General features: G+C 47.1%; 47 protein-coding genes and 4 pseudogenes (2 of these 51 only partly in view). 14 read left to right on the top strand and 37 right to left on the bottom strand.

What is annotated here, in order from left to right:
• Positions 1-104: the end of a hypothetical protein gene (locus A8F97_RS03755; protein WP_033071741.1), read on the top strand. The gene continues 1,318 nt to the left of window position 1, outside the view; the window shows 104 of its 1,422 coding nt (coding positions 1,319-1,422); its start codon lies off the left edge, out of view; it ends in the stop codon at positions 102-104.
• A gap of 265 nt (positions 105-369) precedes the next feature.
• Here the strand turns inward: A8F97_RS03755 and A8F97_RS03750 are convergent, their stop codons facing one another.
• Both A8F97_RS03750 and A8F97_RS03745 read right to left on the bottom strand, forming a co-directional pair.
• Positions 370-801 (bottom strand): hypothetical protein, encoded by a 432-nt coding sequence (locus tag A8F97_RS03750; protein WP_014700586.1) that lies wholly within the window; start codon positions 799-801, stop codon positions 370-372.
• 554 nt (positions 802-1,355) lie between these two features.
• Positions 1,356-1,946, bottom strand: a complete 591-nt coding sequence (locus tag A8F97_RS03745) for a flavin reductase family protein (protein WP_025918660.1) — start codon at positions 1,944-1,946, stop codon at positions 1,356-1,358.
• A 378-nt stretch (positions 1,947-2,324) separates the two neighbouring features.
• Here A8F97_RS03745 and A8F97_RS03740 point away from each other — a divergent pair, with 378 nt between their 5' ends.
• The 5 genes from A8F97_RS03740 (at position 2,325) to A8F97_RS03720 (ending at position 6,923) form a co-directional block, all read left to right on the top strand.
• Entirely contained in the window at positions 2,325-2,657 is a 333-nt protein-coding gene (locus tag A8F97_RS03740; RefSeq protein WP_014700588.1) for a TehB family protein, read from the top strand.
• A gap of 10 nt (positions 2,658-2,667) precedes the next feature.
• On the top strand, positions 2,668-3,006 hold the full coding sequence (locus A8F97_RS03735) for a DUF1869 domain-containing protein (RefSeq protein WP_014700589.1): 339 nt from the start codon (positions 2,668-2,670) through the stop codon (positions 3,004-3,006).
• Between the two features lie 493 nt (positions 3,007-3,499).
• Positions 3,500-4,546: a Fe(3+) ABC transporter substrate-binding protein gene (locus A8F97_RS03730; RefSeq protein ID WP_014700590.1), complete on the top strand. Its 1,047-nt coding sequence runs from the start codon at positions 3,500-3,502 to the stop codon at positions 4,544-4,546.
• Positions 4,530-6,227, top strand: a complete 1,698-nt coding sequence (locus A8F97_RS03725) for an ABC transporter permease (RefSeq protein ID WP_033071742.1) — start codon at positions 4,530-4,532, stop codon at positions 6,225-6,227. The genes A8F97_RS03730 and A8F97_RS03725 overlap by 17 nt, the downstream gene beginning before the upstream one ends.
• A gap of 21 nt (positions 6,228-6,248) precedes the next feature.
• Positions 6,249-6,923: an ABC transporter ATP-binding protein gene (locus A8F97_RS03720; protein WP_014700592.1), complete on the top strand. Its 675-nt coding sequence runs from the start codon at positions 6,249-6,251 to the stop codon at positions 6,921-6,923.
• 38 nt (positions 6,924-6,961) lie between these two features.
• On the opposite strand, the gene A8F97_RS03715 is transcribed toward A8F97_RS03720, so the two are convergent.
• The 12 genes from A8F97_RS03715 to A8F97_RS03655 form a co-directional block, all read right to left on the bottom strand.
• Positions 6,962-7,219 (bottom strand): hypothetical protein, encoded by a 258-nt coding sequence (locus tag A8F97_RS03715; protein WP_033071743.1) that lies wholly within the window; start codon positions 7,217-7,219, stop codon positions 6,962-6,964.
• Between the two features lie 26 nt (positions 7,220-7,245).
• The gene (locus A8F97_RS03710) at positions 7,246-7,953 is read right to left on the bottom strand and encodes a zeta toxin family protein (RefSeq protein ID WP_050512667.1); all 708 of its coding nucleotides are present in this window, start codon (positions 7,951-7,953) and stop codon (positions 7,246-7,248) included.
• A gap of 178 nt (positions 7,954-8,131) precedes the next feature.
• Positions 8,132-8,962 (bottom strand): 5-deoxy-glucuronate isomerase, encoded by an 831-nt coding sequence (gene iolB, locus A8F97_RS03705; RefSeq protein ID WP_033071744.1) that lies wholly within the window; start codon positions 8,960-8,962, stop codon positions 8,132-8,134.
• A 25-nt stretch (positions 8,963-8,987) separates the two neighbouring features.
• Positions 8,988-9,878, bottom strand: coding sequence for a myo-inosose-2 dehydratase (iolE, locus tag A8F97_RS03700; protein ID WP_014700596.1), 891 nt, complete (start codon positions 9,876-9,878; stop codon positions 8,988-8,990).
• Between the two features lie 35 nt (positions 9,879-9,913).
• The gene (locus A8F97_RS03695; RefSeq protein ID WP_033071745.1) at positions 9,914-11,818 is read right to left on the bottom strand and encodes a bifunctional 5-dehydro-2-deoxygluconokinase/5-dehydro-2-deoxyphosphogluconate aldolase; all 1,905 of its coding nucleotides are present in this window, start codon (positions 11,816-11,818) and stop codon (positions 9,914-9,916) included.
• A gap of 41 nt (positions 11,819-11,859) precedes the next feature.
• Positions 11,860-12,993 (bottom strand): Gfo/Idh/MocA family protein, encoded by a 1,134-nt coding sequence (locus A8F97_RS03690; protein ID WP_033071746.1) that lies wholly within the window; start codon positions 12,991-12,993, stop codon positions 11,860-11,862.
• Between the two features lie 39 nt (positions 12,994-13,032).
• The gene (locus A8F97_RS03685) at positions 13,033-14,064 is read right to left on the bottom strand and encodes an ABC transporter permease (RefSeq protein WP_015730847.1); all 1,032 of its coding nucleotides are present in this window, start codon (positions 14,062-14,064) and stop codon (positions 13,033-13,035) included.
• Between the two features lie 12 nt (positions 14,065-14,076).
• Entirely contained in the window at positions 14,077-15,624 is a 1,548-nt protein-coding gene (locus tag A8F97_RS03680; RefSeq protein WP_033071747.1) for a sugar ABC transporter ATP-binding protein, read from the bottom strand.
• Positions 15,625-15,845: 221 nt separating this feature from the next.
• Positions 15,846-16,784, bottom strand: coding sequence for a substrate-binding domain-containing protein (locus A8F97_RS03675; RefSeq protein ID WP_014700601.1), 939 nt, complete (start codon positions 16,782-16,784; stop codon positions 15,846-15,848).
• Positions 16,785-16,864: 80 nt separating this feature from the next.
• Positions 16,865-17,851 (bottom strand): inositol 2-dehydrogenase, encoded by a 987-nt coding sequence (gene iolG, locus A8F97_RS03670; RefSeq protein ID WP_033071748.1) that lies wholly within the window; start codon positions 17,849-17,851, stop codon positions 16,865-16,867.
• Between the two features lie 738 nt (positions 17,852-18,589).
• Positions 18,590-20,521, bottom strand: a complete 1,932-nt coding sequence (gene iolD / locus A8F97_RS03660) for a 3D-(3,5/4)-trihydroxycyclohexane-1,2-dione acylhydrolase (decyclizing) (RefSeq protein WP_033071750.1) — start codon at positions 20,519-20,521, stop codon at positions 18,590-18,592.
• A gap of 356 nt (positions 20,522-20,877) precedes the next feature.
• The gene (locus A8F97_RS03655) at positions 20,878-22,389 is read right to left on the bottom strand and encodes a CoA-acylating methylmalonate-semialdehyde dehydrogenase (RefSeq protein ID WP_015730851.1); all 1,512 of its coding nucleotides are present in this window, start codon (positions 22,387-22,389) and stop codon (positions 20,878-20,880) included.
• Between the two features lie 332 nt (positions 22,390-22,721).
• On the opposite strand from A8F97_RS03655, the gene A8F97_RS03650 reads away from it, so the two are divergent.
• From A8F97_RS03650 to A8F97_RS03640, 3 genes are all read left to right on the top strand, one after another.
• The gene (locus tag A8F97_RS03650) at positions 22,722-23,579 is read left to right on the top strand and encodes a MurR/RpiR family transcriptional regulator (protein WP_014700605.1); all 858 of its coding nucleotides are present in this window, start codon (positions 22,722-22,724) and stop codon (positions 23,577-23,579) included.
• A 47-nt stretch (positions 23,580-23,626) separates the two neighbouring features.
• Entirely contained in the window at positions 23,627-23,932 is a 306-nt protein-coding gene (locus A8F97_RS03645) for a putative quinol monooxygenase (protein ID WP_033071751.1), read from the top strand.
• A gap of 325 nt (positions 23,933-24,257) precedes the next feature.
• Entirely contained in the window at positions 24,258-25,361 is a 1,104-nt protein-coding gene (locus A8F97_RS03640; RefSeq protein ID WP_033071752.1) for an ABC transporter substrate-binding protein, read from the top strand.
• A gap of 142 nt (positions 25,362-25,503) precedes the next feature.
• On the opposite strand, the gene adrA is transcribed toward A8F97_RS03640, so the two are convergent.
• The 9 genes from adrA to A8F97_RS03590 form a co-directional block, all read right to left on the bottom strand.
• Complete coding sequence (gene adrA / locus A8F97_RS03635) at positions 25,504-26,565, bottom strand: diguanylate cyclase AdrA (protein WP_015730855.1); 1,062 nt, start codon at positions 26,563-26,565, stop codon at positions 25,504-25,506.
• Between the two features lie 667 nt (positions 26,566-27,232).
• Complete coding sequence (locus A8F97_RS03625; protein WP_014700610.1) at positions 27,233-28,855, bottom strand: S53 family peptidase; 1,623 nt, start codon at positions 28,853-28,855, stop codon at positions 27,233-27,235.
• A 19-nt stretch (positions 28,856-28,874) separates the two neighbouring features.
• The gene (locus A8F97_RS03620) at positions 28,875-29,432 is read right to left on the bottom strand and encodes a chorismate mutase (protein ID WP_015730857.1); all 558 of its coding nucleotides are present in this window, start codon (positions 29,430-29,432) and stop codon (positions 28,875-28,877) included.
• A 391-nt stretch (positions 29,433-29,823) separates the two neighbouring features.
• On the bottom strand, positions 29,824-31,947 hold the full coding sequence (locus A8F97_RS03615) for a YjbH domain-containing protein (protein ID WP_033071754.1): 2,124 nt from the start codon (positions 31,945-31,947) through the stop codon (positions 29,824-29,826).
• Positions 31,944-32,726 carry a capsule biosynthesis GfcC family protein gene (locus A8F97_RS03610; RefSeq protein ID WP_033071755.1) on the bottom strand — a complete coding sequence of 261 codons (783 nt, stop codon included), beginning with the start codon at positions 32,724-32,726 and terminating at the stop codon, positions 31,944-31,946. Before A8F97_RS03610 ends, A8F97_RS03615 begins: the two co-directional genes overlap by 4 nt.
• 9 nt (positions 32,727-32,735) lie before the next feature.
• Complete coding sequence (locus tag A8F97_RS03605) at positions 32,736-33,413, bottom strand: YjbF family lipoprotein (protein ID WP_033071756.1); 678 nt, start codon at positions 33,411-33,413, stop codon at positions 32,736-32,738.
• Positions 33,414-33,488: 75 nt separating this feature from the next.
• Positions 33,489-33,764, bottom strand: a complete 276-nt coding sequence (locus A8F97_RS23780) for a hypothetical protein (RefSeq protein ID WP_033071757.1) — start codon at positions 33,762-33,764, stop codon at positions 33,489-33,491.
• A 475-nt stretch (positions 33,765-34,239) separates the two neighbouring features.
• Complete coding sequence (gndA, locus tag A8F97_RS03595) at positions 34,240-35,646, bottom strand: NADP-dependent phosphogluconate dehydrogenase (RefSeq protein ID WP_033071758.1); 1,407 nt, start codon at positions 35,644-35,646, stop codon at positions 34,240-34,242.
• Between the two features lie 230 nt (positions 35,647-35,876).
• Positions 35,877-36,773, bottom strand: coding sequence for a sugar phosphate nucleotidyltransferase (locus A8F97_RS03590; RefSeq protein ID WP_033071759.1), 897 nt, complete (start codon positions 36,771-36,773; stop codon positions 35,877-35,879).
• A 234-nt stretch (positions 36,774-37,007) separates the two neighbouring features.
• Between A8F97_RS03590 and rfbA the strand changes: the two genes are divergently transcribed.
• From rfbA to rfbD, 3 genes are read left to right on the top strand one after another with little or no spacing between them, the layout of a single operon-like run.
• Positions 37,008-37,877, top strand: a complete 870-nt coding sequence (gene rfbA, locus A8F97_RS03585; RefSeq protein ID WP_033072069.1) for a glucose-1-phosphate thymidylyltransferase RfbA — start codon at positions 37,008-37,010, stop codon at positions 37,875-37,877.
• Position 37,878: 1 nt separating this feature from the next.
• Entirely contained in the window at positions 37,879-38,415 is a 537-nt protein-coding gene (gene rfbC / locus A8F97_RS03580) for a dTDP-4-dehydrorhamnose 3,5-epimerase (protein ID WP_033071760.1), read from the top strand.
• Positions 38,412-39,257, top strand: a complete 846-nt coding sequence (gene rfbD / locus A8F97_RS03575; protein ID WP_033071761.1) for a dTDP-4-dehydrorhamnose reductase — start codon at positions 38,412-38,414, stop codon at positions 39,255-39,257. Before rfbC ends, rfbD begins: the two co-directional genes overlap by 4 nt.
• A 61-nt stretch (positions 39,258-39,318) precedes the next feature.
• On the opposite strand, the gene A8F97_RS03570 is transcribed toward rfbD, so the two are convergent.
• The 5 genes and pseudogenes from A8F97_RS03570 to A8F97_RS22915 all read right to left on the bottom strand — a co-directional run.
• A complete protein-coding gene (locus tag A8F97_RS03570) occupies positions 39,319-40,269 on the bottom strand; it encodes an NAD-dependent epimerase/dehydratase family protein (RefSeq protein WP_082218636.1) in 951 nt (316 codons plus the stop codon).
• Positions 40,269-41,105 (bottom strand): glycosyltransferase, encoded by an 837-nt coding sequence (locus tag A8F97_RS03565; RefSeq protein ID WP_033071763.1) that lies wholly within the window; start codon positions 41,103-41,105, stop codon positions 40,269-40,271. Before A8F97_RS03565 ends, A8F97_RS03570 begins: the two co-directional genes overlap by 1 nt.
• Before the next feature lie 435 nt (positions 41,106-41,540).
• Complete coding sequence (locus tag A8F97_RS03560) at positions 41,541-42,677, bottom strand: glycosyltransferase family 4 protein (RefSeq protein WP_127087980.1); 1,137 nt, start codon at positions 42,675-42,677, stop codon at positions 41,541-41,543.
• A gap of 11 nt (positions 42,678-42,688) precedes the next feature.
• The gene (locus A8F97_RS03555) at positions 42,689-43,768 is read right to left on the bottom strand and encodes an EpsG family protein (protein ID WP_033071765.1); all 1,080 of its coding nucleotides are present in this window, start codon (positions 43,766-43,768) and stop codon (positions 42,689-42,691) included.
• Between the two features lie 312 nt (positions 43,769-44,080).
• Positions 44,081-45,171, bottom strand: a pseudogene (locus A8F97_RS22915) (IS3 family transposase); the annotation flags it as partial.
• Positions 45,172-45,318: 147 nt separating this feature from the next.
• Here A8F97_RS22915 and A8F97_RS03550 point away from each other — a divergent pair.
• A pseudogene (locus A8F97_RS03550) lies at positions 45,319-45,645 on the top strand (IS110 family transposase); the annotation flags it as partial.
• A gap of 306 nt (positions 45,646-45,951) precedes the next feature.
• Here A8F97_RS03550 and wecB read toward each other — a convergent pair.
• From wecB to wecA, 9 genes and pseudogenes are all read right to left on the bottom strand, one after another.
• Positions 45,952-47,094 (bottom strand): non-hydrolyzing UDP-N-acetylglucosamine 2-epimerase, encoded by a 1,143-nt coding sequence (gene wecB, locus A8F97_RS03545; RefSeq protein WP_033071767.1) that lies wholly within the window; start codon positions 47,092-47,094, stop codon positions 45,952-45,954.
• Complete coding sequence (locus A8F97_RS03540) at positions 47,094-48,113, bottom strand: glycosyltransferase family protein (RefSeq protein ID WP_033071768.1); 1,020 nt, start codon at positions 48,111-48,113, stop codon at positions 47,094-47,096. Before A8F97_RS03540 ends, wecB begins: the two co-directional genes overlap by 1 nt.
• Positions 48,106-49,347: an oligosaccharide flippase family protein gene (locus A8F97_RS03535; protein WP_033071769.1), complete on the bottom strand. Its 1,242-nt coding sequence runs from the start codon at positions 49,345-49,347 to the stop codon at positions 48,106-48,108. Before A8F97_RS03535 ends, A8F97_RS03540 begins: the two co-directional genes overlap by 8 nt.
• A 41-nt stretch (positions 49,348-49,388) precedes the next feature.
• Positions 49,389-50,209: pseudogene (locus tag A8F97_RS22910) on the bottom strand (IS5 family transposase).
• Positions 50,210-50,273: 64 nt separating this feature from the next.
• A pseudogene (locus A8F97_RS24525) lies at positions 50,274-50,434 on the bottom strand (IS1-like element transposase); the annotation flags it as partial.
• Positions 50,435-50,609: 175 nt separating this feature from the next.
• Positions 50,610-52,784 (bottom strand): tyrosine-protein kinase Wzc, encoded by a 2,175-nt coding sequence (gene wzc, locus A8F97_RS03525; protein WP_033071770.1) that lies wholly within the window; start codon positions 52,782-52,784, stop codon positions 50,610-50,612.
• A 16-nt stretch (positions 52,785-52,800) separates the two neighbouring features.
• On the bottom strand, positions 52,801-53,235 hold the full coding sequence (locus A8F97_RS03520; protein ID WP_033071771.1) for an arsenate reductase/protein-tyrosine-phosphatase family protein: 435 nt from the start codon (positions 53,233-53,235) through the stop codon (positions 52,801-52,803).
• A gap of 8 nt (positions 53,236-53,243) precedes the next feature.
• Positions 53,244-54,380: a polysaccharide export protein gene (locus A8F97_RS03515; RefSeq protein ID WP_033071772.1), complete on the bottom strand. Its 1,137-nt coding sequence runs from the start codon at positions 54,378-54,380 to the stop codon at positions 53,244-53,246.
• A gap of 124 nt (positions 54,381-54,504) precedes the next feature.
• Positions 54,505-55,584 (bottom strand): UDP-N-acetylglucosamine--undecaprenyl-phosphate N-acetylglucosaminephosphotransferase, encoded by a 1,080-nt coding sequence (wecA, locus tag A8F97_RS03510; RefSeq protein ID WP_033071773.1) that lies wholly within the window; start codon positions 55,582-55,584, stop codon positions 54,505-54,507.
• 648 nt (positions 55,585-56,232) lie between these two features.
• Between wecA and A8F97_RS03505 the strand changes: the two genes are divergently transcribed.
• Positions 56,233-57,671: the 5' portion of a TerC family protein gene (locus A8F97_RS03505; RefSeq protein ID WP_033071774.1), read on the top strand. The gene runs 148 nt beyond the window's last position; the window shows 1,439 of its 1,587 coding nt (coding positions 1-1,439); the start codon lies at positions 56,233-56,235; the stop codon falls past the right edge of the window.

Below are 57,671 nucleotides of genomic sequence, written 5' to 3'. Positions count from 1 at the left end.
GTGATTACGCCTACATCGAAGATTTAGGTATCTTCGTGCGTATCGGTTACCAAAAATCAGGTCAGAAACAACGCTTTACTTTCCGCGATGTTATGGTGAAATAGCGATCAGAAATGAGAATACTCTTCTCCTGATAGTGATGATTAAAGCCAGATTTAACAATTTAAATCTGGCTTTAGTCAATCAAGAAAAGCGTCATTTACACAATCTATCCCTTTAAAGATAGCCAGGATATTTATCCCTTATCCTCTACCGCAGTCGTCGTGGTGTAATGCCTTCAATCGATAGCAATTCCTGATACTCAATCTTTTCTATGGCCATCATCACTGTTCACTGCCCTCATTGCCACCCAGATAAGGTTTATCCGCATCACGATCGTATCATTCTAAAAATATCTTGATAATTTGATACAACGGTTGGTGCCCCTAATGCCTCAATCATCGACTCTGGAAGATGTTTAATCGTTTCTTCTCTCCCAACAGCTAAACAGTTACCATCACCGCCCCAGAAAAGTGCAGACGATGTTATTTTTAATATATTACATAACCCTTGCCAAAAATCATCATGCCCCGGTGGACGATTCACGGAAAAGCTAGATAGCATCTGGATATTGTCAATAAGTTCAATTTCAATATAAATTTCCGCATCTTGATTTTGGTATTCTAAAATGATACAGCACTCATTTCCTTCTATGTTAGAATAGGTAATAGCAGTACCGAATGACTCAAAAACAACCGATAGAGGAAAATACCCAAACCCGCCATCTTCATGCGCTTGTAAAAATATATCCCAACTCATCATTTTCATCCTTGGTAGTGATTATTAACAATAATTAAAATAATATCCACAGTGCATTAATTCGATATTTTCATTGATAATTAAGTTCATCAATATTCGGTGTGATTTATTTCTACCACATAATATAGCGAACAACACAGACGCTTTTCCTAACGTTATCATACCCTATACTATTGTACCATACTTCACCTATACCCAAGATAATCCGAGTAGTGTGACGAAACGTTAGTATTTTTAACAACGCGATGCGCTGACTCGTTAGGAAGAAGTGTGTCAGGTAACGCAGCTAATGTACAAGCAGATTGAAGTATGACGAATATAGCGACATTCACAGAATGACAAACATGGGTATTTAATGATGCTCAGACAGTAATAATGGGTGATTTAAAACGTTTATTTTTCCATCGTGGATCTGGCAGGAACCTAGAATTATTAAAGCACAACCTAACGATCTGAACCGGCAATCCGACAAAAAATTCAATTTACTCAGCAAAACTATTCCAGCCAAGAGAGCGGTTGCCTACTGCTAACACAGCGACAACCTGTACTCTAGGACATTAATGGCCGTATTTAAAATTAAAGCCTAATGCATCACCCGTAGTATCGTACTCACGGAAATTATATATCAGGGGTTTCCATTTCGACGAGTCGATAACATCATTCGAGCCTAATAACTCACTGTCCACCCAAACATTAACAATATCCAGTTCGACAAGAATGAAACGACCTTTGTCTGTCGTGCTAACTGTCTTACATTCTGCCTGGATAGGACATTCAATAACCCGAGGTGGCGTAATACCTGTAGAGGGTTCAGTATGAAGACCAACTTTGGAGAATTTATCCTGGCATATCTGAACCCCCCATTTTATCTGGCCTTCAGATAGCGTATCGCTTCCAGTCAACTTACCGAGTGCTTCAACCTTCTCCCAAATTTTGTAATCAGGGATATTGATAACAACATCAGATCCAGATAATAAATTATCGTATGTTTTACTTCCTTTACTGACACCGATAATAATTTTATCGCCGAGAGAAATTGACGATGAGATAGAAGCGACATTAATATCTCCGTTGCTATTATCCGTCGTTGTAACAAGAAAAACAGGGAAGCCATAATAAAACGAACTGAGTTTCACATTTTTTTTCATTTGAGTTAAAACCTCATCATAGACTAGCGTTATATTTTTCCATTCTTACTCTTTTGATTTGCACTTAACAATAACCATAATTGAGTAGCAATGAGGGTATTTTTCTAATTTATTATCCCCAATAAGTAGGTCATTAATAAATAACTTAATGTAACTATTCCTTAGTGTGAGTTTCATCTCAACTCAGAAACGGAGAAAAATAACCGAAATGCGAAACACCGGCCCCTGATAATAGAGCCTTTTACGAAGTGTTTCGGTATTGTAAAAAATTAATTAGCAAAAAATAATTCACAAGTTTCAAAAGAGGTATATGATATGCACTATATGGTTTTTTCCTTCCAGTCTACAATGTGACTGGGTAAAGCATGAGGTTTAAACATGGAACGAATTGTCATACCCGCAAATTATGTTCATACCCGTACAACGCCTTTTTGGACAAAAGAGACGGCGCCAGCGTCGATCTGGCAGCGCCATTTGGACGCAGGAACACGGCAAGGCGTTTACCCGCGCTTGTGCGTGATGCAAGGGACGATTCGTTATTATGGGTATGCTGATGAGACAAGCCCGGAACCCGTCGAAACACTAACAATCGAAGCCGGACAATTTGGCGTATTCCCTGCGGAGAAATGGCATAGAATTGAAGCATTATCTGATGATACGCTATTCAATGTAGATTTTTATGTCGATCCAAAAATCCTGATAGAAGGTTGAGGTAAATATTATGACAAGTGAAAATAAAGGATACTCATTAACACTGTTGAACTGCGATAACAATGAAAAAAAAGAAAAAGTTTATCTTAAACCGATGGCTTTTTATGTACCAGACTTCGCCGCGGGTGCAGTCGCGGAATTGATTAATGAACTGTCATTAGTCGGTGAGAATAAAAAAGGATTTTTGCTAACGGTAACAAATAATAATAATGGCGTATCCGTTGACAAAAATTTTTCTACGCTTGATGAATTAAAAGATAAAACACATTCCGCTGAAGCGGTGAAGGAATTGGTTAATATCGTCCGTGGTTACGATGCAGATGAAGAAACCAACGTCTGCGGCTGGTAAGTCAATATATACTTTAAATAATTCAAGCTAAATCTGTACGATGCTTCCGCAATTCGAATTATTTAGCCTAGGATTTTAGTACCCATTCTAATTAAAAACAGGCGCTGGATGTCTTTTGACCTAACAAGCGCCCCTGTACCCTACTCTTGGTTATTTAAAACAACTATTCACAAAATTAATTATTAACAAAGTGATGCGCACGCGCTCTCACTCACCATTAAAACACGCTGGTGGATATCCCCTTATCTGCAGGCTGGCCGTAAGCCAGACACCGTAGCAATACCCCTACTCAAAGCCGCCAACCACCACGATACCGACACAGAGATCCGCGCTCTCTCCAGATGAGTCGGTATGTTGACCCCCATCACGATAAAACTGCGTCAATGAGATTGCAAACAAGAGTGATTATCATATACTGTTTTAGTTACCTGCCAAAAATATCTCCTTATTTTATTAATTTACGTACCATATTCACTCTGGAGAAGATAATAACATGTCAAAAACGCTGTCTGTTCTGCGCAAAAAAGCGCGCCTGCTCACGCTAGCCTCATCGCTGATGGTGGCCTATGCATTACCTGCCGCCGCAGAGGATTCTCTGACCCTCTACACCACGCGCGAGCCTGGACTCATTCAGCCACTGCTTGATGCCTTCACTAAAGAGACATCTGTCAACGTGAATACCGTGTTCATCAAGGACGGCATGCTGGAGCGTGTGAAGGCAGAAGGCCAAAACTCACCGGCTGACCTGCTGATGACCGTCGATGCCGGTAACCTGATCGATCTGGTGGAAGCTGGCGTTACCCAACCGATTCAGTCCAGCACGTTAACCGATGTCATCCCTGCCGCGCTGCGCGATAAAGACAACCAATGGTTTGGCCTGTCGATGCGTTCCCGCGTGCTCTATGCGGAAAAATCACTGCCGTTGACCAGCATTACTTACGAAAATCTGGCCGACCCGAAATGGAAAGGCAAAGTGTGTATCCGTGCGGGTCAACACCCTTACAACACCGCGCTGGTTGCCGCGATGATCGCACACCATGGCGAAGCTAAAACCGAAACCTGGCTGCGTGGTGTGAAAGAGAATCTGGCACGTAAAGCCACCGGTGGTGACCGCGATGTCGCACGCGATATTCTCGGTGGTATCTGTGATGTGGGTCTGGCGAACTCTTATTATGTCGGCCACATGAAGAACGCTAAAGAAGGTACAGATGCCCGTAAATGGGGCGATGCCATCAAGGTGGTTCAACCTACCTTTGAAAACGGCGGCACACACGTCAATATCAGCGGTGCAGCCGTTGCACGTCATGCTCCGCATAAAGATCAGGCAGTGAAATTGATGGAATATCTGGTCTCCGCTCCGGCTCAGCAGATCTACGCTCAGGCAAACTACGAATATCCGGTTCGCAAAGGCGTTACGCTGGATTCCACCATTGGCAGCACGATTGGTGAAGTGAATGTGGATAGCACTCCGCTGACCGACATCGTTAAATTCCGTAAACAGGCCAGTCAGTTGGTAGATAAAGTTGGATTCGATCAATAAGACCGGTTCGTCAACCCTGCGCGGCGCCCTCGGGCGGCCGCGCCTCTTTTTTTCTCCACTTCGCATCGCAGCTATCGTCATTGCACTCGGTGTACTGGCTCCGCTGGTTTCCCTGCTTTGGCTAGCGGCTAGTGCAGGCATTGGCCATTGGGATCATCTGATGCGCTACGTGCTGCCCAATGCCGCATTCAACACGCTAATTCTGCTGGTCGGCGTCGGCGCATTAGTGATGGTGATTGGCGCAGGCTGCGCCTGGCTAGTGACCGCATTTGATTTCCCCGGCAGGCAGTTCGTTAGCTGGGCGCTGCTGTTACCGCTGGCGATGCCAACCTACATTGTTGCCTTTGCCTGGCTCGATCTGCTGCATCCTATTGGGCCGATTCAGGAAGCGATCCGTAGTCTTCTCGGCTATGACAGCCCGCGTCAGTTCCGCCTGCCGGATCTGCGCTCGATGACGGGCGCTATTCTGCTTCTCGGGCTGGTACTCTACCCCTACGTTTACCTGACCATGCGTGCCATGTTTATCAGCCAACCCGCGCACCTGCTGGAAGCGGCTCGCACACTAGGGTTGAGCGCGACGGGCACCTTCCTGCACGTTGCCCTGCCGATGGCGCGTCCTGCGCTGGCGGTCGGCACCAGCCTGGCATTGCTGGAAACGCTGAATGATATTGGCGCGTCTGAATTCCTTGGGGTGAATACGCTGACCGTGACGGTCTACACCACCTGGGTCACCCGTTCGGATTTGCCCGCTGCGGCACAGATTGCCTGCACGATGCTAACGGTGGTCATCCTGCTGTTAACGCTGGAATATTATGGCCGGAAAAACCAGCGCTACGGCACCAGCCGGCAGATGCGCGGCATCATGCCCGCGCCGTTGAAAGGGATTCGTGCCTGGCTGGCGACCTGTGCGACGGCGTTGCCGATTCTGCTCGGCTTCATCGCTCCTGCCCTCTTTCTGGCATGGGAAAGCGCCAAACGGCTGGGTGATAGCGTGACGATCTCCGCGGGCCTGATACAGTCGTTACAGAACTCGCTGCTGCTGGCCGTTGGCGTCACGCTGGTCGTCACCGTCGTTAGCCTGATTATTGCATGGTATGCCCGCCATTCGGCCATCACTGACCGATCGCCGGAACGACGCCGCACCGTATTAAGAATCGCCTCGCTGGGTTACGCCGTTCCCGGTACGGTACTGGCGATCGGTCTGCTGACGCCCGGTATGGCGACGGATAATTTTCTCGCTGAGCTGATCGGCTATAAAGGATTACCGCTGCTTTCCGCAGGGATCCTCCTAGTAGTCTGCTGCGCCATTCGCTTTATGGCGATTGGGATAGGCGCGCTTGATGCCGGACTGACGCGCATTCCTCCAGTGATGGAACAGGCATCGCGTCTACTGGGTGAAAGCGAGCTGGTTACCTTTTTCCGCGTGCATCTTCCCCTGCTGCGCCCGGCACTGGTAACCAGTGCGCTGCTGGTGTTTGCCGACGCGATGAAAGAACTCCCCGCGACGCTGCTGTTGCGCCCCGTCAATTTCGAGACGCTGGCAACCGTCCTCTATGCCGAAGCGGCCAGAGGCACCTATGAAGAAGGCGCGATTGCCGCACTGCTGATTGTGGTGGCCGGCACACTCCCCGTAGTGCTGCTGGCACGCAGTCAGCTAAAAACGTCGATTGAGAAAGAATGAAAATCATGAGGAAGAGTCAAGGTGTCTGAGGCTACACTCGTTCTGAATAATGTCCACGTCGCCTACGGGCACAAGCATAATTTCCATCATGTGCTGAACGGTTTCTCCATGCAGGTTGTCGCGGGTGAACTGGCCTGTTTGCTGGGCGCATCAGGATGCGGCAAAACCACGGCGCTACGCGCCATTGCCGGTTTCGAGCACGTGACTCAGGGAACCATTCACGTCGGCGGGCACTGCGTGGCGGGTCCAGACAGGCATCTGCCGCCGGAACAGCGCAATGTCGGGATGGTGTTTCAGGACTACGCGCTGTTTCCCCATCTGACCGCCGCGCAGAACATTGCCTTTGGCCTGCGAAAACAGCCGAAAGATCTTCAGCAATCGCGTGTTCGCGCCATGCTTGAGTTGGTTGATCTGACCACATTGGGACAACGCTACCCGCATGAGATGTCCGGTGGACAACAGCAGCGTATCGCGCTAGCACGGGCGCTAGCTCCCCAACCCGCCGTACTGCTGCTCGACGAACCGCTATCCAGCCTCGATCCCGACAGCCGCAAACGATTAGGGCAGGAAGTCCGCGACATCCTACGCGACGCCGGACAAACCGCGCTTTTAGTCACGCACAGTGAACAGGAAGCCGAACTCATGGCCAGTCACATTGGGTATTTGAAAGAAGGCACGCTGCAATGGCGGGAATGAAGCTAGGAATGGGGTAGCGATGAGATCCGATTTACTATTTACTTTTGAATCTGGAAGACAATCTCATCAGCATTAGCAGAATCTTTAGCTACTACTGCAAATTTTTTTCTCAGAGTATCAACGGTGGAAGCCGTTTTCTCCGTGGCAGAGGAAAGCAATGCAGGGAGCATATCATTCATAGAGCGCTCGAACGCTAACATGTCAGCCTTTGCGGCATCAGGAGAGATATCGTCACCATAGAGGTCAGCAAGAGAAAATGTTGTCTCTTCTTGCAAAGTTTCAAATTTTGATGGCATAGCGACTCCTTAATACTGAATATTTATCATACAGAAATAACGCCAAGGTGAGCAAGTTTTGTATAAGGGCAACGATGCGAGTTCAAAAACTCGGTTTCTGTTTTAATATTTCTGATACGAGTAACGTTAAATTTATTGGGCTGCGTAAAGTCTTTTTCACGGTAATACACCGTTACCTGTACCCTTCCTATAAATCGTTCATCCTTCAACACTTTCTTGATCGTCGAACGACATTTAATGAAGTTATTCTTTAGTACACTCAACGGTACCTTGCGCTTTCGCTGTCTGGCATACGCCCAAGCGAGTGCAGGATCTAAATAGACATAATCGATAGCCGTTAAATAACCACGACCTAAAGCCAGAGAGAGATTGAACTCAGCGTTCTTAAAACTCGCAAAATTTGAATCCATGATGATGTCTAAGCCTTCAGTTGTCGCTTTCATGTAGACATACTCAACAAGATTCGATGCTGCACGCTGAAAGAGTGGCGCATTGGTTCCTTCGTAGTAAGGCAATAGCCGACGGAATTCATCAGCATCTATCACCAGAATATTAGAAAAAACGCGGAGCCTTTGGTTAATCAACTCAGACTTGCCAGCACCGGGAGAACCTGCCGTAAAAAATACTGCTGGGGTCACCGATTTCATCAGGCCAGCAGTTATCGCGTTATAAACAATATCCTTTATCGCCTCAGCAACAGCCTCCGCTAATGCAGAGATTTTTATGTCATCCATGAATCCCTTACCCGTCATTCCTTATGATGCTTGCGAGGCAATATAACGAGTAGCCCAATAGAAACAGTAGGTTTAAATGAGAAAATACACAGACCAAACGTAAAACTGGCATAGGCCTCGCAAAACAGAGAAGCGCTATGCCAGATACTTTCACCACCTTGCGGCAATACGATTATTTCTATCCCTGCCTGTGCTTATCCGCATACTCGGGGCTGTTGATCCACTGGTGATCTGCTTCCCAGGTGAAACGCCACTGGCGCGTAGGGCCTGCCATCACATTTAGGTAATAGCTGTCATAGCCCGCAATCGTGGCAACCGGGTGGTAGCCACGCGGCACCTGCACCACATCCCTATCGTATACCGCCATGCATTCATCTAATGAACGGTCATCGGTATAGACGCGTTGCAGGCAGAACCCCTGTTCTGGATTCAACCGATGGTAGTAGGTTTCTTCCAGATAGGTTTCCTGCGGCGGATTATCGACGTCATGCTTGTGGCTGGGGTAAGAACTGGTACAGCCCTCATCGGTGTACACTTCGACCACCAACAGGCTATCCGCCGCTTTATCCTCTGGCAAAATGTTATGCACGTAGCGCTGATTATTGCCGACGCCACGCTGCTCGGCGTCAATATCCTGCGGCGCGATCAGCCGGGTAGAATGTGTGCCAAACCCCGGTGCGGCGCACACTGCCAACTCCAGCGCGGTGTGTGCCGTCACCGTAATCGTTTCGCCAGTCGTGACATAAACCGCATAAGGCTTTCTGCGTTCAAACGGGCTCATTCGGTCGCCAATCTGCTCGAAATGCTCACTCGGCGTGACAACGGTAGCTTTACCGCTGATCAGCACCAAGCAGCGTTCGTTATCGCTAGCGGGCAGCGACAGCACCTGCTCCGATGCCAGTTGATACACATCGAACCCTACATATCGCCAGCCCGCCGTTTCCGGGGTGATGTGCTGCGAGCGCCCGTTTTCATCAGGCGCACGATGACGTGATAAGAGTCGGGACATCTTTTTCCTCCTATATCACCACAAATCAGATCAATTCCGCCTGCTGGGCGAAACGTTGCAAGTTATTGTAGCCCAGCGTTGCATAGGTTAGCGGATGCGCGACGGCTGGGTCCTGTTCCGCTTCGACCACCAGCCATCCGCTGTAGTTGTTAGCTTTCAGAATGCTGAATACCGCCGGATAATCGACACAGCCATCACCCGGCACGGTAAAGACGCCGCTTAGCACCGCGTCCAGAAAGCTGGTTTTACGGTTTTTCACGTCTTTCAGCACGTCTGGGCGGATATCTTTGCAGTGAACGTGGTTGATGCGATTAATCCAGCGCTTCGCCACTGCCACCGGATCGGCCCCCGCAAACGCCAGGTGCCCGGTATCCAGCAGTAGCCCGACTTCCGGCCCGGTGTGTTCCATCAGATTATCCACGTCCTGTGCGCTTTCGATCACCGTACCCATATGATGGTGATAAGCAATCTGCACGCCCTGACGTTGTGTGTAGCGCGCAAATTCGGTCAGCTTTTTGCCGTATTCCGGCCAGCGTTCTTCTGGGAAGCGCGGACGCAGATGAACCGGTTTTTGTTGGTCGCCATGGATCGCGCCCGTGACTTCGGCAAACACCAGTACCGTCGCGCCGAGGTCGCGCAGCAATGCCAGATGCCCTTGCACCGCTTCAATCTCTTCTTCGACTGAACGGGTCAGCAATTCGCCGGAATACCAGCCGGAGACTAACCGCAAATCATGCGCTTGCAGGATCGGCGCCAGCACGCTGGCCTGACGTGGAAACTTGTTACCTAATTCAAAACCGACGAAGCCTGCCTGCCGCCCTTCGCTCAAACAAGTTTCCAGCGGCGTGTCCGCGCCCAGAGAAGGCAAATCGTCATTGGTCCAGGTGAGTGGATTAATACCAAGTTGAACAGTCATGTTATTTTCCCTTTATTCGATCACATAGAAACGGGTTAACCGCGCTGACGCCAGACGGCGATCAGTTGCAGGTAGTTATGTTTAACTTGCTCAATCAATTCGGCGTCATCGATCTCGTTACGCAGCCACTTTTGTGCTGGCTGGGCAAACAGGGTACGACCGACAGCAAACCCTTTCACAATCGGGAAATTGACGGCGGCGCTGAACCCCTGTTGTAGCGTTTCCAGCGGCGCATCCAGTCCAAGGATGACCACGCCGCGACAGTAAGGATCGCGCTGCGCCAGCAGCGGCGTGAGCTGTTCCCAGCCTTCGGCAGACAGCGGTGGCAACTTCCACCAGTCTGGCCGCACGCCAAGGTTGTAGAAGCGCTGTATGGCACGCAGATAAAGCGCATCACTGTGCGCCATCCCTGCGGGAAGAATGACTTCGAGCAGCAGTTCATGACCCGACTGACGACAAGCCTGATAGACCTCCATCACCTTCATTTCCTGCTCGCGCCGCAGCGCGTGGGCATCTTCAGGGTGGAAGAACACCAGACATTTCACCACGTGCTCCAGCGGCCAGCTCACCAGTTGTGAACCGATGTTGCCGCGTTCCATGATTAACGGACGCGATCCCGGTAGCTCAATCGGTCGGCCGATCCACCAGCCTTTGCCAGTGATGTCATTCAGTGCATCCTGTCCGAACGTGCCGTCGCACAGCAGACCCGCTTTGCCTTCCAGCCCTGCCTGTTGTGCCGCGTCATAGCTGGCACGCAGAATCAGCTTTTTCAGTGCCGGAATACGGCTGATTTCCGTGCCGCAGTTCAGCGCCATGTCTTCCAACTGGCTACGGTGATCGAACGCGATCACGCACAGCTCATGCCACTGTTTACGACGTGTCGTCACGCGGTGCAGATGGTTAAGCTCTTCGTCCAGATCGGGGCGTGGAACGCTCGCCGCACGCGCCAAATAGTTATCCAGCTCGATTTTGCTTGGCATCGCTGGCGCACAGCCGTGGCGTGATACCACCAGCGCACCACAGGCATTGGCGTAAGCACAGGCTTTCTCCCAACCTTCATCGTTGAGATAGCCACGCAGCAGGCCGGACATAAACGCATCACCCGCACCTAACACGTTCAGCACATCCACACGGACGCCTTTGATCGTAATGCCTTTATCCAGGTGGTCGGGAATGGTATCGCTAAACACCGAACAACCCAGCGCCCCACGTTTGCACACCAGTTCCGCCTGCGTGTACTGCCGTACCGTGCGCAACGCCTGCAAGGTATCCGTGCTACCGCCCGCAATGTGGAATTCCTCTTCGGTGCCGACAATCACGTCGAACAGCGACAGCACCTGCTGCAACTGTGCTGTGACGGCCTGCGCTTCAACAAAACGGGTTTCACCATCGCCCAGCGACGTCAGCCCCCATAGCACCGGACGGTAGTCAATATCCAACGCCGTCTTCACCCCGTTGCGCCGCGCATATTGCAGTGCCGTCAGCACCGCTGCACGCGTGTTAGGGTGAGAGAGATGCGTGCCGGTAATCGCCAGACAGCGTGATGACGCAATGTAATCTTCGGTGAAATCCTCAGGCGAAATCGCCATATCGGCACAGTTATCGCGGTAGAAAATCAGCGGAAAGGTATCGCGATCTTTGATGCCTAACAACACCAGTGCTGTCAGACGTTCTTTATCGGTAATTAAATGGCTGGTGTCGCAGCCGACCTGATTCAGCTCTTCACGCAGAAAGCGCCCCATATGCTCGTCGCCGACCCGCGCCAGCATGGAAGAACGTAGCCCCTGTCGCGCCGTGCCATAAGCCACATTGCCGGACGACCCGCCCAGATACTTAGCAAAACTGCCCATATCTTCCAGACGCGCACCGATTTGCTGCCCGTACAGATCGACAGCAACGCGCCCCATGCAAATCACATCAAACGTCTTTTCCTTACTCATAGCGGCAAACCCTGTAAAAAGTCGCGTAAAAAAAACCTTAATCAGCCCACCTCGCCCACGTTCACCCAGCGCGCCGTTTCGTGTGACTGCACGATCGCATCCAGAACCCGTGAGACTTTCCAGCCCTCTTCAAAATCCGGCCACATAGGTACGTCGGCCGCAATACCGTCGATCAGATCGCGTACTTCCACCGTTTTCTGATCGTTAAATCCAACGCCGTGTCCAGCACTGGCACAGAAGGCCGCGTAATCAGGGTGTTGTGGTCCGGTCAGCAGCGTTTTAAATCCCTGCCGATTTTCCGGTTCGTCATGTCGATAGAGCTTCAACTCCGCCATGCGTTCCTGTGTGAAACTCAGCGTGCCTTTGGTGCCGGTCACCACGTAGGTGAGGCCCATTTTGCGTCCGCAAGCAATGCGCGAGGTTTCAATCACGCCGCGTGCACCGTTGGCAAACCGCACCATCGCGTGCGCCTGATCTTCATTCTCCACCTGTACCCGCTCGCTGCTGCCCGATACCGTCGGGCGCTGCGCAATCACCGTTTGCAGATCGCCGCAGACGCTGGCGATATCACCCACCAGATACTGCGCCATGTTGACGATGTGCGCCGCCAGATCCCCCAGCGCCCCCAGCCCTGCGGTTTCTTTAAAGCAGTGCCAGTCTGCGGGTTTGTTCGGATCGGCCAGATAATCCTCATTGTGCGTGCCGTAAAAATGCACCACCTCGCCAATTTCGCCGCTGGCGATAATCTCTTTGGCCAGTTGTGAGGTCGGGTTCTTCATGTAGTTGAAACCCACCAGCGTTTTCACGCCCGCCCGCTGCGCAGCATCGACCATTTCTCTGGCGTCACGCGCGTTCAGCGCCAGCGGTTTTTCCGAGTAAACATGCTTGCCGTGCTGGATAGCCGCCATCGCCATCGTCTTATGCAGAAAGTTCGGCGCGCAGATATCCACCACATCAATGTCGGGATCGGCCACCAGCGCGCACCAGTCTCCCGTCGAGCGCTGAAAACCGAATTCCTGCGCTCGTTTAGCCGCCAATTCTGGCGACACTTCCGCTAGCATGGCTTTCACCAGATTCCCTTTCAGCGCGAAGACTGTCGGTGCCTGCGCGTAGGCGATGGCATGCGCACGCCCGATATAGCCCGTGCCGATTAACCCAATGCGTACATCCTTCATATCCACCTCGGTGCAAAAAAGATTCGGTACAAGCGCGGATCAGATCGCGCCGCGACGGCTCTTGGCATAGGTGTCAAAGGCCACGGCCAGCACGATAATCAACCCGGTGATAATCTGCTGGTAGTAGGCCGACACATTCATCAACACCAGTCCGTTAATCAGAATGCCCATGATGATCGAGCCGATAATCGTGCCGCTGATCCGGCCATAGCCCCCCATCAGCGAGGTGCCGCCGATCACCACCGAGGCGATGACGCGCAGTTCGAAGGTGATCCCCGCAACCGCTTCTGCACTGCCGAGACGGGCGCTGAGAATAAATCCCGCCAGTCCGGCCAGGCAGCCAATCACGACGTAGACGCTGACCAGCACACGCTGCACATTCACACCAGCGAGTCGAGCGGCTTCGGTGTTGCCACCAATGGCGTAGACGAAGCGTCCCCAGCGCGTTTTATGCAGCGCCAGATAGCCCAGCAGGGCGACCAACGCAAAGATCCAAATCGGCACCGAAATACCGAGGATCTCTCCCCGCCCCCACCAGCGATAGCCGGGGTCAAAGCCCGCAATCGGCGCACCGTCGTTCATCACCAGCGTTAATCCCCGCCAGATGGTCATCCCGCCCAACGTGACGATGAATGGCGGCAGACGCAGTTTGGTCACCCCTAAACCATGCAGGAAACCAATAAAGGTGCCCATTGCCAAACAGACGCCCAACGCCACCAGCCAGCTCAGGCCGTACCAGGCATCGGGATCGACGGTGGTGAAGTTGTCGCCTTTAATCACCGAGGCGGCAGTGATGGCACATACCGCCAGAATTGAGCCGACGGACAGGTCGATCCCGGCAGTCAAAATGACGAACGTCATCCCTACGGCCATGATGCCGTAGATAGACACTTCGGTCAGGATGTTGGTGATGTTGCGTTCTGACAGAAAGTTGCTGTTCTGTGACTGAAAGAAAATCAGCAGCAAAATCATGAAAATAAACACGCCGAAGCGTTCAAAAAAAGCAATCGGGTCAAAACGTCCGCGCGTATTGGACGGCGTAATGGTCTTAGAAAGCGGCTGCTGGGACATGCGTCACCTCCGTTATGCGGCGTGTAATGCGTCGTGGCAAATGGCCATCATCGTCATCAGTTTTTCTTCTGTGGCGTCATCGCCATGAATTTCCCCGCTGATCCGTCCTTCACTGAGCGTGATAATGCGGTCGGAAATCGCCATGATTTCCGGCAGGTCGGAGGAAATCACAATCACGGCGACACCCCGTTTCGCCATATCGAACAGCACCTGATGCACTTCGGACTTGGTGCCGACATCGATGCCGCGCGTGGGCTCATCCACGATCAATACCTTGGGATTCAGCGCCATACAGCGGGCAAGAATCACCTTTTGCTGGTTACCACCCGACAGCTTGCGCACCTCCTGATCGCTGTTCACCATCTTGATGTGCAGCGCCTGACGGTAGGCGTCGATCAGATCGTCTTCTTTACGGGTGTTAACAAACCAACGCCAGCGCATGAGCGATGAGAGGTTAGAGAGCGAGATGTTTTCCCTGATTGACAATCCCAGTACCGCGCCCTCTTTCTTGCGATCTTCCGGCACCAGCGCAATACCCTGCGACAGTGCATGCAGCGGCGTGGACGGATGATAAGGTGCGTCATCCAGTACAAACTCACCGCTAGAGAACCCATCGGCACCAAATAGGCAGCGCGCGATCTCTGTGCGCCCCGCGCCCACCAGCCCGGCGATACCGAGTACTTCACCCGCATGCACCTGAAAACTGATATCTTTCAGTGCGATACCGTGCGCATCCAGCGGCGGTTTTTCCCGGTTTAAGCCCTTCACCGCCAGACGTACCGGTTTATCCTGATGATGCGTCTCGGAAGGTGGGCGGCGGTCGAACACCACGTCACGCCCCACCATCAGGCGAATAATCTCCTGCACGTTGGTGCTGGCGACATCCCCAGAGCCGGTGTAGCGGCCATCCTGAAACACGGTAAATCGGTCACATAATTGAAAGACTTCATGGAGTCGGTGTGTCACATACACCACGCTCACGCCGCGACCTTTTAGCTCACGTACTACGCGATGCAGGCTGTCGACTTCACTGTCGCTCAGCGCCGCCGACGGCTCATCCATTACAATCAGTTTGGCGTTCAGCGTCAGCGCTCTGGCGATCTCCACCATCTGCTGCTGCGCCACGCTCAAACGCGCCACCTGCGTCGTCGGCGCAATGTTCAATTTCAGGTAATCCAGTACCGCTTTCGCCTCGCGGTTGACCGCCAGCGCATCAACGAATAATCCACTGCTCTGGGGTTCACGCCCCAGGAACATGTTTTCCGCCACGCTCATATTCGGCAGCAAATTAAATTCCTGATAAATGGTGATAATCCCACGCTTTTGGCGTTCAACTGGCGATTCAAGCAGTAACAGTTGCTGACCACCAAACCAGATATCACCGCTGGTCTGCGGCTGCGCCCCTGCCAGCGCTTTTAACAGCGTCGATTTACCCGCGCCGTTCTCTCCCAATAGCGCATGAATTTCTCCCCGCTGTACGGTCAGTTGCGCATTACTCAGCGCCCAGACGCCGGAGAAGCTCTTTGCCAGATTGGTGATGTTCAGTAGGGGTTCCGTCATGCGTACCTTCCTCCCGCAAGGCCGCGCGGACGCGGCCTGCTGAATACCTTTTATACCCGTAATACTTCAAGCTGCATGTGCGTTGGCTGCGTTTAAATACTCGGCCCGTCATGGGCCTCGCCCTGAAGGGCCAACACTCTGCGTTGTTCAAAACGTTAACGTTTTGTCCTGCCACTCGAATTATTTGGGGTATATGATTTAATAATGGCGTGGAAAACGATTTATTTACCCGCTTCGCCAATGCGCTCGGCATCGTTCAGATTATCTTTGGTAATCATGGTCGGTTGGTAGTCAGCCCCGGTGATCGGCGCTTTACTGCGGATGTTATTGGTTAACTGCGTTAATGCCGTGGTCACCGCATAGCCTGGACGCTGATCGGCAGTAACCGCCAACCAACCGTCGCGTACGCGAGCCAGCGCTTCCGGCACGGCATCAAAGCCTGTCACCATCACATCGCCGGGTTTCAGCCCCTGCCCCTGTAACGCTTCAATCGCGCCCAGCGCCATATCGTCATTCGCAGAGAGGATCACCTGCGGGCGTTTAGGCAGCGAAGGAAAAACACTTTCAACGATGCGCATTCCTTCAGAACGCATCCAGTTCCCCGTCTGGTCAGCCACAATGTGATATTTGCTGCCGCCCGCTTTCAGGCTGTCGCGGATCCCCTGCGTCCGCTCAATGTTAGAAGAAGAGCCCGGCTGACCGGTCAGCAGAATGATCTCTGCCCCATCCGGGAACTTGGTTTTCACATAGTCGGCAATCGCCTGACCGCCTTTGTAGTTGTTAGCACCAAAATGCAGCACCGCTTTTTCTGTTTTCACCGAACGATCCAGCGTCACCACCGGCAGTTTGGCATCTTGAATTTCGGTCACCGCGCTGGAAACCGCGTTGACGTCATTCGGTGACACCACAAAGCCCTGCGCACCACGCGTGATGGCATTCTCTAAATCGGCAGCCTGCTTCGGCGAGCTACCCTGTCCATCCAGCACTTGTAAATTCACGCCCAATTCTTTGGCGGCTTTAACGGCAGTGCGCTGCATGTGAACTTCAAACGGCATAGCGAGATTCGGCGTACTGAAAACGATTTGTTCATTTTGAGCCTGAGCAAAACCAGACAGACCCAGTGCGATGGCGATTGCGGTAACGCTGATGATCTTTTTCATATGTCTTTTCTCTTCATCTGCTTCTGTTATGGGTATGGGTGTAGGGTTGAAAGCAGGTAAAACGCGGTGTGCCGATACGGTTACACGGCAACCTCCTTGCCTTGAGCCAGGGATTCAAACGCTTTATCCGCCAGATTCAGCGCGCGTTCGCCATCAAGCCCGGAACATTCCGGCTGCGTGTTGCCATGCAAGACCTCAACAAAGTGCTGCCACTCTGCTGCATAGGCCGCGTGATAGCGTTGCAGGAAGAAATATTCAGGTTTCGCGGACAGGCAACCGTCGTCTGTCCACTGCTCAACCACGTTCTCACGGATATTGCCCGCGCTGAGCACGCCTTTCGCGCCGTGCAATTCGAGACGCTGATCGTAGCCATAGCCGGAACGGCGGCTGTTGACGATGGTCGCCATCGCGCCTGAGGCAAATTTCAGCACGATAAATGCGGTATCAATGTCACCCGCCTCGCCAATCGCCGGATCGACCAGATTGCTGCCTTGTGCAAAGACCGACACCGGCTCTTCGCCCATAATGAAGCGCGCCATATCGAAATCATGGATCGTCATATCACGGAACATACCGCCAGAAACGCGGACATACTCGGCAGGCGGCGGGGACGGATCGCGCGAGATAATCAGGAGAGATTCTGGTTTGCCGATATTGCCTTCGCTCGCCAGCGTTTTGACACGGCGGAATTGCGGGTCATAGCGACGATTGAAGCCCACAAACAACGGTACGTTCTGCTGTTTGACGACGGTCAGGCAATCGCGAACGCGAGCAATATCCAGATGCACCGGCTTTTCACAGAAGATGGCTTTGCCGTGTTTGGCGGCTAACTCAATCAGATCGGCGTGCGTGTCAGTCGCGGAGGCAATCAGGACAGCGTGCACGGCGGGATCGTTCATAACCTCGTCAACCGTTTGTACTTTGGTATGGTAACGTTCGGCCAGCGCGATAGCATTTGCGGGGTTGGGATCGACCACCGCGTACAGGTTAGTTTCTTTGTGTGCCGCGATGTTCACTGCATGGACCTGACCGATGCGGCCAGCGCCCAGTAAAGCGATGTTAAACATAGTTGCTCCCCTGCTGCCTGAGTGATAGTTAACGCCAGACTGATAAAGTGACGGGATAACGGTGAATTTCATTCTCTCCTGCCCCATCACTCACTTTTTACCGCAAATCCTGATAGCTAAAATAAAACATTTATTTCAATTTTGTATAAATTGAAAATTATGTTTTTGCGTACCAGTTAACATTTTCATGACATATTCACTGTTTTCTGCAACCCCAATCACACATCGAATGAGAACGTTTATGGCGATATACATGACTATCTGGGGATCGGTCAGGTGCAGGCTTATAACAGGAGGGAAAATGAAACTGCGGTTTGAAAATGAAATGGATATTTCAGTTTAATGTTACATGTGAGAGAAATCTTAAGCAGCACTATGACGCTAAGCTAACAATATCTAAAGCCATATGAGTGTCTTTCTGTTTCTGTTTCCTCGGCGTAAAAAATTGCGCTGAGGTGGGCGTGACTGCCGGGTGAGCGGCATGGACGCCGCGAAAGGCAGTGCCGCGTTGGGAACGCGTCACTGACGGCCCAAACAGCGGTCACGAACGCCGAAGGTATCGCGCAGCGACGCCATTAGCGCCGAAAAGCCAGTGGTCAAGGCGCTGCGGCGATTGAGCGCGCCTTGTCGGGCGTGTGTGGACACACTGAAGAAATAAGTATGTTTAACACGCCCGAAACCTTCGCAGAGGCTGGAATGAAACGGCAAAACTCATACCAGCCGCCTGGCACAGCCTGCCTAGTACTGCCGTGCGCGGGAAAGCGCAGCTTTCACACTATTGGCCGCAGATTCAATCTCTGGGTTGTCGGCAACTTGCGCCGTTCCCGTGCGCCACCAGGATTCATAGCCGTGCGTCATGGTCTTCGGCAGTACCTTGATATCGAGCAGTACTGGTCCCGCGTGCTGGCGTGATTCAGCCAGAGCGAGTTTGAGCGAAGCTTCATCATGCACCCGCCACGCTTTGCAGCCGTAGCTTTCGGCATTCTTGGCGAAATCCACCGGAATGAGCGCACCGCGCAGTTGCCCCGATTGCGTATCGCGGTAGCGGTTTTCCGTACAGAAGCTGCCCATACCCTGACTCATTTGCAGATTATTGATACAACCAAAACCCGCGTTGTCGAACAGCAGTACCGTGATCTTGATGCCTTCTTGTACCGCCGTTTGCAGTTCCGTGTGAAGCATCAAATAAGACCCGTCGCCGACCATCGCGTAGACCGGCTGCCGCGGTGCTGCAAGGCGTGCGCCAATCGCCGCCGCAATCTCGTATCCCATGCAGGAGTAACCGTATTCCAGATGATAGCTGTCCGGCGTTTTCACCTGCCACACACGCTGTAGATCGCCCGGCAGTGAGCCCGCCGCACCAACCACAATCGCGTTATCCTCCAGTTCCTCATTCAGTATGCCAAGTACCCGCGTTTGCGTCAGATGGGTATTCAGCATCTGGCGGTATTCATCCAGCTTGTCTTCCAGACCATCCACCACTTCCGGCACCAGTTCCCCCTGATCTTGCACGGTAAACAACCGCTGTAACTCCTGGTCCCATTCCGCACGCGCCTGTTCGATAGCCTGCTGCCAACCGCTACGATACGACACCGTTGCCAGCCGTTCACTCAACGCTTCCAGCCCAACACGGGCATCGGCGATCAGGGGTTGCGCATCCAGTTTTAGCGCATCAAATTCGGCAACGTTGAGCAGTAAAAATTCGACATTCGGGTTCTGAAACAGCGACTTGGAACCGGTGGTGAAATCGGTTAAACGCGTCCCAACGCCGATAATCAAATCTGCCTTTTGCGCGAGCCGATTCGCTGCCAGCCCACCCGTGACGCCAATACCGCCACAGTTCAGCGGGTGCGATGAGATAATCGCGCCCTTGCCCGCCTGCGTTTCACCAAACGGAATCGCAAACTGCTCAGCAAACTGTGCCAGAGCATCATGTGCACCGGAATAACGAACGCCGCCACCGCAAATCAGCATTGGACAGCGTTTTCTCGCAATCAACGCCGCAGCGTCATCCAGACGCGATGCATCTGGCGGACGTCGTTCGAGGTGATGGACGCGCTTGCGGAAAAACGATGCAGGATAATCCCAGACTTCCGCCTGTACATCCTGCGGCAAACACAACGTTACCGCACCGGTGTCTGCCGGATCGGTCAGCACGCGCATGGCATTAATCAGCGCGCTCATCAGTTGTTCAGGGCGATTAATACGATCCCAATAGCGAGAGACCGGTTTGAAGCAGTCATTGGTGCTAATGGACAGATCGTGATATTGCTCGACCTGCTGCAATACCGGGTCCGGCTGGCGGCAGGCAAAGAGATCGCCAGGGAGAAGTAGCACGGGAATACGGTTGGCGGTAGCGGTCGCCGCAGCGGTCACCATATTTGCCGCGCCGGGCCCCACTGAAGAAGTCACCGCATAGATTTTCCGCCGCTTGTGTTGTTTAGCAAACCCAACGGCGATGTGCGCCATTCCCTGTTCGCTGCACCCCTGATGCACCGTGAGGCAGTTCGCTTCCTGCTCTAATGCCTGACCGATGCCCAACACATTACCGTGACCAAAAATGGTCATGACGCCCTGCACAAAGGGGGTTTCTTCACCGTCTACGCTGATGTACTGCTGGTTGAGAAACCTGACTAGCGCTTGTGCCATGGTGATGCGACACGTATCCATTGATCTACTCCTTAAATAAGGATCTGATTTCTATAATGAACTATGTATATTCAGCGAGCATTTCGTGCGCGAAAATTTAGCCATTCTTATGCTACGTTGTAGCACGCGCCCGACTCAGGGCGCTCAATCGCCGCAGCCCTGAGAACCCAGGCTTATGGCGATAAATTATGCCGCTACGCGGGTCCTTCGGTATGTGTCACCGTCATCCGAACCGCCAGTGACGCGGTCCCTCCGCGGCACTGGCTTTCGCGACATCCTTGTCGCTCTTTCGGCGGTGCACCTACCTCAGCATAATTTTTGACGCCGGAAGAGCACAACCAGTGCACTCCATTCATCACCCGTTAGCGGTCAAATCCTCACTCCAGCGTGGGCATGATGAAGCTGCTGGTGTGGTGTTCCAGACGGACGCTGGCAGGCCAGCGGCTGGTGACGGTTTTCATGCGGGTGTAGAAGCGTACACCATCGTTGCCGTGGACATTGAGCGGCCCAAAAATAGAGCGCTTCCAGCCGCCGAAGCTGTGGAACGCCATTGGCACCGGAATCGGTACGTTCACGCCGACCATGCCGGCCTGCACTTCTTCGCAGAACTGACGTGCCGTTTCACCATCGCGGGTAAAAATAGCCGTACCGTTGCCGTATTCATGATTATTAATCAGCGTCACCGCCGTCTGGTAATCCGGCACGCGCACGACGGATAGCACCGGGCCAAAAATTTCTTCCTGATAGATTTTCATCTCCGGCGTGACATTATCGAACAGCGTCGGCCCGATGAAATAGCCTTGCGGATGCCCCTGCACGGACAGCGTGCGTCCATCAATGCGCAGCGTCGCCCCTTGCTCGACACCACTTTGAATATAGTCGGCAATTTTCGCCCGATGCGGCGCGCTGATCACCGGCCCCATTTCATTTTCCTGCCCGTCCACCAAGCCCGGCCCAACACGCATCGCTTTTATCTGCGCGCTCAAACGTTGGTGTAGTGCTTCTGCCGTGTCATCGCCAACGGCCACCACCACCGACAATGCCATACAGCGCTCACCCGCCGCGCCAAACGCCGCGCCCATAATCGCGCTGGCAGCCATATCCATGTCGGCATCTGGCATCAGAATGCAGTGATTTTTCGCCCCGCCCAGCGCCTGACAGCGCTTACCGTGCGCCGATGCCGTCTGATAAATATATTCCGCCACTGGCGTTGACCCCACAAAGCTCACCGCCTGCACGCGCGGATCGGTCAACAGCACATCCACCGCTTCTTTGTCACCCTGAACCACGTTAAACACGCCATCCGGCAGGCCTGCTTCTTTCAACAATTGCGCTAACAGCAGCGAGAGCGACGGATCTTTTTCCGACGGCTTAAGCACAAAGGTATTGCCCGTCGCCAGTGCAATCGGGAACATCCACATGGGCACCATCGCCGGAAAGTTAAACGGCGTAATCCCGACACACACGCCAAGCGGCTGCATGAGCGAATGGCTATCCACACCGGTGCCAACATTCGCCGAGTGCTCCCCTTTTTGCAGATGCGGAATACCGCAGGCGAACTCAACAACTTCCAGCCCGCGCGTCACCTCCCCTACAGCATCGGAATAGACCTTGCCATGCTCCTGTGAAATCAGCCGAGCCAGCGTATCCATGCGTTCTTCCAACAACGCCTTGAAGCGGAACAGGACACGCGCACGGCGTAGCGGAGAGTGCTTTGACCACGCAGGGAATGCCGCCGCCGCGCTGGCAATGGCCTGCTCGACTTCCGCCTTATCAGACATCACAACCTGACGAATCTGCTCGCCCGTCGCCGGGTTATACACCGCGGCGTAGCGCTGACTGCGGCTGGAGACAATCGCCCCCTGAATGAAGCTAGATACGGTTTCCATGTTTACACCTTTGTGGGTTTGAGGAGACAAACGGCTGATATCGAATTACAGTATATGAAATGAATATTCCATTTAATGAGAAAATAAAATAAATGTTGATTATTGTGATCCGCTGCGAATTTTTATGTAAACTTGAAGTCAGCGGTCCATAAAGACAGGCGAGCAGCCTCTGAAATAGCCGTATTCCTAAAAGGGTGTGCCGTCAGAAATGTCGTACAGATAAAACAGCCGTATACAGAAATGAATTTTCTGTTCCGTTTCAGGTGCGGTCATTAAAGGCATGACGGAAGCCGAACAGAATCGTGATATGAGACTTTGGGAGATAACCCGATATGCCCATGGCAACCAGCCTGAGAGAGTTACAGGAACAAATCCGTGAGCGTTACGATTCGCTCAGCAAGCGGTTACAGCAGGTCGCGCATTATGTGCTGGATAATACCAACAGCATCGCGTTCGATACCGTCGCGGTGATCGCCGAACGCGCTGACGTCCCTCCCTCAACGTTAATTCGCTTCGCCAACGCCTTTGATTTCAGCGGGTTCAACGAAATGAAACAACTATTCCGCATGAATTTAGTGGAGGAAACCGCCAGTTATACTGACCGTGCGCGGCTGTTTCGGGCGATGGAAGCTGACGCGGTGCCAGAAACGCCGTTGGATATTCTGCATGAATTTGCCCGCTCAAATGCACAGGCGATGCAACAGTTGGCAGCACGCACCCCGCAAGACGATCTGCAAAAAGCCGTCGACCTACTGGCGCAGGCGGACACGATCTATATCGTGGGGTTACGACGCTCGTTCAGCGTCGCCACCTACCTTACCTATGCGCTCAGCCATCTGGAAAGCAATGCGATTCTAGTAAACGGTCTGGGAGGCATGTTTCGCGAACAGCTCAGCCGCGTCCGCTCACGCGATGTGGTAGTCTCCATCAGTTTCTCGCCCTATTCACAGGAAACCGTGATGGTCAGCGAAATGGCAGCTAAAGCCGGCGCGCGACAAATTGTGATTACTGACAGCCAGATCAGCCCGTTGGCAACGCTCAGCGATGTCTGCTTTGTGGTGAAGGAAGCGCAGGTTGATGCATTCCGTTCACAGTCTGCCACGCTGTGTCTTGTGCAGTCGTTGATGGTATCGCTGGCCTACCGGCAGGGAAGCGGCGCAGAACAGAGCGAAAAACAACAGCGCGGCTAGCCGGAACGAGTTAATTAGCAGAATAAACATGTAAGGAGACCCATTTAATGCTTCAAGTCATCGCACAGGATTTTATTAAGCCGGAGAGCATTGAGATCGTCATGCCACTGTACCGAGAATTAGTAGAGAAAACGCGACAAGAGCCGCTGTGCATCTCCTATGCGCTTTTTATCAATCAGAAAGATCCGGGGCATTTCACCTTTATCGAAACCTGGCCGGATAGAGCCGCGCTGGATATTCACTGCCAGACCGAACACTTCCAGCGTCTGGTTCCCATGATAAATAGCCACCAGCGAGCCGAGTGTACCTTCCTGCTGATGGACCCGTTTGACAGAAACATTACCACAGTTTGAATCAATTCAATTTTAGGTCGCTATGCGACCTACTTATCGTCGCAACATCTTCCTTATTTTGCTTTTTTTTACATTCAAATTTAATTCATTTTTTTTGAATTAAAATATCAATTTTTTCCTTCCTAAAATTTACCACAACCAGATAACATACAAAACCATCTGATAATAGGAAATAAAACTGTTAACTCAGCGGGAAATTATTATCAAACAAATTAAATAACCTGATAATCATTTACTAATATCGCCAATACATTCTTATCCAACCAACAATATTAAGGGATAAATAATGTGTCGGTAGATATCGGCTCTCATTCAGGAGGAATCGATGTTTAACATAAAACAAGTGGTCGCATTTACGGCGCTGATAGCGGCGGCAGCGAGCAGCTCTGCGGCAGTAGAGACCGACAAGCGTCCAATCAATGATCTTTATCAGAACGCACTTCGAGAAGGCGGTATTGTAACTGTATACGCAGGCGGAGACACGCCGGGTCAGCAGGATGGCATCAAACAGGCGTTTGAAAAACGCTTTCCAGGTATGAAACTCAACGTCATTGTGGACTACAGTAAATACCACGATGCCCGTATTGATAACCAGTTGGCGACCAATACGCTGGTGCCGGATGTGGTACAGCTACAAACCTTGCAGGATTATCCGCGCTGGAAGAAAGAAGGCGTGCTGCTGAGTTACAAACCGATTGGCTGGGACAAAGTGTATCCAGCGTTTAAAGATAAAGACGGTGCCTGGACCGGCGTGTTTGTCGATGCGTTCAGCAACGTGGTCAATACCAAGCTGATTGCCGAAAATGCCTGGCCGACAGAAGCTAATGATTACCTGCGTCCCGATCTGAAAGGCAGTATTGTCTTGACCTACCCGAACGATGACGATGCCGTGCTGTTCTGGTTCAAGCAGGTCGTGGATAAATACGGCTGGGAGTATGTTGCGAAGTTCAAAGAGCAGAACCCCGTTTACGTGCGGGGTACGCAGGCACCAGCAGACGATGTAGAAAGCGGTAAATCTGCAGCGACATTCTCAACCGACGGCGCGCTTGCTCCCGATCAGAATGCCAATTCCCGTTTTGTTCTGCCTAAAAACGATCCATTCGTCTCTTGGGCACAGCGGGCGGCCATTTTCAAACAGGCCAAACATCCGGAAAGCGCCAAGCTGTATCTGAGCTGGCTATTGGATAAAGAGACGCAGAGCAATGTCTGGTATATGTGGTCGGTTCGTACTGACATTGCACCGCCCGCTGGCTATAAACCTATCTGGGAATATAAGAATACCAGCCCGCAAGCTTTTGCCGATTTCATGAGCGATCGTGAGGCGGTAGAGTCATTCCGTGCCCAGATCGGGCTGTATCTTGGCGAAGTGAAAGGTGAACCCTCTCCGGGTCACTTAGGGCTGCATCCAAAGGAAGCACTACCGCATTAATGTGCGCTCTGTAGTCTGATCTCGATGGATTCCACAACGCCGTGGAATAAAAAAGACAAATCCCTTATCACCATCTCTATGGCATAAGGGCTTTTGTCTATCACCGAAAGATAGTCACATACCAAACAGTTATCTTGCGCGATCAGGCCACTTCAGTTCGGCGACGGCCTTTATTTTTTGCCCGATAGAGCGCCATATCCGCCGCTTTTAACCAGTCAATATACTGCCCCATCTCCGGCGAAATCTCCGCAATGCCAACGCTGACAAAAACCGCGAGCTGGGGTGTCTGGCTCAGGAACTTCAGCGATAAACTCTCTCGAATGCGATTCACCGCATCCAGCGCGTCCCCCGCACGGGTTTGCGGTAAAATAACGGCAAACTCATCCCCACCGAATCGCCCAATTACATCCGTATCCCGAAAGCCGGACGTTAGTTCACGCGCCAACAGCAATATCGCCTGATCGCCGACGTTATGCCCAAAATTATCGTTAAATGCTTTAAAATGATCGATATCGAACAGAACCAACGTCGCCGTCCGCTTATGACGCAGACAAATGTCATACTCGTGTTTCAGCAGGTGTTCCCAGTGGTGACGATTATAGAGATTCGTCATACCGTCATGAATGCTAACTTCCATCAGCATACGTTTATGTTCCGCTAGTTTCAGCGCGGTAGTGTAGGTCACATAGCCCAGGGAAATCGGGTAGATCAACAGCATCGGCAGGCAGGCATAAAGCTGTATCGGCGTCGTATCCAGCGAGATAGGCACCGCAAACAGCGCAAGAACCAGTACGCCTGTGGCACACTGTAATACGATGCCTTGAACAAACAGCTTGATTCCACCACCAGCCGTGCCGTTCATCCCAACCATCGCAACAATCAGTGCGCTGGGTAAAAGATTTACGCCCATAAATCCTATCCAAACACCACCAAAAACCACATCAATCAATAAATTGTGCCTCTCACGCCGCATAGGATCGCGTGACCGCTGGGATAGTCTGTAAGCCAGGTGAGGCCAGACAAAAACGTTCACAAAGAGTAATCCCCATAATAACGCTGGCGTAGGCTTGGTAATCAGCACCGAGGATATAAAGAGAGCACACAGTATCGTACCGGCAATACGTGGAATGTAGACACGCTGGGAAAAGCGTAACCCTGAGCGACGTACATCTACCGTCAAAAACGTCGGCGGCAAGGCTGACATAACGACCCCTATGCGGTTCACTAACTAATAGCGAGAAAAGAATATTATGGCTGAAAACATGTCAGCAACAATGAGTAGTTTTTACATTCATTGTGTTACATAACGAACTGGCGTTGTAACGGTTAAACAGAGTAACACGAACGTTAACCCACGGTGGTCTTACCCGTGATTTGCGTGTTGTCAAAGCCTGCAATAGCGCCTTTCCCCTGATCGTAACAGACAGGAGTTTCCGTTCATGCGATGTTTTGATGCGTATTCCGGGCATTCGTGGGAGAATGGTAGCGGCGCTTATGCTCTGGGGCTGGGTGCAGAGCCCTCGTTCGATGGATTTGCAGATGGAACGTTCTATGTTTTCAATGCAAAGTGCTTGCATGCAGGGTTGGAGACAGCAAATATAGGCTGGGAGTTACTCTTTATTCATTTCAGCGAGGCACCGAATCCACGGCTCCCTTATATGGATAGATGAATGCAACATGGCTTGATTTTCCTGCCCCATATATTCATATTCCGATCGGAGGAAAAACGCAGGTTAATACAGCATTATACTCTAAACCTTAACAACCGCTGATCTGAGGGGATAACAACCTGATATGAATGCGGTTACATCGCGCATCATATCAGGTTTCATTGTATTTTAGTCCACGAGCGCCTTTACCTAACGACGGATTTAGCGTCCACCTTCGCCTTCATCCTCTCGTGCACCATTGAGCCTGACGAGCCGCTTCAACAGCCTCAGCAACTTCACGCCATCTGGCGACCCCAGCCCTGTACAGGCATCCCATCCTTCAGATGCGACAAATGCCCCATTATTTCCCCGCACGATATCTTTGCAGCTATTACGGTTGCGATAAAGCAGCGGGGGAATAAACAACGCGACCGACTCGGTCAATGCGAGCATACGCGCCAGTAAACCGGCCCACAGCGGCGCAACCGCACTGGTTCCCCCAACCACGCCTACCTGTCCGTTGACTTCAATCAGGTAGCCCGTTTCAGGATCGGCATTGCCGCTAACATCGGGTACACCACGATGTTGCAGGGCGTGCTGGCCGCCATATTTATCGACCAGAGACAGCCCTAACTGCCAGCCAGGTAACGCAAAGTACTGACTAACGCCGCCCCCCGTCGCGCTACCATCTCGGCTGTGCCACGCTGTTTCCTCTTGCGTTTTTTGCAATCGAGTACCGCCACAGGCCAAAACGTAAGGACTGGAAGCAGGGAAATTCACATGCACCCCATGCGGTTCACCATCACTCGATCCTAGATCGCCAGAGGCTACACACACCGTAATACCTAATGCTGCCGCCGTTTGAAAGGCCTGATTGAACACCTGTAATGCTTGTGCCGTCCATTTTGACTCACTGCCCCCCCAGCTAATTGAAATAACCGACGGTGCGTTTCTCTCATCATGGATCGCAGCATTGATCGCTTCTAAAAATCCAGCATCAGTGTTCGGGGCAAAGTACACCACAATTTTGGCGGCAGGGGCCAGCGTACCCACAATTTCGATATCCATCTGCACTTCGATATCAATGGGATTCACCTCGTTTTCACCGTCTGGCGATGTCGGAGAATTCGTCGCCCCCCCGACACAAACATCAACAATCTGCGGTGAGCTGACGCCCATGCGTTTAAAATAGTGCTCCAATTGCGGTAAGTGATATCCGCCCCCCAGTTCAATAATACCGATGCACTGCCCCGCCCCATCATGTTCAGGAAAGTGGTAGTGCTCCGCCAGTTCTAGCGGCGTATAACTTGACGGATGCGTTGTCGCATTAGAGAACGCGTCATTCACATGCAGGCAGCAGTTCGTTGCCAGGCGATCATCAAGGCCAAGCACGGCAACCACGACGCCCTGTAGATATTCCGGTAGATAAATCCCCCCAGCTCTTCCACGAAATGTTCCATGTTTGTGGTCATACCGGGCTAAGCTCACACGAAACGCTTGCTCCATCTGCCCCACCGTTCCCGCCAAAAAGACGGTACGGCTGGCAGGATGTTCACGTTCAATAGATAACCGATAATGACGCGCAAACGCACGGACATGTTCTATATCGGCCTCATCAGCGCCGAATTTTCTGGCATAACTGGCTTTCGACAGCGGTCTGTTGGCATTGATCCCGCCAAATTGTGGGTCGATGCTATCGTGCAGTTCGGCGTAATATTCATCATCTGGCGTGGTAAAACGTAGCACCAGCATGACTCTGATGCTTTCATTAATATTACAGCGTTCGCGATACGCGGCATCAGCGATATTTCCGCGCTCGCTCCCTTTCAATAATTGGTAAGTCATCGTCTTCTCCCCCACTCAGCTATTTGCCGTCTGGTTCAATTTGACTCAATGCCACATAAATCTGGCGTTTGTCGTTCTGTGACAGATGCTCAACATTAATAGAAGAAAGAAAAGCCTCCTCTTGCTGAGGCGTAAAATGCCCGCCATTCGAGAGGTAACGTTTAATACTTATCAGGAGTTGGTCGTCAATCGTCAGCAACGTGGGCCTGATCGTGTCGTTCAACGAAAGCGGCGTCCAGTCGTTCTCCGGTGTCGCAAGCCAGTCCGCCATATAGCGATACTGAATGGCTTTGCTGGCATTCATTAATGAAGTAAAAAACAACTGTGTACTCTGAGGGAATAAACCAACGGTCGCAGATTGCTCCCGCACCTTACTCAAAATACGTTCCTCTTGTTTTAGATCCTCAACCGGCAGATGTTGACGAGCCTTATACCCCGCAACATCTTTCATGAGCACCATCCTCTCCTGAATCAACTGATAGATACCAAAAGAGTTATCCTGCACGGCCGCATGCAGAGGGAGACACCAGGCAGAACTCATCACTAATGAGATAACAGCGGAAATAGGAAAATTCATCGGGTTGCACTCTCCTGTTAGTACTACTACAAAGATCTATGGCTAGATTTTTATTTCGCCACTGCGGCAGGAGATAATAGGTTTCGCGATATGAATCTTCCATGACGTAAATATTTCAATCATTACTCACAGGAAACACTTTTTCTTAAAAATTACCCAGACTGTCGTGACATCCACTATTAAGTCGCTAAATTACAAGCAGCTTAGGGATCGCCTCCCTGAATCGTAACCCTCGGCATCAGATGATTAAGACACAAACAATAACCAAATGAAATAGTTCAAATAAGTTATCAAATGGTGATATTAAGCTGTAAAGCAAAGATGCACAAAAAAGCCCGCCGTGGCACTCGGCCATGGCGGGCTTGATTCACATCAAACGAACGGGGAACGATTAGTGATCGGTAACGTCATACAGCGGGTTACGGCGTTGCAGTTGCTGCCCACCGTCACGCGTCAGCGGTACCCAACCGACAGAACCACGTTTCACCGTTGGTTCAGTGAACAGTAGATCAAACGGTATAGAGACGTAGAAGCCTTTAGTAAAGCTGCCTTCACCGTATTCCGCGGCGCTAACGTTGGTTTTGGTGGCAAAGGCACCCGCAACAATCCCGCTGTCAAAGCGGCGAGACAGATCGATGGTCACCCCTTTATCTCCAGCCAGATAACGACCCACGCTGACTTTCGCCACCGCACCTTCTACAAACGGCAGCTCCCAGTACGCCGTCAGATGGCCTGTCACCACATCGTAATCGGCCATCCTCATGATGTCGTTCCAGTCACGCTGTTTGACATAGTTCACATCCATGCCCAGTGCCCAACTTTTACCGAACGGACGATACAGCACCTCAGAGCCGACGCCGGCATACATCATTTCCAGATAGCCGCCGTAGACCTGGGTATACCAGTCCTGCGCCGGGTTATCCCGGCGGGTCAATTGCAGATTGGTCAACAGCAGATCCGAAGAGGTGACGTATTCACGTACCCAGGTTCTGACACGCGGAAGCGCTGCGCCATCCCCCGGAGGGGTTTTATAGTTAAACTTATCGTAGTTATCCACCAGATTCAGCGTTGCCGTTCCACCCACGCTCCAGTGATCACTTAGGCGATAATCGACGTTACCCTTCAGCGCAATCTGATACATATAGAAAGATTCAGGACCACCAAAAGACTGCGAGAGCGTAGGATCTAATGAATACGTCAGACGATCGGGTTCCGCAAGCAGCACCTGCTGACCACGCGCGTCGGATACGGGTTCTTTACGATGCGTTTCAGGTTCCGGTTGGCCGAGTGGAGTGGCAGCCTGCTTAACCTGATGGAAGGCTTTGGCATCCACCTCCGTACTGGCAATAGGCAGACGCTGGCTGCGCTGAACAAGGTGGTATTCATCAATACTGTCCGGCACATGGTTTGCCAATACCGTAGCGGCGCGCTGTGTTGCCTCTTCGCTGCTGCGATATTTTGTCTGTTCGGCAACAATGGTGACCTGCTTTTGGTCCGCGTAGATATCAGCGTCCTTAAAGCCCGCCTTATCGTTCAGCTCTTTTGAAACGAGCTGCCAGTTGGTGCCTTTACTATCCTGCACAGGTGCATACACCGGTGGCGCATCATCTAAGTAATTTGGCTTCAGGCTATTAAAGTTGGTACGCAGGGTAAAGCCCCACATCAGGGTATTGCCGCGCTGCCACGACAGCGTGGTATCCAGATTATTGCCAACACGGTAAACCGCACCAATGTTGAAGGGGGAATCTTGTTTGATAGTACCGGCAAATTCACGGCTGTAGTCATTACCATCATACTCAAGTTTTAAGCGCAGCGGGTCCCACGGCGTCTGATATTCGATACCGCCAAACAACGCAGCAGGGCCGTGGAAGAAATTCTCAAACTCAAACTGTCCTCCTCCTGCTTTAAAACCACTACTACGCTGGCAGAAACTGGCTTTAAAGGAACAAGCAGGGTTTTTAATATTGCCGCTCTCAGCCATATTGCCCCACCCCATACCCAAGGAAAAATCAAACGGCCCCATACGTTTACTGGCCACCAGATATTCGCTATCAAACAGCCCTGTACCCGCAATATCACGCAGTCCCAAGGAAACCTGAGGCAACCAGTAGCTTTCTTGCCACAATCTCGCTTTTATATCAAAACCTTTATCTTTTTGCGTTTGGTCACCGCTAAAAGCAGTACTGGCGCTGTATGGCTGTGTACGCGTATCGGTATAACGCACCGTCGTTTCCAGCCAGTCAAAAAGCTGAAGGGATATAGAATAGCGCCGATATTCTTCGTTATCACGGTAGTTCAGGCTGAATTCACCTGTTTCCGCCATACGCGCAGTCGGGGTTTGCAACAATCCCGTGCCACCAAAATCAGACTGCGATACCCCTGCAGGCTGAAAACGCAGATTCGGGTTCGTCGCGGTACGGTTGCTTTCACTTTCCGCTGCCATCACCTGCGCACTCAAAATGCCGCCAATCGCCAACGACAGACAGCTTAGTTTAACGTTTCTGTTCTTGGTCATTCGAGTGGAGTCCGGTTAGCCAGGTAGTCAGCAAGCTGATCGTTAAGTGATGACATATCCTGAGGTAAAACAGAGGGATCGAAACCGATAAAGAGCATTTCGCCCGCAGCAGGTTCAATATGCTGACGGTTCCACAGCGCTAGCGGTATTTTGCGCCACTGGCCATTTCCCCCAATCAGATAGCCGTAACTATTATCTGCTCCCGCAAGCAACCGTCGCCCAGAGAGATAATCCTCAACCGACCATCCGGCACGTAGCGCTACTTTCCCCGACGTTTCCAGTTCGCCTACATCGGCGGAGGTATTGACCAGACCGATCAGAGAGAGTCTGTCATCATGGGGCGCGATATATAGCGCATACTCCCCCACCAAAGGACGGTTATTTTCGATATAAACACGCACACGGTCAGGATCTAAATCTGTGTGGATACGACCTGCTACATTAATCGGGCTAATAGCCTTTCTCAACAGCCAAGCGGAAATAGCCAAATCACCATCACCTGAGTTACGCCAGCGCGTTTCCAGTTCAGCCAGTTTTTGCAACAACGTGTCGCCCTGTGCCCGAACGTTCTGCGTCGTCGCGAAATCAGAAATAAATGCCGTTTGCCAGTTGATATTCTGTGGCCAAGGAACCTGTTCGTAAAATTTTTCAAGACGCGTGCCGTCGTCCAGTTTAACAACGGCGATCGTCTGTTGAGGCGATTTCACCGTCAACTGTGCAGACATCGCAACGCCGGAAACCAGCAGCAACAAAGCTGTGATGCGATTAAGTGCCAACATTGCAGCCCCTTATTGTTCGTAGGGTTTTAATACGGTGAATGCGACCAATGCCATATCCGGCCCCATATACTGCTGGCTCTGAACTACACTTCCGTTAGTCGGATCAAGCCAGTAACTATTCGTATAAGATTCATTCAAGGCGGGAACCGTCACCTGCTCATCAAAGCGCAACAACTCACGCGAGGTATCCAAAATTTTTACCGTCTCTTTGCCACGATCCTGAAAAACGGACGTCATGTCGTAACCACCGCGAAAAACCTGAGCCCACTCAACCCGGCTTTTCCACGTCATTGGCGTCGATGCCTTCAATAGGCCTAACGTTAGGGGATCCTGTTGCAGGTTATCCACATAGATGATGTCTTCACCAAAGCCTTGCGTCTTCACTAAACGGCCATGTTGGATCGCGACCATATTTTTATCGGCTCCGATCCATTTCAACTGGTTATGCTCTGCAAAAACCAGCACGACAAACGCCTGTGGTGCCGCTCCTACTTTCAGATAGGCCGACGCATAGGGCGTATTGGCAACCTGTTTGGCCGTTACGTGGGTATCATCCTGTCCGAAAAAGGCCAGCTTGAATGTCTTGCCCACCTGATCCACATTTTGGGAACAGCCAGTGAGCACAATAGATAAAAGGGGGGCGACAACCAGCGCTTTCATTTTTGCTATTCGTTTTATTCTTGTCATGCGATGAAATTCTCGTTGAACAGCGCAGCCTGGAAAAAGAAAGGCCACCGAAGTGGCCTTGGAATCAGAGAAATATTAAGGTGTCGTCGTAGTCGTTGTTGTGTTGTTGTTGTCATTGCTAGCAACAGCAACAGCCACACCAACAGCAACAGCGGCAGCAACACCAACTGCAATCAGTGCAGTGGTACCCGCAGCAGCACCAGCACCAGCAGCAGCACTACCGGCAGCAATGCCAGCAGAACCAGTAGTACCGACAGAACTCGTCGCGCCAGTAGCCGCGCCACCAACAGCAGCATACACGTTTGACGACATGGCCAGTACCGCAACCAGCGTGATTAACGTTTTCTTCATTACGATTTCCTTTTAAACATGAAGCACTTCAGGGTGGAGCACCGTCGAAAAGACCATGCTCCGTCCTTCATTCCGGTCAGCACGATGGTAAATATACTATTGTGCCTTAACATGACCGTTACTGAGATCCTTCCAGCAATGAGTTACAGTTCAATGGCGCTGAAACTCTTTACGATACAAGCATCGTTGATAAGGTAACACGCTCGGATAATCAAGGCCAAAGCGCAAAACTACCACTCAATTTTTGCAATACCGTTAAAAATAGCAAGATCCCAATGTAATAAACAGCAATGATCTCGGTAAAAACGCAGATTTCTTTAATGAAATTTACAGTATTTCAGAAAAAAATCATAGATATCTTAATGATATCAATACACTGCTTCACCAATATAAAAAACGCCAGATATTTCCTAATCTGGCGTTTTATTAACAAACTACACTATCGAATTATAAGAAACCTAAGCATAAAAAACGATTATTCCAACCACTCGGTATGGAATACACCTTCTTTATCCGTACGCTTATAGGTATGCGCACCGAAATAGTCGCGCTGAGCCTGAATCAGGTTAGCAGGCAACACGGCGGAGCGGTAGCTATCGTAATACGCGATTGCCGCGGAGAACGTTGGCGTCGGGATGCCTTGCTGAACGGCGTAAGATACCACGTCGCGCAGTGCTTGCTGATACTCGTCTGCCACCTTCTTAAAGTAAGGTGCCAGCAGCAGGTTAGCAATATCTGCTTTCTGATCGTATGCATCGGTGATTTTCTGCAGGAACTGTGCACGAATGATGCAGCCCGCGCGGAAAATCTTAGCGATTTCACCGTAGTTAAGATCCCAGCTATTCTCGTCTGATGCGGCTTTCAACTGTGAGAAGCCCTGAGCATAAGAGACGATTTTACCCAGATACAACGCGCGGCGCACTTTCTCAACAAACTCAGCTTTATCACCACCGAATAGCTGAGCCGTCGGGCCTGTCAACACCTTAGAGGCGGCAACACGCTGATCTTTCAATGAAGAAAGGTAGCGGGCAAAAACGGATTCCGTGATCAGCGATAGCGGTTCGCCCAGATCCAGAGAACTTTGGCTGGTCCATTTACCAGTGCCTTTGTTAGCCGCTTCATCCAGAATCACGTCAACCAGATATTTACCCTCGTCATCTTTTTTCTTGAAGATATCGGCTGTGATTTCAATCAGGTAACTGCTTAACTCGCCTTTGTTCCATTCAGAGAACGTGGTAGCAAGCTCCTCGTTGTCCAGATTCAGTGCCTGCTTGAGCAGTGCATAGGCTTCGGCAATCAGTTGCATATCACCGTATTCGATGCCGTTATGCACCATCTTGACATAGTGACCTGCACCATCTGCGCCAATGTAGGTCACACAGGCTTCACCGTCTGCGCGTGCTGCAATCTGTTCCAGAATCGGCGCAACCAGTTCATAAGCTTCTTTCTGACCACCCGGCATGATAGAAGGCCCTTTCAGTGCCCCTTCTTCCCCACCGGATACACCGGTACCGATGAAGTTAAACCCTTCAGCGGACAACTCGCGGTTACGGCGAATGGTATCTTTATAGAAAGTATTACCGCCATCGATCAGAATATCGCCTTTTTCCAGATAAGGTTTCAGCGATTCAATCGTTTTATCGGTTGCTTCACCAGCCTTCACCATCAGCAGAATACGGCGGGGTTTTTCCAGGGATTCGACAAACGCTTCAACGGTATAAGAAGGCACCAGTTTTTTGCCTGGATTTTCCGCGATAACTTCATCGGTTTTATCGGAAGAACGGTTAAAGATGGAAACGCTATAGCCACGGCTCTCAATGTTCAGCGCCAGATTGCGCCCCATCACCGCCATACCGACAACACCAATTTGCTGTTTGGACATTAAAGCAACTCCTGTCTGAAGGATAACCTGCCTGCAACGGCGACAACGCCTCACGCTGCGACCTCACAAGCAATTTAAAAACAGATCGACATGGTAACTCAGCTTTGCGTGAGTGGATAGTGATTGGTTTGATAGCGAAAGCTCGCCTAATCGGAACATATGGCGGGCAAAAGAAAAAACCGCAGAACGATTCAGCGATCTACGGTTTTACAGCGGGTTACCACGCAATATTACTTTTTCAGCAGTGCCTTAATGCTTTCTTTAAATTCGGCACCAAACTCGGGATTGCGTAACCCATAGGACACAAATGCCTGTGCGTAACCCAATTTACGACCGCAGTTAAAGTTTTTGCCCGACATCTGCACAGCATCAACCTGCTTGGTCGCAATCATATCGGCAATCACATCTGTTAACTGGATACGTCCCCATGCGCCGGGTTCGGCTTTATCCAATAATGGCCAAGCATCGGCGGTTAAGACATAACGCCCTACCGCAGAAAGGTCAGACCCTGTTTCAGACGGTGCCTCAGGTTTTTCAATCATTGACGTAATCGCGGCGGCATCGCCTGGGTTCACCAGCGGTTTTTCACAATCAACCACAGAATATTCAGGCAACACCTCATAAGGACGATGTTTCACCAGCACCTGACTGCGCCCAGTTTCTTCAAAGCGGGAAATCAACAGCGCCAGATTTTCCTGCGTCTGATCGGCCGAGCTTTCATCCAACACCACATCGGGCAATACAACCACAAACGGATTATCCCCAACAATTGGACGAGCACAGGAGACCGCATGCCCTAATCCCAGCGTTTCTCCCTGACGAACGTTCATGATCGTCACGCCTTTCGGACAGATGGCCTGAACTTCGGCCAGAAGTTGACGCTTAGCGCGTTCTTCCAACAAAGATTCAAGCTCAAACGAGGTATCGAAATGGTTTTCTATCGCGTTTTTAGACGCATGCGTAACCAGAACAATTTCTTTAATCCCAGCCCTCACGCACTCGTTGACGATCTTCTCGATCACCGGGCGGTCAACCAGAGGCAACATTTCCTTAGGAATAGCCTTGGTCACCGGTAACAAATTCATCCCTAAACCTGCTACAGGGATAATCGCTTTCAATGATGTCATGGATTGACTCTCTTCAATCTGATGGTTTTTATTTAAACATCTATGTTGATCGAACCGATCATTTTCACTTCGTAGCCTAATACCACTCGCCACGCATGACACTAAGATTACACCCAATCAGCCACAAAGCGATCTCGGGTCTCTGACTTTTTCTGCAACCCCGGGAAATTCTGTTGAAAGAGGATGGTATACTATTTAAAGATAATATTTGATGAATTAAAGGTAGAGTTGTTAATGAAAGGGATCGTATTAGCAGGGGGAAGTGGTTCGCGGCTATACCCCATTACACGTGGAGTTTCCAAGCAGTTACTGCCTATCTATGATAAGCCAATGGTTTATTATCCGATATCCGTTCTTATGCTTGCAGGTATCCGTGAAATACTGATTATTACTACGCCTGAAGACACACCAGCATTTCAACGCCTCTTAGGCGATGGGAGCCGCTTTGGCATTGAACTCAGCTACGCGATCCAACCTAGTCCAGATGGGTTAGCCCAAGCTTTTATCATCGGTGAAGAATTTATCAATGGAGAACGCTGTGCGCTGGTACTCGGTGATAATATCTATTTCGGACAGAGCTTTGGTAAGAAACTAGAGTCAGTAGCAGCAAAAGAAGAAGGTGCGACAATATTCGGCTATCAGGTCACCGACGCTGAGCGCTTTGGCGTCGTCGAGTTTGATCAAAATTTCAGAGCACTATCTATAGAAGAAAAACCGGTAAAACCGAAGTCAAACTGGGCCGTCACAGGACTTTACTTCTATGATAAGAATGTTGTAGAGATGGCGAAACAAGTCAAACCCTCCCATCGCGGTGAGTTAGAAATCACCACGCTGAACCAAATGTATCTTGAACAAGGCACATTGAATGTTGAGCTGTTGGGAAGAGGTTTTGCCTGGCTAGATACGGGCACGCACGATAGCCTGATTGAAGCATCACAATTTATTCACACTATTGAGAAACGCCAAGGGTTTAAAGTCGCTTGTCTGGAAGAAATTGCATTCCGCAAAGGCTGGCTGTCTAAACAGCAAGTTGCTGACGAAGCAAAAGTAATGAGCAAAACGTCCTATGGGCAGTATTTAGCCCAACTCATCATAGAAAAATAAGATGCAAATCATTGATACCGCTGTTTACGGCGCAAAAATCATTCAGCCGAAAGTATTCGGTGATGCAAGAGGCTTCTTCCTGGAAACGTTCGAGAAGAAGCGCTATCAAGAGATGTTGGATATCAATGTAGACTTTGTTCAGGATAACCACTCCCGCTCGAGTAAAGGTGTCTTACGCGGCCTGCATTTTCAGAAAACAAACCCACAGGGAAAACTGGTTCGCGTAGTTCACGGCGAGGTTTTTGATGTTGTGGTGGATATTCGCCAAGACTCGCCTTCCTACGGAAAATGGTGCGGCGTAACGCTGTCAGAAGAAAACAAAACACAATTTTGGCTCCCACCGGGACTCGCGCATGGTTTTGTTGTCCTCTCTGAGTTTGCCGATTTCGAATACAAATGTACGGATTATTACAACCCAGCCGATGAAGGTTGCCTGTTATGGAACGATCCTGAAGTTGGTATTGAATGGCCAATATCCGATCCATTGCTCTCTGAGAAAGACAAATTAGGGAAGTTATTCAAGGATCTGGCAAAATGAAAATATTACTGACGGGTGCAAAGGGGCAATTAGGCCGCTGTTTTCAGGATCGTTTACCTGCAGAATGGGAGATTTTGGCAACCGATTCTAATGAACTGGATATCACAGATTTAGAACGTGTTGCAGAGGTAGTAAAAAATTTTCAACCAGATGCTATCGTTAATGCCGCGGCCTACACAGCCGTGGATAAAGCAGAATCAGAGCCTGAGATTGCAGAAAGCATCAACGTGCACGGCCCCCAGAACCTAGCAATCGTAGCGACTAAATATAATGTGCGGCTCGTTCATGTCTCTACAGACTACGTCTTTGATGGTAATGCAACAGAACCTTACAACGAAGATAGTGCAACAAATCCGCTAAGCGTTTACGGCAACACCAAGCTGGCAGGTGAACAGGCGGTAACAAAAATCGCCCCCGAAGCAATTATTGTGCGTACCGCATGGGTCTTTAGCGAATACGGCAATAATTTCGTTAAGACAATGCTCCGGTTAGCTAAAGAACGAGACTCGTTGAGTATAGTTAACGACCAGCGCGGTTGTCCAACCTACGCAGGGGATTTAGCACAAGCGATTATTGCTCTTCTGGAAAAGAATGCTGAAGGTGGGATTTATCACTATTGTGGGGATGAGGAAGTAAGTTGGTATGAATTTGCTGAGGAGATTTTTAAGGTTGCCAGTAAGAGAAACGCTATTTCCTCTGCGCCAATATTAACAGCAATAAATACTGAGGAATATCCTACGCCAGCGAAGCGCCCGAAATATTCGACATTAGATTGCTTTAAAATTAATAACCTTAACATTACCCAATCAAATTGGTTAAAAAAAATCAACAAGAGCATTTAAAAACGGCCTGCCTTCATAATCAAGGCAGGTTTACAGTATATAACAATCCAATTCAGTCAAATCAGTTTGAAAATTCGTTTCGAACAGTTCTTTCAATTCCTTCAGACAAAGGAACTGGCGCAACGAAATCAAAATCACCAATAAAATTAGATTTAAATTGAGTTCTGGCACAAAACTTCTTGATGCGAATACTACTAACAGGAAATTCTTTACCTGTAATTTTACTTAATACATCAAAACAGTAACCACCAAGCAAACCAACAGAATATGGGACTCTAATATTGTTTTCTTTTTTCCCTAAAGCTTTAGTTATTATTCCTGTTAACTCGTTCATGGTGAAGTCAGGTTTATCAATGTAATTAAACACATATTTACCATCAGATAGCCCCGTAACATAATGAATAAATGCTGCAATATTTTCAACGTATGCCATGGATTTTTGATTATCACCAGAACCAATCATCAAAAACTTACCGGATGCTATCTGGCGAAATAAATTATATACATTCCCACGATTATTTTCACCAAAAACAACTGTTGGCCTTATTGTTACTAATTTATTACCCTGACTTTCAGCGAACCATGCATCGTACACATACTCTGCTTCTAACTTTGACTTTCCGTAGTGATTAAATGGATGATATTCGCCATCTTCCCCTGTTTCGTTTTCTACAAAACCATATACTGCAACAGAAGAGGTAAAAATGATATTTTTGATAGAATTTATTTTTGCCGCTTCACAAACTTTTTCAGCTCCCGTGACATTCACGTCATAGTACAGGCTTATAGGGTGTACATTATCTTTATGTTCGGCAGCAAGATTAATAATTGTATGGACATTATTTAACACAGGGATAAGCGTATCAAGATTAGTAACATCGCCATATTCCCATTTCTCAGGAAAAGCCTCAGATTTTTTTTTGTCAATTATTTTAAATTCAATGTTTTTTCTCGTCAAAAGACGGGAAAAAACAGTCCCAATAAATCCAGAACCACCAATGATCGCAATCATTATGATCTCCATACGGTTTTTTTTCTATTAATTTTGTAAATGTATGTCAACAACAACTTAGGAAGTAATCGTGGCACACATCTAAAAATAAAAGTAAAAAATGATGATTTCCTATCTTGAATGCCTAACTCAACTTTAAGCTTCGCTAGCTTGATCTCACTTTTTATATATAAAAAACCTTTCCTTCTCACCAAAGAATTACTATCAACCCTCACACTTAAGAGAGTATCTTCCAAATTTTTTACGTGATGTCCAGTTGCAATAACTCTAAGCCAAAGATTGTAGTCCTCCATTAATAAATGATCCCTATATCCACCAACTGATAATATAACACTCTTTCGAAAAACCACACTCATATGATTAAAAGGATTTCTTTTTTTTGAGAAGGATAAAATTTCATTATATGAACTCGGTACATTTTTAAACCCAAGAGATTTTTGCATCAATCTATCATACTCTTCAACATTAGCACCTAAGATAGCAATGCTTGGATTTATACTCATAAAATTGATTTGCTTAAAAAATCTATCCGGTAAAGAAATATCATCAGTATCCATTCTTGCGATCAACTCGTGGCTACAAAAATTCAACCCAAAATTCAAAGCATTACCTAAACCAACGTTACTTTTAATTTTTTTAACAACAAGATTAAGTGATGACCTCCATTTCTCTATAACCTCATAAATAGCATTATCAACAGGACCATCAACAACTATAACAACCTCTGCCGGTTTTAATGTCTGACAAAACAAACTATTTAATGAGTCATTAAAGTTATCAGGCGTCTCATTCTTATATATAGACATTAAAACACTAAAAAAATCTTCCTCTCGCATAAATCATTTGTCTCTAAATAAAATTATCACATACATAGAGTAAAACCCACGAAATAACCTATCAACACTGTTCATTGATATCTTAAAAAACCAAATTCGTTAACTAATGATTGATAATCACAATATGTAAAAACATTTAACTCATTAGTTGATTTATTAATAAAATTAAACTCTACATAACCCCTAAGTTACTATTTACATAGTAATAAGCGCACAACTCAACCTTTTTAGGACTACTAATGGCTAACCTTAATGTTCACTACAGCCACCACTTTTATTTTTGATGCCATACCCTAGTTCCCAAGGTCAGAATTGCTCTCTCACTAATAACTACCATCGGATGCTTTTGCCAAATCACAACAAATTAGGAGATTTACATTAAATAGGAAAATGCATAAATTTTATTGATAGCTTCACTGGAGAATATTTCACTCACTAATGACTGGGCTCACCAGAGATTATATCAAAGTAATTCCTTTCATATAATGAAGCCATTATTTTAGAATTTAATCTTTCGTCAACCAATTTAATTGCATTATCAGCCAACAATGATCTATTGGCTGAAAGCAATAAATTTATTTTCTTTATGAAGTCTTCTTTTTTAGACAATTCATATAAAAAGCCTAAATTACCCTCCCCCCCCATGTGCATTAACTCTATATGTGGTGATATATTTGAAATTAACAATGGTAACCCACATGCTAAAGCTTCGATAACAGAATAAGGTAATCCTTCAGCCTTAGACGCTGAAACATAATAATCAGCACATAGAAGATAGTCAGAAACATTATCAACATGGCCTAAAGAAAGAATCCCTTCTTCACTTTCAATCTCAAATTCACATTGCCTTTTAAGAAGGCCGTCGCCAAGAAGAATTAATTTCAATCTTTTATTTTTTTTTATTAACTCTGAAAAAGCATCAATTAAAAAAAGAGGATCTTTTCTATCTACCAAGTGACCCGATGAAATAAAAACAATGTCATTGTCGCCCAATAAGAGCTTTCTTTTCAACAAACTCTTTTTACTCGAATTTGTTCTAAATAATTCCGTGTCAACACCATTAGGAATAGAAACAACTTCTCCAACATCCCTATCATTTATTAAACATTTTTTAACAGCATCAGAAACAGCGACACGAAGATTAAATTTCCTCATCGCAATAAGATGTATAAATGACATAATCCCACCAAGGATTACTCCATATGTCATACGATAATCCAGCTTAGGGAAGTTATGAATAGTACATAATTTTTTAGAATTAGTTCTTATTAAAGATACTAAAAAATCAGCACGAAAGCCTTGTGAATGAATAATATCAGGACGTTCTTTTTTTAAAAAAAACATTAACTCTTTACGTAAAAAAAACATACCTTTTAATCTACTCATAGAAAGAGATGTCAAAGATACATCTAAGTCCTTAAAATCTTTCCATCTAGTCTGCTCAGGCTCTGGAGAAAAAGTTATAATATTTACTGAAAAAGAAGACTTATCTATATACTTTATAAGATTAAAAAGCTGGTTCGTTGGTCCGGATCGCCCAAGTGTACTTACTACATAAACTATTTTTTTCACGTTACAAAACCTCAAAAAGACAGTAAATAAGGGAATCGACCTTCTTTAACAAAGAGATTAATATATAAAACCAAAAAAGAATATAAAAAAATCAACATTATTGGAATTATTTTTTTATTAAAGAAAACAATAAAACATGATATTAAAATAGGTTCGGTTACACTCAGAAAAGTCGACACCCTCCCAGCTAAAATACCAAAATCGGAAAACAAAATCCGCCAAAGCACTGATAAAAAGAACATACTGAACATTACATCAAAATATTTCACCTCAGTTTTAAACTCTTTGAAATAAAATAAAATAGAAGCGCAGATGAATATATTTTTTATATTTGTCAGATCGAATAATGCAGTCGTATCAGCTTCATTTGAGGCTGCATATGAGGTTACTTTAGCAGAAATATATCCTAAACTAGGGATATTATTAATAAGAAAGGCCGGAACATCAGCCAAATTCAAAAAAATGGCTAAAGTTAATAGGAGCAATACCAAACCCCTTGATAACGCCAGCTTATTAAAAAGCACAAACAAAAAATAAATAATCGCTGACATGTGAAAAAAACATGCTGATAATATTATAATTATCGTTTTGAAAATCTTTCTATCATGCATACTAAAAATTAAAAAAAGGCCCATAGAGACAGCAAGTCCTGCACGAATTTGATTCATATCTCTATATAAATATGCATGAACAAAATAGATCAAAAAAGAGAATATAGGATAGGGGGATAACTTCCTATAACAATAAGCTGTAATAAATATAGATATCGATGCTACAGTTAAAAATAAAAACCTATAATCATCTGTAAAATATCTCAATATTGAGTTTAAAAAAACAAACCCAGGCTCCATATAACTATCTAAATATCGATAAACATAGCTCGATGAAAACCAACTATTTAGCCCCGGAGTGATCATGAATTGCTGTACATAATTATAGTCATCAGCACCAACACCAACATGCCGAAAACCAGCAAAAAAAACAAGAACAATAGCAACAGAAAAATTAAAAAAAACAGTATATCTCTTTAAAGGAAAACAAATGCACCCAGTAATAAAAATAAATGAAAAAACATAAAAATACGGTTCCATTACCAACGCCTCAAAATAAAAAAATGAAATAAATCATGCAATCCCTTATGTAGAATCAACTAAGAATTAATTACATATTTACAATTAAAATTTCAAAAAAATTATCTATCAAATCACTAACTAGGCTGCGGTAAGTATCAAGATAGTTGGCCCCCTAGTTGATTTAGGCGACATGTTTTTTCCGCTCGGGATTCAGCATCATCTCACCTACGGGCTGCCAGTTCCTTGTCCTGCCTGAGCAGAATTCCGGGTGTTGTGCTTTTACCAACTGGTGCACCTCACTTATCTCACCCACGTAAAGTGGACACAGCCTTAAGCGAGATTCTGGTTTTCAAACTGCTCTGGGCTAAGGCCGCCACAAGCACTATGCCGACGCCAGCGATTATAACCGCACTTGATATAATTAAATACTGTTGATCTCATCGTTTCCCGGCTGCTAAATCGTTTTCCGTGAATGCATTCAATTTTCAACGAGTGGAAGAAACTTTCCACACACGCATTATCGTAACAGCATCCTTTAGCAGTCATGTTGCCACGCAACTTATGTCGCTTCGGTCACTTTTGATAATTCCCTGAACAATATTGACTTCCCCTGCCCGTATGCGCGATAACCGGTTTCGGATGCTGTCTACGCCACAATGCCATCTAGCGCGTCGCATACAAGTTGTGCCATCATCATTGATGACATCGACCAGCACAGATAGCGGAACGCGGCCATAAATCAATTACCACCGCCAGATACAGTCCCCCTTCATCGGTACGCAGGTAAGTGATATCACCTGCCCACTTCTGATTCGGACCTCAGACACTAAACCCTGTTGTAGCAGGTTTCTGATACCGGAAAGTTATGCCCACGATAACTCACTGGACGATATTTTCACGATGCTTTTGCCCGTACTCCCTGACGCCGCAGGCTGGCTGCGATGGTTTTTACGGTGTGTATCCGTAACTCAGCAGCCAGACAAGGTGCACTATGGTATTGTTTTTCATCGAAAAAAACCTATCATTACAGTCCAACCGGACCTGCTGTCGTGACGAGTTCAGATAACAACATGTGAGCCGCCTATACCAGCCGCTGCGAGCAACCAGCAATACACGGCACATCGCCTTAGCACTGAACCCAGCCTGATGTTTTTCAATGAAGACATACTTTATTTCAGGCGCTTTGCAAAGCATGTCGCGGCCTTTTGGAAGATGGCCAGCTCTTCCTCTCGTTCAGCCAGTTGTCGTTTGAGGCGAGCATTTTCGACAGTAAGAGCATTCTCCCATTCGGATGACGAGAGCTGCTGTTGCAGTTTAATTCGCCATTGATAATGGCTGGGGGCAACCGCAGCGATACCGATACGTTCAGCAAGTTTCAGGACGTCCTGACGAAATTCTGATGTATATTGTTTACGTAGCTTCTAGTTGGTTTTGTCACGTGAATTTCCTCTGTTATTGAGTTTACACACTTAGCTACGTACCCACTAATAATGCGATGGACGCTCCACTTAAACGCCAACAGATGTGCCAAAGTTGAGAGTCACATCCTGGTTAAGAGGAGCGCAAAAATGCAAATACCTACACTCGGTATTGATTTGGCTAAAAACGTATTCGTTCTTCATGGTGTTGATCACTCTGGAAAAAACCGTCCTGAGAAAAAACTTAACCGTAGTCAGTTTGTACTTTTCGTTATACAACTCCCAGCCTGCCTAATTGGCATAGAAGCATGTTCATCAAGTCGTCATTTCGCCCGTATATTTATCCGTGAGAGTCACGACGTTCAGATGATGCCGCCACAGTATGTCAAGCCGTATGTCAAAACCAATAAAACCAACGCTGTCGATACAGAAGCCATTTTCGAGGCTGTCACTCATCCTAATATGCGATTTGTACAAAAGAGCCCCAGTAATACTGGAAGATGCAGAAAATGAACTCTCGTCTTTTGTGTGTCGAAGTATCAATCGCCGACTGTAAGAATTAAAAACAAAAAAGAAGAACAGATTGAGCCCAATCTTCACTCATGATTTCAGACTTCAGACTTCAGACTTCAGACTTCAATCTGAGGGTCGGGTAATGAAAGCCCCATCAGAAACCGGATATATGGCTTCAGTTACTCTTTTTGAACATTGCTGTAAACACCTTGCACTGGCTGAACCTCCGTAGGATCATTTCGGTGTTTAATTCTCCAAGTACATGTTCTACTAATCGGGGGCCTTATCAAGGTAGTTTACTAATGTACCGATGATATTCAAAGAAGCCTTTCCATCACCATAAGGATTGTGAGCCAATGCCATTGATGCATATATATTTTGATCTTCGATGAGCATTTTCATATTAGAGTAAATACTCTCAATTTCGGTTCCCACTAACTTAACTGTCCCCGCATCAACGGCCTCTGGACGTTCAGTGGTATCTCGCATTACTAAGACTGGTTTTCCCAGTGATGGCGCTTCTTCTTGGATCCCGCCAGAATCCGTAAGAATGAAATGCGAACGCCCCATCAGATAAACAAATGGCAGATAATCCTGTGGTTCAATTAGAAATATATTATCCACATCAGAAAGTAATTCGTTAACCGGCTTCTGAACCTTTGGATTAAGGTGCACAGGGTAAACAAACTGCATATCAGAGTATTCTTCCGCTACTTTTTTTATTGCGTAACAGATATTTTCAAAACCACTGCCAAAATTCTCGCGTCGATGACCAGTAATCAATACCATTTTCTTTTTATCACAGAGAAACGGAAAACGGTCTCTCATGCCAGCAACCGTATTTTTATTCTTATTAAGAAGATCACTAGCTAAAAGTAATGCATCGATAACTGTATTCCCAGTAATTGCGATATTCGATTCAGGCACATTTTCTTTTAACAAATTTAATTTAGCATGCTGTGTAGGAGCAAAATGAATATTTGCAATCGCACCAGTAACCTTCCTGTTCCCTTCCTCTGGCCATGGAGAATATAAATTTCCTGTACGGAGGCCGGCTTCAACATGACCAACAGGGATCTGATGGAAATAAGATGACAATGTGGTTGCCATCGTCGTTGCGGTATCACCATGAACTAAAACAATATCTGGCTTATTGGCTAAAAATATGCTTTCCAAACCTTCTAGTATTGCAGAAGTTACTGTAGATAACGTCTGGTTAGCTTTCATAATATTGAGATCGTAATCCGGAACAATATCAAATAAGGATAATACTTTATCCAACATTTGTCTATGCTGCCCTGTTACACACACCTTACATATAAAACGGTCATCATGTTTAAGATAATTTGCTATTGGTGCCATTTTTATAGCTTCTGGACGAGTTCCAAAAACTAACATAATTGTTTTTTTCATTAATTATTCTCGTTTAGAATTCTATTGAATTTTTCTTTAACTTCATCCACATACATACTCCTATTATAATAATTATCAAATATATGTTTATATTCATCAACTAACTCATCCACATCAATTTCTTTATCAATTTCAGCGGAAAAATCATCTATGACACATTCAAGAGGACGCGACTGGGTATAGCAGAATGAATACTTTGTTGATATCCTTGAATTAAAATCATGAATGACATCAGTCATTATAATAATAGTTCCCACAGAAAGATAAGTACTCATTTTAGTGGGTGTTGCTACGTTATTGACTGTATTATCTTCACGAATCAGAAAGCCATACTTACAACCTGCAATATATTCATCAACTTCACTTTCTGATACCCGCAGTATCTCGACATTGTCAATTTCATACCCACCTACAATTTCCTTAGCTTCATCGACATTGAACGTCAGAAATAATAATTTTGACTCTGGATGAAGATATTGAATATTTTTAAAAAAAGCCAATACTTCATCTATACATTGCCATTTATGTAGACTTCCAGCATAAACGAAAGTTTTTTCTTTATATTTTTTTTTGTTGCGATATATTTTTTCCTCAGATAATTCTTTATTAAAACAAGGTATTATTTGATAATTATCCTTATTAAATCCATAAATTTTCTTATAATGTTCCAACATTGCCGAAGATACAAAAAAGTTAAAATATGAAAGATTAAGGGAAATCCATTCAAAAAGCCGCCAATAATAAAATTTAACTTTACTATTAAACATCATCAAAGCTTCTTCTGGCACTACCCCCTGATACCATACTATAACTTTTTTAGTGGGGTATCGAAATTTGACGAATATCAAACTTTTTGCATCCAACACAAACACTAAATCGCACTTATTCAACTCATTTATGTTATATGCTATTTTATAATTAATACAACCCAACCCTTCAAGCACTAAATCACAGTAGTAGTTTGTTGCTTCATTTAAGTAGATCTTCTTCGGTACATAGAGAACAATATCATTAGCCATTTTGTTTCTCATTTTTAAATTTGAACAAATAGAGGAAACCAAAAATAATTGCCGCAGTATAACCCATAAAGTTGGCAAGTATAACAGAGTGCAGACCTAGCGATTTAATACAAAAAATATTCACAAGTAGGCTTATAGCCAAAGCAATCGCCCATTTCAATATAATAACTTTTCCACTTCCATATTTAATAATAAAAGTATTTAATCCGGAATCGATAAAAACAAGAATAGAAATAAGCAAGGTTAATCTAAGAACGGTAGCTGCATCAGAAAAATCAGTACCAAAGATTACATTTACGATGAAATTTGCAAACACACTCCCAGTTAACGCAATAAGAACGCCGATAAGAGCCATAAAAACCGTAAGCCTGACTACATTACGTTTTATCGTTTCAATTGATTTAACGCTATAGATAAGAATTGGAGCTGCAGATATCGAAATAATCGGAGCCAGTGTAACTAAATTGTCACTTATTTGTGCTGCAGCCGCGTAAATTCCTAATTGCTTTAAATCTGTATAATGGAGCAAAAATATTCTATCGATTCGAAGAAAAAAATACATACATACTAAACCCAACCAAAATTTAGTACCAGACACTAACAATTCCTTTATTCTATTTATGTCGAATTTAAATTTCAAGTTAGGATCAAGCAATCGAGCCAAAAATACTAATGCAATCGCAATAAGTAACGCTTCGATAAACCATAGGATTGAGGCAGAAGTAACGGTAATACTGCTAGTATGAAAAAGTAAAAAAAATGCCGAAAATTTAATACCGAGTGATATCAAACGTATAAACACACCAATTTTTTCATCTGTTTTTGCCTGCAGCAGACTTACCACAATATTGAAGGGTTCTCTTACAAGTATAATAGCCCCTAAGAAAAATAAAGCTTTAAGAGGTAAAGGATCACTTGAGGAGAAATACATGTATACAACAAAAGCAATATAGCCTAATACTGCTGATGATAATCTTAAAACAAAAGCAGAACTAATAATTTCAGCACGCATTGATTCATTTGCATTAACAAGACACGGTAATACCACTTCCATCCCACATATAAAACTTAATGAAGAAAAAAGCAAAACCATGGCTAAAGCATACTGATACGAGCCGAACATTTCGACGCCTAAACCTCGAGCTAACATCCCGCTAATAATTATCCCAGCAATAACTTGGAAACCTTTTTCGCTAATTAGCCAAAATATGTTCAATAATATTTTTACATTCATAATAATATAATATACCTACCATCAATACTAGGCTGTGTCCCTTAATTGCATAACTTCTTGTAAAAGAGTCGGATGCAGCTCAGTTTCACCATCGACAGATAATTTCTCGCCGTTTTGTCGTAGCGTGTGGCAATACGCCGGCACTCTTTTAACCAGCCAAAACATCCCTCCACTACGTTGCGGCGACGGTAAACGTCACTGGCGAACCGTGAGCGTCCGTCAGAAGCTATTTTTTCATTAGATTTTCGGGGGATAACTGATTTTATCCCTTTTCGTTTCAATTCGTTACGAAGCGCATGCCCTGAGTAAGCTTTGTCAGCTAAAACCGCATAACCACGGCAGCTTCATGCTGCCGTTCTGACGCTGAACACCAATACCATCCAGCAAGCGTAATGCGAACTGGCTTTCGTGAGCCTGTCCAGGACTCAGTACAATGTTTAGCGGGAGACCGCCTGTGTCTGCCTCCAGATGGATTTTAGTGCCAAAACCACCGCGAGGGTGAGATTGGGATGTTTTTTTGAGCACCGGCAGCACATTTCAGCGCACGGATATTACTGCCATCCAGCGCAGTAGCAAGCCAGCCAACAAGACCATGGTCATCAAGTAATGAATACTTGTTGAAAACAATGTTAATAACGCCAGATTTAGACCACCGATTAAAGCGATTCTAAACCGTTTTCTAGGAGCCATATCGCTCAGGTAAATTGCGCCATGGTGCACCAGAACACAACACCCAAAACATATCGTTGATGACTTTACGGTGCTCAGCCCATGGGCGTCCGGCTCGTGGGGATGTAGATTCAGCAGGCAGTAAGAGCTGGATGATGCTCCATGCTTCATCGGGAAGATCGTATCGGGCCATATCTCAAAGTGTTGTGGAAATAAGTAGTTACTATAGCTCAGATGATTAAGGGGCACAGCCTAGTATGTAGTGCCCACGCTGTGTCACGAATACCCGCATTATTCATTGCCAAGTCAATGACTTTGTCTGTCATTTCCGCTTGGCAGGCACAATAGGAATAATCAAATTGGAAGGTGCGTTTGCATGACTGATAAGGCCACTTTTGCCATAACCGTGTTTTTTCACAGGGACTGCCTATTCAGAAAACGGGCATCTTACATCAACTTTAGCCACTGTATTGCATATCCAAAACCGGAGATTTTACACTCCAATCAATATATTGAATACACGACTCTTTTAGAGAACAACCAGATGCACACGTCTGGTTGTTGAGTTATGTAATTTATTTAAGATGCAAACATTAATTGTTTCTCTCTGATTTATATTCATAAGTATAATAATTATAATTTCCATATCCATAATAGCTAGCAGCACGTTTTACAATCGCATTCAGAATAACACCTTTAATTTCTGTACCATTCTGCTCAAACCGACGAACACTTACCTCTATTTCTTTCAGTGTATTCACTTCAAAACGTGCAACCAAGAGAGAAGTTCCCACATTCCGGCTGATAATTGCAGCATCAGTCACAGCTAGAATCGGTGGTGTATCCAATAGAACAATATCATAACGTTCGGAAGCCCAATCAATAAACTGAGAGAAACGGCTATGCATTAATAATTCAGAAGGGTTAGGTGGAATTTGTCCACGAGAGATAAAATCCATGTTTTCTACAGCGGTCTTACGGACACCCTTTTCTGTCGTTATTTGCCCAGACAATATATCAGAAAGACCATCAATCCCATGAGTTCCCATTAACTCATGGGCATACCCTTTACGCATATCACAATCAACAATCAGTACCCGCTGTCCCGATTGTGCGATAACAGCACCAAGGTTTGCGCTAACAAATGTTTTACCGATAGCCGGACTTGCACCTGAAATCATTAATACATTATTTTTAGCTTCCATCATGGCAAAATGCAGGCTAGTGCGCAGGCTTCTAATCGCTTCAATGGCGAGATCGGCAGGATTACCTACTGCCAAGAGTTCAGTAGAACGTGTATTACTTTTCTTACCTTTTCCTAATATTGCCCTGTCCTTCTTCTGTTGCCACTCTGATAAAGGAACGCTGGCGTACACATTAATACCCAAATCCTCTAGCTGTTCAGGGTTTTCAATACCTTTATGCAGCATTGTTTTTAATATAACAAATGCCGTTGATATTACTGTGCCTATGATTAGCGTTAATAACACAACAATCAGTTTTTTGGGTTTCACAGGCTTAAGCTGAAGTGCAGCTGCATCAATAATACGAACATTACCGACCGTACTCGCTTTGTTAATACTCAGTTCTTGCTGCTTATTTAACAACTGCATATAAACTTCTTGTCCAACATTTACATCACGTGTTAAGCGTAATACTTCTTGTTGGGTTTTTGGCATGCTACCAACACGCTTGTTAATTTTCTCTTTCTCATCTTCCAACGTTTTACGTTTTTCCATTAACGCACGATACGCTGGGTGTTCTTTAGTATAAAGCTTTGATATTTCAGCTTCTTTAAACGTCAACTCATTTAGCTGAGTATCAACAGAAACCATCGTATCCAAAACAGCTTTCGCTTCTAAAGATAAATCAACGGATTCATTTTTTTGCCGATAGCTGTTTAATTTATTATCCGCATTATCAAGAGTTAAGCGAACATTAGGCAACTGCTCTTTAAGAAACTCAAGGCTCTTTCCTGCTTCCTCAGATTTTCGTTCAACATTTTGTTGAAGATAATTTTGGCTAATGCTATTAAGTATTTTATTGGTTAACTCAGGATTTTCACCTTCATAGTTTAGTGAAAGTACTCCGGTATCCTTTCCTTTATCTGCAACAGCTAAATTTTCTAATACATTATTGATAGCCGTAATGGTATTTAACTTTTTAAGATGAAAAACCGTGCCTTTTTCAGCCTTAATATCGCTTACTAATATAGAAAGACCATTATGTTTTTCTATATTTCCAATCTTTCCATTGAATTTTACAGCATCCCCTGCTTCTATTACGTAATTTTGCTCATCAATAATGGTAAGTCTGATAAATTCATCTTCCCAAGACTTAGGCACTTCCAATCTTGATACTGCAATCTTACCCGCGTCTTCTCCCAACAACCTTGCAAAACCTTTGCCAAAAACGGGAAAGTATTTTTGTTGAACAATAATGTCTAAAGAGAGATCGCTAACCGTCTTACCCACAACCATACGCGATTTAATCAGTTCAATCTCTGCGGCTGATTCAGGCTTCGAATCAGGTAATACACTAGAAATGTCCTTAAGGAGGGAATTTCCGGCATTTTGTTCCACCTGGATTAAGGCATCCGATTTATAAATCGGTGTAGCAAACGTGGCATAAAGAATACCAACGATAGTAAAAACTGCGGTAACGCCAATAATTAACCAACGATGATCCAATAATGTTCCCAACAAACGCCCTAAATCAATCTCATCCACATTCGTTTCGGATGCTTTTCCTGAAATTTTCTCTGTCATGGGGTTCCCTGACTTGTTAACGGCTTAATACCTGCACCCATTTTTGGGCAGACTGCTCAAGTTGTGAGTAAACGAATTCAAACGCTTCACGGCTTTTACGATACGGATCGGCAATTTCTTGCTGATTCAGCCAGTGGCCAAAGAGCATGGTTTTACCTCGCACTTCTGGCGCGATACGCCCCACCCCGTCAATATGGCCTTTCTCCATCACTAGAATCAGGTCGTACTGGTGGCATAAGGCAGAGGTTAATTGCTGTGCCTCATGCCCTTCGAGAGAAAGGTTATGATGATTTGCCACCTCAGTTGCCATTGCATCAGCAGGCTTTCCTACCAATGCACCTAATCCAGCAGAAGCGATTCTTTTCGTCGGTAAAACCTGTCTTAACAACCGTTCCCCCGTAGGGGAACGGCAAATATTACCAACGCAAACGACAAGTATTGAATCAAACATAATTATCTCTACGGCCAAGTACGAATTCGCAGCGAGCCCTCAGTCAACTCATTGAACCCAGAAATCGTAGGCACAAGCTGACTGATAACACGGTTCCAGCGAACAATCGGTGCCGTCGTTACATAAACGATATCATAAGGTTGTAACTGGAATTCCGTCCCCATTACCATCGCTGTAGCATCTTTCGCGTTAAGTTGGTAGATGTCTGCCAGTTTAGGACCTTGTGTCCCTCGTAATGAACGGATCACAAAAATCCCAGTGGCATCAGAAAACGTCTGATCAATGCCTTCAGCATTACCCAAAGCCTCTGTCAGAGTCATGCCACTGCGATCCATTTTGAGCGTACTTTGCTTCTTGACTTCACCCATAACGAATACTTTTAGATCATCGTTACGAGGAATATAGAGGATATCGCCAGGGTATAGCAGGGTGTTTTGCGAAAGATCGCCGTTTTGCATCAACGCTTGAAGAGAAATACGTTTTTCCTGACCGTTATGCGTCAGCACAATGTTACGCCAATCAGCATTTTCGCTTAACCCACCCGCTTTATTGATTGCATCTAGGATGGTTAGTGGCACATTGGTAATGGGTTGTTCACCAGAGGTTTTAACTTCACCAGTCACATACGTCTTTTGAGAACGGAAAGCGGCTATACTAACATCGACCTGTGGGGATTCGATATAAGTTGCCAGACGTGATGTGATATCTTCACGAATTTCCATTACCGTTTTGCCTGCAACCCTCACTTTGCCGATATACGGATAGAAGATTGTACCGTCGGAATGTACCCAGTTGCCCGTATCCGCAGCGGTGCGATATGTGCCAGCCGGGGTAGTCAATTCAGGGTGATCCCATACGGTAACCATGATGACATCGCCAATACCAATACGGTACTCATACTGTTGGAGTTCACGTTCTAGCGCAGGGTTAGTTTGCGCAATCAGTGGCTTAGTTCGCATCTTATCCACTAAATACGGTGTGAGCGGATAAACATTTACTAATTTATCAATATTAAAATCAGCGTCTTGCTGCTCGATAACCGCTTTGCCGCTTGTAGAAAGATGGCTACCGGGGATTAGGGTACAGCCGCTCAGCAAAGCGAGTGATACCGCCATTGGTATCAATTTCAATTTATGCTTTATCATCCTGTTCATGCCATCACTTTTGATTAAAAATAGCGCAAATCCCTACAAAATATCAAATAATTATAGAGGACATTTCGTTAAGCAAACCTACAGTCTAAAGCGCAAACAGCCGTTAATTTGTCTGTTAGCGTCGTTGTTCCATCTTATCTGCAACAACAGCTGCCCCATGACTGGCACGCCTTATCCAGGTCAGCAGACGCCATACTCGCGTTATTGCCCAAAAATAACCGACAAAAACAACCAAGAACGCGCTCAACATAACAGATTCGGTTATACCACTTAATTCACAAATAATACCAATTGCAGCCAAAGCCATTGCTACAAAAACGATTGCCAATAGCGACTGCCTAGGAGTCAAACCTGCACGCATCAGAATATGGTGTAGGTGCTCACGGTCAGGCTTGAACGGACTATCGCCTCTGCGGATCCGACGCACCATAATCGTCACCATATCCATTAAAGGAATAGCAATAAACCACAGCGCCGTCACCGGACGAATCACCGCATCAGAACCTTGTGTAGCCAAAATCAGTAGCCAGATAACGGTAAAGCCAATAAGTGTACTACCCGCATCACCCATAAATACTTTAAATTTTTTACCCCACGGTACACCAAGATTCAACAGAATATAAGGTAACGTCGCAGCCAATAAGCACAAGCTCCACTGTGCGAGTTCGTGCCGTCCATTAAGATAAAAAACCACCGCCAACGCACCAAATGTTACACAAGAAAGTGCCCCCAGTAAGCCATCGATACCGTCAACCATATTAAAGGCATTGATCGCTCCCCACACCGCAAATAGTGTGACTGTATAGCCGAAAATGCCTAAGAATAACTCATAACCAAACATCACCTTGCCTAAAGATACAAGATAGACCCCAGCGTACATCATCAAGCCAGCAACGAGTGCCTGTAGACCAACCCGGGGGAGAACGGGAAGATCGTAGCGATCGTCCAAAACGCCCACTACTAGCAATGCCGTCGCGCAAATCATGTAGAGAGAAAAATCAGGGAGCCACGTAGAATCAAATAGATACATAACCCACAGGGCCATATAGATAGAAACACCTCCGACAAGTGGAATATGACCACGATGTCTCTTGCGCTCATTTGGTTTATCTACCAATCCGACTTTTATTGCCACTTTTCTTGCTAAGAACAACGCAACAAAAGCACTCAGGAAGACCACCACAAATTCTTGCATTTTTGCACCATCATCAACCCGTTATGTGAATGTTTTGCATCAGACACGCTACCGCCCTTGGCTCATAGCTACCAATGCGCTGTCAAACAACGTACGGAACACCCTCCAATGGCTACACCCTGGATCCGTAAACCATCTGCTTGCGTCTAAATACTTTAATTTCTCTGTTAGCGAATGATTTATCTAACAAAAAATGGCCATTCAATATATTTTTTTATATGGTTTTAGCTAAATAAAAAAAACTAAATCCCGCTCATAGTATTGACGGCGACATCAATAGCACAAGGGCAATATGGCTTGAAAGGAGCTTTTCAGAATAAGACTACGTGCATCCCTGTCGTAAAAATCCTCCCGAAATTCGGGCATTATTCTATGCGTTGTATGCACGTATTATCAAATAGTAACGTGCGCTACCTTACGTATCATTCTTAAAATTTTACTTATTGTCGATTTTTCATCCAAAGCCTGTCAATAAGCTACTCATCTTTCTATGTCAAAAAAATGACAAGACTTATCCTGTCATCTATCTGGTCGGTATTTGTCCGTGAGCACTATTGCGGTAAAGAATATCCCCGCAAATTCTGGTTCATCTACGCGCGCCCTGATACGCTATCAAGGTTACGTTCATTTAAAGGTGAAAAAATAACTATGGAGTGGATCGCTGATCCAACGATATGGGCCGGGTTGGCCACGCTGGTTGTCCTGGAACTGGTTCTGGGCATTGATAATCTTATCTTCATCGCCATTCTGGCTGAGAAACTCCCAAAAGAGCAGCGTGACAAAGCCAGAGTCGTCGGTCTGTTACTTGCCCTGATTATGCGACTGGGTCTGCTGGCGTCCATTTCCTGGCTGGTGTCGTTAACTACCCCTCTTTTCACGTTTATTGGGCACACATTCAGTGCTCGCGATGTCATCATGCTGGTTGGCGGGTTATTTCTGCTTTTTAAAGCCACCATGGAGCTCAACGAACGCCTCGAAGGAAAAGATGAGGAGCAGCAAGCCCACCGTAAAGGTGCACGTTTCTGGCCGGTAGTCGCCCAGATTGTAGTATTGGATGCCATATTCTCGCTGGATTCCGTGATTACCGCTGTCGGCATGACTGACCATCTGCTGGTCATGATGTCCGCCGTGACGATCGCCATCTTCCTGATGTTGCTGGCCAGTAAACCACTGACCCGTTTTGTCGCTGAACACCCGACCATCGTTATCCTGTGCCTCAGCTTCCTGCTGATGATTGGTTTTAGCCTGGTGGCGGATGCGTTTGGTTACCACATTCCCAAAGGCTATCTCTACGCGGCGATAGGCTTCTCAGTACTGATTGAGATGTTGAATCAGGTTTCCCTGTTTAACCGTCGACGCTTTCTTTCTTCTTCCATTCCACTGCGTCAGCGGACTGCAGAGGTCGTTTTGCGTATTTTGCGCGGTAGCCATGAAGAAGCTGAACTGGACAATCAAAACTCGTCGATGATTGCAGACAACACCCGGTCAGGTCAGGAAGTCTTCAATATTCAGGAACGCCGGATGATAAAGCGGGTATTGGGACTGGCCCAGCGAACTATCAGTAGCATCATGACGTCGCGGCATGATATCGAGTCGGTTGAGCTGGACATTACGCAGGAGGCGCTCTCTAAACTGTTAACCAGCAACCCGCATTCCCGGCTTGTGGTAACCGACAGCAATACCTCTGACGAGCCTCTAGGCATCATAAATGTTGCCGATTTACTCCAGCAGCAGCTAAACCGCGAACCATTTAACCCACGAATTCTGATCCGTCAGCCATTGGTTTTCCCTGAGCAACTCTCGCTTTTACAAGCGCTGGAACAGTTTAGAGAAGCAAGAACGCATTTTGCATTTGTCGTTGATGAGTTTGGTTCGATGGAAGGGATTGTCACATTAAGTGACGTGATGGAAACCATAGCGGGCAACTTACCGCGCGAAGGGGAAGACCGCGATGCTCGCCACAGTATTCAGCAGAATGATGATGGCAGTTGGACCGTAAATGGTTATATTCCACTTGAAGACCTAACGATGTATGTTCCGCTGGCGCTGGACGCAAAACGTGAATACTACACGTTGGCAGGGCTGCT

Origin of the sequence: Pectobacterium parmentieri (assembly GCF_001742145.1) — a bacterium.
Classification (GTDB): Bacteria; Pseudomonadota; Gammaproteobacteria; order Enterobacterales; family Enterobacteriaceae; genus Pectobacterium; species Pectobacterium parmentieri.
The sequence above is the reverse complement of the archived record's forward strand: the minus strand, read 5'-3'. Positions and strand labels throughout refer to the sequence as shown.

Coding starts and splice junctions, on each gene's coding strand:
- A8F97_RS03750 (WP_014700586.1), bottom strand. CDS start 801: ATGATGAGTTGGGATATATTTTTACAAGCGCATGAAGATGGCGGGTTT.
- A8F97_RS03745 (WP_025918660.1), bottom strand. CDS start 1,946: ATGAAAAAAAATGTGAAACTCAGTTCGTTTTATTATGGCTTCCCTGTT.
- A8F97_RS03740 (WP_014700588.1), top strand. CDS start 2,325: ATGGAACGAATTGTCATACCCGCAAATTATGTTCATACCCGTACAACG.
- A8F97_RS03735 (WP_014700589.1), top strand. CDS start 2,668: ATGACAAGTGAAAATAAAGGATACTCATTAACACTGTTGAACTGCGAT.
- A8F97_RS03730 (WP_014700590.1), top strand. CDS start 3,500: ATGTCAAAAACGCTGTCTGTTCTGCGCAAAAAAGCGCGCCTGCTCACG.
- A8F97_RS03715 (WP_033071743.1), bottom strand. CDS start 7,219: ATGCCATCAAAATTTGAAACTTTGCAAGAAGAGACAACATTTTCTCTT.
- A8F97_RS03710 (WP_050512667.1), bottom strand. CDS start 7,953: ATGGATGACATAAAAATCTCTGCATTAGCGGAGGCTGTTGCTGAGGCG.
- iolB (WP_033071744.1), bottom strand. CDS start 8,962: ATGTCCCGACTCTTATCACGTCATCGTGCGCCTGATGAAAACGGGCGC.
- iolE (WP_014700596.1), bottom strand. CDS start 9,878: ATGACTGTTCAACTTGGTATTAATCCACTCACCTGGACCAATGACGAT.
- A8F97_RS03695 (WP_033071745.1), bottom strand. CDS start 11,818: ATGAGTAAGGAAAAGACGTTTGATGTGATTTGCATGGGGCGCGTTGCT.
- A8F97_RS03690 (WP_033071746.1), bottom strand. CDS start 12,993: ATGAAGGATGTACGCATTGGGTTAATCGGCACGGGCTATATCGGGCGT.
- A8F97_RS03685 (WP_015730847.1), bottom strand. CDS start 14,064: ATGTCCCAGCAGCCGCTTTCTAAGACCATTACGCCGTCCAATACGCGC.
- A8F97_RS03680 (WP_033071747.1), bottom strand. CDS start 15,624: ATGACGGAACCCCTACTGAACATCACCAATCTGGCAAAGAGCTTCTCC.
- A8F97_RS03675 (WP_014700601.1), bottom strand. CDS start 16,784: ATGAAAAAGATCATCAGCGTTACCGCAATCGCCATCGCACTGGGTCTG.
- iolG (WP_033071748.1), bottom strand. CDS start 17,851: ATGTTTAACATCGCTTTACTGGGCGCTGGCCGCATCGGTCAGGTCCAT.
- iolD (WP_033071750.1), bottom strand. CDS start 20,521: ATGGATACGTGTCGCATCACCATGGCACAAGCGCTAGTCAGGTTTCTC.
- A8F97_RS03655 (WP_015730851.1), bottom strand. CDS start 22,389: ATGGAAACCGTATCTAGCTTCATTCAGGGGGCGATTGTCTCCAGCCGC.
- A8F97_RS03650 (WP_014700605.1), top strand. CDS start 22,722: ATGCCCATGGCAACCAGCCTGAGAGAGTTACAGGAACAAATCCGTGAG.
- A8F97_RS03645 (WP_033071751.1), top strand. CDS start 23,627: ATGCTTCAAGTCATCGCACAGGATTTTATTAAGCCGGAGAGCATTGAG.
- A8F97_RS03640 (WP_033071752.1), top strand. CDS start 24,258: ATGTTTAACATAAAACAAGTGGTCGCATTTACGGCGCTGATAGCGGCG.
- adrA (WP_015730855.1), bottom strand. CDS start 26,565: ATGTCAGCCTTGCCGCCGACGTTTTTGACGGTAGATGTACGTCGCTCA.
- A8F97_RS03625 (WP_014700610.1), bottom strand. CDS start 28,855: ATGACTTACCAATTATTGAAAGGGAGCGAGCGCGGAAATATCGCTGAT.
- A8F97_RS03620 (WP_015730857.1), bottom strand. CDS start 29,432: ATGAATTTTCCTATTTCCGCTGTTATCTCATTAGTGATGAGTTCTGCC.
- A8F97_RS03615 (WP_033071754.1), bottom strand. CDS start 31,947: ATGACCAAGAACAGAAACGTTAAACTAAGCTGTCTGTCGTTGGCGATT.
- A8F97_RS03610 (WP_033071755.1), bottom strand. CDS start 32,726: ATGTTGGCACTTAATCGCATCACAGCTTTGTTGCTGCTGGTTTCCGGC.
- A8F97_RS03605 (WP_033071756.1), bottom strand. CDS start 33,413: ATGACAAGAATAAAACGAATAGCAAAAATGAAAGCGCTGGTTGTCGCC.
- A8F97_RS23780 (WP_033071757.1), bottom strand. CDS start 33,764: ATGAAGAAAACGTTAATCACGCTGGTTGCGGTACTGGCCATGTCGTCA.
- gndA (WP_033071758.1), bottom strand. CDS start 35,646: ATGTCCAAACAGCAAATTGGTGTTGTCGGTATGGCGGTGATGGGGCGC.
- A8F97_RS03590 (WP_033071759.1), bottom strand. CDS start 36,773: ATGACATCATTGAAAGCGATTATCCCTGTAGCAGGTTTAGGGATGAAT.
- rfbA (WP_033072069.1), top strand. CDS start 37,008: ATGAAAGGGATCGTATTAGCAGGGGGAAGTGGTTCGCGGCTATACCCC.
- rfbC (WP_033071760.1), top strand. CDS start 37,879: ATGCAAATCATTGATACCGCTGTTTACGGCGCAAAAATCATTCAGCCG.
- rfbD (WP_033071761.1), top strand. CDS start 38,412: ATGAAAATATTACTGACGGGTGCAAAGGGGCAATTAGGCCGCTGTTTT.
- A8F97_RS03570 (WP_082218636.1), bottom strand. CDS start 40,269: ATGATTGCGATCATTGGTGGTTCTGGATTTATTGGGACTGTTTTTTCC.
- A8F97_RS03565 (WP_033071763.1), bottom strand. CDS start 41,105: ATGCGAGAGGAAGATTTTTTTAGTGTTTTAATGTCTATATATAAGAAT.
- A8F97_RS03555 (WP_033071765.1), bottom strand. CDS start 43,768: ATGGAACCGTATTTTTATGTTTTTTCATTTATTTTTATTACTGGGTGC.
- wecB (WP_033071767.1), bottom strand. CDS start 47,094: ATGAAAAAAACAATTATGTTAGTTTTTGGAACTCGTCCAGAAGCTATA.
- A8F97_RS03540 (WP_033071768.1), bottom strand. CDS start 48,113: ATGGCTAATGATATTGTTCTCTATGTACCGAAGAAGATCTACTTAAAT.
- A8F97_RS03535 (WP_033071769.1), bottom strand. CDS start 49,347: ATGAATGTAAAAATATTATTGAACATATTTTGGCTAATTAGCGAAAAA.
- wzc (WP_033071770.1), bottom strand. CDS start 52,784: ATGACAGAGAAAATTTCAGGAAAAGCATCCGAAACGAATGTGGATGAG.
- A8F97_RS03520 (WP_033071771.1), bottom strand. CDS start 53,235: ATGTTTGATTCAATACTTGTCGTTTGCGTTGGTAATATTTGCCGTTCC.
- A8F97_RS03515 (WP_033071772.1), bottom strand. CDS start 54,380: ATGATAAAGCATAAATTGAAATTGATACCAATGGCGGTATCACTCGCT.
- wecA (WP_033071773.1), bottom strand. CDS start 55,584: ATGCAAGAATTTGTGGTGGTCTTCCTGAGTGCTTTTGTTGCGTTGTTC.